At 71.4% G+C, this 55821-nt stretch carries 55 protein-coding genes (1 of these 55 running past the window's edge); 31 read left to right on the top strand and 24 right to left on the bottom strand.

The features are described 5' to 3' along the window. Positions 1–1260, bottom strand: partial view of a sensor histidine kinase gene (locus MXD59_RS02915; protein ID WP_248823338.1) — the 5' portion only. The gene continues 147 nt to the left of window position 1, outside the view; only the first 1260 of its 1407 coding nucleotides appear in the window; the start codon lies at positions 1258–1260; its stop codon lies off the left edge, out of view. A 431-nt stretch (positions 1261–1691) separates the two neighbouring features. Here MXD59_RS02915 and phoU point away from each other — a divergent pair, with 431 nt between their 5' ends. Continuing rightward, positions 1692–2339, top strand: coding sequence for a phosphate signaling complex protein PhoU (gene phoU / locus MXD59_RS02910; RefSeq protein WP_248815400.1), 648 nt, complete (start codon positions 1692–1694; stop codon positions 2337–2339). A gap of 111 nt (positions 2340–2450) precedes the next feature. On the opposite strand, the gene MXD59_RS02905 is transcribed toward phoU, so the two are convergent. Beyond that, positions 2451–3188: a phosphoglyceromutase gene (locus MXD59_RS02905; protein ID WP_248823337.1), complete on the bottom strand. Its 738-nt coding sequence runs from the start codon at positions 3186–3188 to the stop codon at positions 2451–2453. Positions 3189–3820: 632 nt separating this feature from the next. Between MXD59_RS02905 and ygfZ the strand changes: the two genes are divergently transcribed. Next, complete coding sequence (gene ygfZ / locus MXD59_RS02900) at positions 3821–5011, top strand: CAF17-like 4Fe-4S cluster assembly/insertion protein YgfZ (RefSeq protein ID WP_248823336.1); 1191 nt, start codon at positions 3821–3823, stop codon at positions 5009–5011. Between the two features lie 112 nt (positions 5012–5123). Here the strand turns inward: ygfZ and MXD59_RS02895 are convergent, their stop codons facing one another. Both MXD59_RS02895 and MXD59_RS02890 read right to left on the bottom strand, forming a co-directional pair. Next, the gene (locus MXD59_RS02895) at positions 5124–6473 is read right to left on the bottom strand and encodes an NsdA family TPR-like regulatory protein (protein ID WP_248823335.1); all 1350 of its coding nucleotides are present in this window, start codon (positions 6471–6473) and stop codon (positions 5124–5126) included. A gap of 541 nt (positions 6474–7014) precedes the next feature. After that, a complete protein-coding gene (locus tag MXD59_RS02890; RefSeq protein ID WP_248823334.1) occupies positions 7015–8316 on the bottom strand; it encodes an extracellular solute-binding protein in 1302 nt (433 codons plus the stop codon). Between the two features lie 353 nt (positions 8317–8669). Between MXD59_RS02890 and MXD59_RS02885 the strand changes: the two genes are divergently transcribed. The 4 genes from MXD59_RS02885 to MXD59_RS02870 all read left to right on the top strand — a co-directional run bounded on the left by MXD59_RS02885 (position 8670) and on the right by MXD59_RS02870 (position 13010). Further along, the gene (locus MXD59_RS02885; RefSeq protein ID WP_248823333.1) at positions 8670–9884 is read left to right on the top strand and encodes a DUF349 domain-containing protein; all 1215 of its coding nucleotides are present in this window, start codon (positions 8670–8672) and stop codon (positions 9882–9884) included. Between the two features lie 264 nt (positions 9885–10148). Further along, positions 10149–10955, top strand: coding sequence for a helix-turn-helix domain-containing protein (locus MXD59_RS02880; protein WP_248823332.1), 807 nt, complete (start codon positions 10149–10151; stop codon positions 10953–10955). A 128-nt stretch (positions 10956–11083) separates the two neighbouring features. After that, positions 11084–11929 (top strand): hypothetical protein, encoded by an 846-nt coding sequence (locus MXD59_RS02875; protein WP_248823331.1) that lies wholly within the window; start codon positions 11084–11086, stop codon positions 11927–11929. Positions 11930–12053: 124 nt separating this feature from the next. Beyond that, a complete protein-coding gene (locus tag MXD59_RS02870) occupies positions 12054–13010 on the top strand; it encodes an aldo/keto reductase (protein WP_248823330.1) in 957 nt (318 codons plus the stop codon). 76 nt (positions 13011–13086) lie between these two features. On the opposite strand, the gene MXD59_RS02865 is transcribed toward MXD59_RS02870, so the two are convergent. Further along, positions 13087–13602: a DUF1269 domain-containing protein gene (locus MXD59_RS02865; RefSeq protein WP_248823329.1), complete on the bottom strand. Its 516-nt coding sequence runs from the start codon at positions 13600–13602 to the stop codon at positions 13087–13089. 205 nt (positions 13603–13807) lie between these two features. Between MXD59_RS02865 and MXD59_RS02860 the strand changes: the two genes are divergently transcribed. Next, positions 13808–14332, top strand: a complete 525-nt coding sequence (locus tag MXD59_RS02860; RefSeq protein WP_248823328.1) for an O-acetyl-ADP-ribose deacetylase — start codon at positions 13808–13810, stop codon at positions 14330–14332. On the opposite strand, the gene MXD59_RS02855 is transcribed toward MXD59_RS02860, so the two are convergent. Then, positions 14298–15161 carry a class I SAM-dependent methyltransferase gene (locus MXD59_RS02855; RefSeq protein ID WP_248823327.1) on the bottom strand — a complete coding sequence of 288 codons (864 nt, stop codon included), beginning with the start codon at positions 15159–15161 and terminating at the stop codon, positions 14298–14300. The genes MXD59_RS02860 and MXD59_RS02855 overlap by 35 nt on opposite strands. A gap of 415 nt (positions 15162–15576) precedes the next feature. Here MXD59_RS02855 and mshA point away from each other — a divergent pair, with 415 nt between their 5' ends. Next, positions 15577–16854: a D-inositol-3-phosphate glycosyltransferase gene (gene mshA / locus MXD59_RS02850; protein WP_163549099.1), complete on the top strand. Its 1278-nt coding sequence runs from the start codon at positions 15577–15579 to the stop codon at positions 16852–16854. Positions 16855–16979: 125 nt separating this feature from the next. After that, positions 16980–17474: a type III secretion system chaperone family protein gene (locus tag MXD59_RS02845; RefSeq protein ID WP_248815411.1), complete on the top strand. Its 495-nt coding sequence runs from the start codon at positions 16980–16982 to the stop codon at positions 17472–17474. Between the two features lie 46 nt (positions 17475–17520). On the opposite strand, the gene dnaE is transcribed toward MXD59_RS02845, so the two are convergent. Both dnaE and MXD59_RS02835 read right to left on the bottom strand, forming a co-directional pair. Then, a complete protein-coding gene (dnaE, locus tag MXD59_RS02840) occupies positions 17521–21069 on the bottom strand; it encodes a DNA polymerase III subunit alpha (protein WP_283096269.1) in 3549 nt (1182 codons plus the stop codon). 246 nt (positions 21070–21315) lie between these two features. Further along, positions 21316–21864, bottom strand: a complete 549-nt coding sequence (locus MXD59_RS02835; protein WP_248815412.1) for a nitrobindin family protein — start codon at positions 21862–21864, stop codon at positions 21316–21318. A gap of 168 nt (positions 21865–22032) precedes the next feature. On the opposite strand from MXD59_RS02835, the gene MXD59_RS02830 reads away from it, so the two are divergent. After that, positions 22033–22395 carry a DsrE family protein gene (locus tag MXD59_RS02830; protein ID WP_248823326.1) on the top strand — a complete coding sequence of 121 codons (363 nt, stop codon included), beginning with the start codon at positions 22033–22035 and terminating at the stop codon, positions 22393–22395. Positions 22396–22605: 210 nt separating this feature from the next. Continuing rightward, entirely contained in the window at positions 22606–22875 is a 270-nt protein-coding gene (locus MXD59_RS02825) for a hypothetical protein (protein ID WP_308301631.1), read from the top strand. Positions 22876–22911: 36 nt separating this feature from the next. On the opposite strand, the gene MXD59_RS02820 is transcribed toward MXD59_RS02825, so the two are convergent. The 8 genes from MXD59_RS02820 to MXD59_RS02785 all read right to left on the bottom strand — a co-directional run bounded on the left by MXD59_RS02820 (position 22912) and on the right by MXD59_RS02785 (position 28412). After that, positions 22912–23211, bottom strand: a complete 300-nt coding sequence (locus MXD59_RS02820) for a DUF1416 domain-containing protein (RefSeq protein ID WP_251080408.1) — start codon at positions 23209–23211, stop codon at positions 22912–22914. A 3-nt stretch (positions 23212–23214) separates the two neighbouring features. Next, positions 23215–24048 carry a sulfurtransferase gene (locus MXD59_RS02815; RefSeq protein ID WP_248823324.1) on the bottom strand — a complete coding sequence of 278 codons (834 nt, stop codon included), beginning with the start codon at positions 24046–24048 and terminating at the stop codon, positions 23215–23217. Next, complete coding sequence (locus tag MXD59_RS02810) at positions 24045–24464, bottom strand: DUF4395 domain-containing protein (protein WP_248815416.1); 420 nt, start codon at positions 24462–24464, stop codon at positions 24045–24047. The genes MXD59_RS02815 and MXD59_RS02810 overlap by 4 nt, the downstream gene beginning before the upstream one ends. A 213-nt stretch (positions 24465–24677) precedes the next feature. Further along, on the bottom strand, positions 24678–25199 hold the full coding sequence (locus MXD59_RS02805; RefSeq protein WP_248823323.1) for a thioredoxin family protein: 522 nt from the start codon (positions 25197–25199) through the stop codon (positions 24678–24680). A gap of 237 nt (positions 25200–25436) precedes the next feature. Beyond that, positions 25437–26192, bottom strand: coding sequence for an LmeA family phospholipid-binding protein (locus tag MXD59_RS02800; protein ID WP_248823322.1), 756 nt, complete (start codon positions 26190–26192; stop codon positions 25437–25439). Next, positions 26189–27172 (bottom strand): hypothetical protein, encoded by a 984-nt coding sequence (locus MXD59_RS02795; protein ID WP_248823321.1) that lies wholly within the window; start codon positions 27170–27172, stop codon positions 26189–26191. The genes MXD59_RS02800 and MXD59_RS02795 overlap by 4 nt, the downstream gene beginning before the upstream one ends. A 68-nt stretch (positions 27173–27240) precedes the next feature. Continuing rightward, positions 27241–27519: a MoaD/ThiS family protein gene (locus tag MXD59_RS02790; protein WP_163549950.1), complete on the bottom strand. Its 279-nt coding sequence runs from the start codon at positions 27517–27519 to the stop codon at positions 27241–27243. Further along, positions 27516–28412: an alpha/beta hydrolase gene (locus tag MXD59_RS02785; RefSeq protein WP_248823320.1), complete on the bottom strand. Its 897-nt coding sequence runs from the start codon at positions 28410–28412 to the stop codon at positions 27516–27518. Before MXD59_RS02785 ends, MXD59_RS02790 begins: the two co-directional genes overlap by 4 nt. 126 nt (positions 28413–28538) lie before the next feature. Between MXD59_RS02785 and MXD59_RS02780 the strand changes: the two genes are divergently transcribed. Both MXD59_RS02780 and mshD read left to right on the top strand, forming a co-directional pair. Further along, complete coding sequence (locus MXD59_RS02780; protein ID WP_163549951.1) at positions 28539–29282, top strand: response regulator transcription factor; 744 nt, start codon at positions 28539–28541, stop codon at positions 29280–29282. A gap of 267 nt (positions 29283–29549) precedes the next feature. Beyond that, on the top strand, positions 29550–30611 hold the full coding sequence (gene mshD / locus MXD59_RS02775) for a mycothiol synthase (protein ID WP_372511877.1): 1062 nt from the start codon (positions 29550–29552) through the stop codon (positions 30609–30611). On the opposite strand, the gene MXD59_RS02770 is transcribed toward mshD, so the two are convergent. Beyond that, entirely contained in the window at positions 30608–31003 is a 396-nt protein-coding gene (locus MXD59_RS02770; protein ID WP_248815422.1) for an STAS domain-containing protein, read from the bottom strand. The two genes, mshD and MXD59_RS02770, sit on opposite strands and share 4 nt — an antisense overlap. Before the next feature lie 245 nt (positions 31004–31248). On the opposite strand from MXD59_RS02770, the gene MXD59_RS02765 reads away from it, so the two are divergent. After that, positions 31249–31752 carry a hypothetical protein gene (locus MXD59_RS02765; RefSeq protein WP_248815423.1) on the top strand — a complete coding sequence of 168 codons (504 nt, stop codon included), beginning with the start codon at positions 31249–31251 and terminating at the stop codon, positions 31750–31752. A gap of 36 nt (positions 31753–31788) precedes the next feature. Here MXD59_RS02765 and MXD59_RS02760 read toward each other — a convergent pair whose 3' ends face one another. Beyond that, complete coding sequence (locus MXD59_RS02760; RefSeq protein WP_248823319.1) at positions 31789–32493, bottom strand: TMEM165/GDT1 family protein; 705 nt, start codon at positions 32491–32493, stop codon at positions 31789–31791. A 381-nt stretch (positions 32494–32874) separates the two neighbouring features. Here MXD59_RS02760 and selA point away from each other — a divergent pair, with 381 nt between their 5' ends. Then, positions 32875–34713 (top strand): L-seryl-tRNA(Sec) selenium transferase, encoded by a 1839-nt coding sequence (gene selA / locus MXD59_RS02755; protein WP_248823318.1) that lies wholly within the window; start codon positions 32875–32877, stop codon positions 34711–34713. Further along, positions 34710–35429 carry a hypothetical protein gene (locus MXD59_RS02750; protein WP_248823317.1) on the top strand — a complete coding sequence of 240 codons (720 nt, stop codon included), beginning with the start codon at positions 34710–34712 and terminating at the stop codon, positions 35427–35429. Before selA ends, MXD59_RS02750 begins: the two co-directional genes overlap by 4 nt. Here MXD59_RS02750 and MXD59_RS02745 read toward each other — a convergent pair. Then, the gene (locus MXD59_RS02745) at positions 35321–36037 is read right to left on the bottom strand and encodes an HD domain-containing protein (RefSeq protein WP_248823316.1); all 717 of its coding nucleotides are present in this window, start codon (positions 36035–36037) and stop codon (positions 35321–35323) included. The two genes, MXD59_RS02750 and MXD59_RS02745, sit on opposite strands and share 109 nt — an antisense overlap. Before the next feature lie 266 nt (positions 36038–36303). Between MXD59_RS02745 and MXD59_RS02740 the strand changes: the two genes are divergently transcribed. From MXD59_RS02740 to MXD59_RS02725, 4 genes are all read left to right on the top strand, one after another. Then, on the top strand, positions 36304–36525 hold the full coding sequence (locus MXD59_RS02740) for a hypothetical protein (protein WP_248815428.1): 222 nt from the start codon (positions 36304–36306) through the stop codon (positions 36523–36525). Positions 36526–36720: 195 nt separating this feature from the next. After that, positions 36721–38367, top strand: a complete 1647-nt coding sequence (locus MXD59_RS02735) for an NAD(P)/FAD-dependent oxidoreductase (protein ID WP_248823315.1) — start codon at positions 36721–36723, stop codon at positions 38365–38367. Positions 38368–38496: 129 nt separating this feature from the next. Further along, on the top strand, positions 38497–38979 hold the full coding sequence (locus MXD59_RS02730; protein ID WP_248823314.1) for a peroxiredoxin: 483 nt from the start codon (positions 38497–38499) through the stop codon (positions 38977–38979). Positions 38980–39131: 152 nt separating this feature from the next. Then, positions 39132–39704 (top strand): VOC family protein, encoded by a 573-nt coding sequence (locus MXD59_RS02725; protein ID WP_248823313.1) that lies wholly within the window; start codon positions 39132–39134, stop codon positions 39702–39704. A 161-nt stretch (positions 39705–39865) separates the two neighbouring features. On the opposite strand, the gene MXD59_RS02720 is transcribed toward MXD59_RS02725, so the two are convergent. After that, positions 39866–40249 (bottom strand): hypothetical protein, encoded by a 384-nt coding sequence (locus MXD59_RS02720; protein ID WP_248823312.1) that lies wholly within the window; start codon positions 40247–40249, stop codon positions 39866–39868. 493 nt (positions 40250–40742) lie between these two features. On the opposite strand from MXD59_RS02720, the gene MXD59_RS02715 reads away from it, so the two are divergent. The 3 genes from MXD59_RS02715 (at position 40743) to MXD59_RS02705 (ending at position 43748) form a co-directional block, all read left to right on the top strand. Next, positions 40743–41756, top strand: a complete 1014-nt coding sequence (locus MXD59_RS02715; protein ID WP_248823311.1) for a 3-dehydroquinate synthase family protein — start codon at positions 40743–40745, stop codon at positions 41754–41756. An 89-nt stretch (positions 41757–41845) separates the two neighbouring features. Beyond that, positions 41846–42670: a shikimate dehydrogenase family protein gene (locus MXD59_RS02710; protein ID WP_248823446.1), complete on the top strand. Its 825-nt coding sequence runs from the start codon at positions 41846–41848 to the stop codon at positions 42668–42670. 76 nt (positions 42671–42746) lie between these two features. Continuing rightward, positions 42747–43748, top strand: coding sequence for an ROK family protein (locus MXD59_RS02705; RefSeq protein ID WP_308301629.1), 1002 nt, complete (start codon positions 42747–42749; stop codon positions 43746–43748). A gap of 236 nt (positions 43749–43984) precedes the next feature. On the opposite strand, the gene MXD59_RS02700 is transcribed toward MXD59_RS02705, so the two are convergent. The 3 genes from MXD59_RS02700 to MXD59_RS02690 are packed head-to-tail and all read right to left on the bottom strand — an operon-like array spanning position 43985 to position 47254. Beyond that, complete coding sequence (locus MXD59_RS02700) at positions 43985–44803, bottom strand: HAD-IA family hydrolase (RefSeq protein WP_308301628.1); 819 nt, start codon at positions 44801–44803, stop codon at positions 43985–43987. Between the two features lie 55 nt (positions 44804–44858). Beyond that, positions 44859–46028, bottom strand: coding sequence for a Gfo/Idh/MocA family protein (locus MXD59_RS02695; protein ID WP_248823444.1), 1170 nt, complete (start codon positions 46026–46028; stop codon positions 44859–44861). Positions 46029–46087: 59 nt separating this feature from the next. Continuing rightward, positions 46088–47254 (bottom strand): DegT/DnrJ/EryC1/StrS family aminotransferase, encoded by a 1167-nt coding sequence (locus tag MXD59_RS02690; RefSeq protein WP_248823310.1) that lies wholly within the window; start codon positions 47252–47254, stop codon positions 46088–46090. A gap of 349 nt (positions 47255–47603) precedes the next feature. Between MXD59_RS02690 and MXD59_RS02685 the strand changes: the two genes are divergently transcribed. From MXD59_RS02685 to MXD59_RS02675, 3 genes are all read left to right on the top strand, one after another. Continuing rightward, positions 47604–48047: a type II 3-dehydroquinate dehydratase gene (locus MXD59_RS02685; RefSeq protein WP_175084250.1), complete on the top strand. Its 444-nt coding sequence runs from the start codon at positions 47604–47606 to the stop codon at positions 48045–48047. Positions 48048–48960: 913 nt separating this feature from the next. Continuing rightward, complete coding sequence (locus tag MXD59_RS02680) at positions 48961–49908, top strand: hypothetical protein (protein ID WP_248823309.1); 948 nt, start codon at positions 48961–48963, stop codon at positions 49906–49908. Between the two features lie 531 nt (positions 49909–50439). Next, on the top strand, positions 50440–50748 hold the full coding sequence (locus MXD59_RS02675; RefSeq protein WP_248823443.1) for a replication-relaxation family protein: 309 nt from the start codon (positions 50440–50442) through the stop codon (positions 50746–50748). Between the two features lie 516 nt (positions 50749–51264). On the opposite strand, the gene MXD59_RS02670 is transcribed toward MXD59_RS02675, so the two are convergent. Then, complete coding sequence (locus MXD59_RS02670; RefSeq protein ID WP_248823308.1) at positions 51265–51654, bottom strand: ArsR/SmtB family transcription factor; 390 nt, start codon at positions 51652–51654, stop codon at positions 51265–51267. 100 nt (positions 51655–51754) lie between these two features. Here MXD59_RS02670 and MXD59_RS02665 point away from each other — a divergent pair, with 100 nt between their 5' ends. From MXD59_RS02665 to MXD59_RS02645, 5 genes are all read left to right on the top strand, one after another. Further along, on the top strand, positions 51755–52291 hold the full coding sequence (locus MXD59_RS02665; RefSeq protein WP_248823307.1) for an ArsI/CadI family heavy metal resistance metalloenzyme: 537 nt from the start codon (positions 51755–51757) through the stop codon (positions 52289–52291). Positions 52292–52365: 74 nt separating this feature from the next. Beyond that, entirely contained in the window at positions 52366–53079 is a 714-nt protein-coding gene (locus MXD59_RS02660; protein ID WP_248823442.1) for an aquaporin, read from the top strand. After that, complete coding sequence (locus MXD59_RS02655; protein ID WP_248823306.1) at positions 53076–53768, top strand: arsenate reductase/protein-tyrosine-phosphatase family protein; 693 nt, start codon at positions 53076–53078, stop codon at positions 53766–53768. Before MXD59_RS02660 ends, MXD59_RS02655 begins: the two co-directional genes overlap by 4 nt. A 43-nt stretch (positions 53769–53811) precedes the next feature. Next, positions 53812–55263, top strand: coding sequence for an FAD-dependent oxidoreductase (locus MXD59_RS02650; RefSeq protein ID WP_248823305.1), 1452 nt, complete (start codon positions 53812–53814; stop codon positions 55261–55263). Positions 55264–55294: 31 nt separating this feature from the next. Continuing rightward, positions 55295–55705 (top strand): arsenate reductase ArsC, encoded by a 411-nt coding sequence (locus MXD59_RS02645; protein WP_163549329.1) that lies wholly within the window; start codon positions 55295–55297, stop codon positions 55703–55705. Positions 55706–55821: the final 116 nt, after the last annotated feature.

The following is a 55821-nucleotide window of genomic DNA, read 5'->3' as shown; positions in this document are numbered from 1 at the left end:
GCCCGGCACATCCTGGACGGACGCGGCCAGGATCTCCCGCGCGTCGAGGATGTCACCGGGGTCCGACACGTCCGGGTCGTCGGAGCTGGCACGGCCGTCGGCGATACCGGGGACGACGAGCACGGGGACGGCGATCCCGGCGGAGGGCGTCGCGGTCGCCGCGGCGTTGGCGAACAGGGGCAGGCGGATGGTGAAGGTCGAGCCGGCCCCCTCGGAGCTCCAGACGGTGACGGTTCCACCGTGGTTGGTCGCGATGTGCTTGACGATGGCCAGGCCCAGGCCGGTGCCGCCGGTGGCCCGGGAGCGGGCGGGGTCGGCCCGGTAGAAGCGCTCGAACACGCGCTCGAGGTCCTTCTCCGCGATGCCGATGCCCTCGTCGGCCACCGAGATCTCGACCGTCGTCCCGCTGCGGCGCACACCGAGCACGATGCGGGTGCCCCGCGGCGAGTAGCTGATCGCGTTCTCCAGCAGGTTCGCGACCGCGGTGACCAGCTGCCCCTCGTCGCCGAGCACCTGCAGCGCACCGTCCCCGATCACCGCGAGGGAGATCTCCTGGGCCTGGGCGTGCAGTCGGTTGCGGTCGACCGCCTCGGTGAGCAGCTCGCCGGTGAGCAGGGGGCGCAGGTCGGGCAGCGGCTCGGCGCCCTGGAGCCGGGAGAGGTCGATGATCTCCTGCACCAGCCGGGCCAGCCGGTCGGACTCCCGGGTCATCCGCGAGGCGAACCGGCGCACGGCCACCGGGTCCTCGCTGGCCGCGGCGACCGCCTCGGCGAGCACGTGCAGCGCGCCGACGGGCGTCTTGAGTTCGTGGCTGACGTTGGCGACGAAGTCGCGCCGCACCGCCTCGACCCGACGTGACTCGGTGATGTCATCGAGGATGACGGCAACATGACCAGTCGAGTCCAGCAGGCGTGCGCGGGTACGCACGGCGAGCGCCTCCTGGTCGGGACGCGGCCGGGTCAGCGGCGGTTCGGGCACCGGCGGCAGGTCGATCTGACGTTCGTGGTCGCGTCCGGCCAGGCGGGTGGAACGCACCAGATCGGCGAGTTCGGCGACGGCGATCTCGTAGTCGCGGACCACACCCATCCTGCGGGCGACCGTGTTGACCAGCACCGCCCGATCGGTCGCGTCGAGCACGACCAGCCCGGTCGGCAGCCCGGAGATCACTCGACGGATGAGCTTCGGGGGCAGGAGCACACCGTCGAGCGCGCCCCCACCTGGTTCGGCGTGCGCCGGTGTGCGGCCGGGTACCAGCGTCATCGTCCATCCTCGGGACATCCGTCCGCCGAAGCGGGACGGTCAGCACAGACAGGCGACTTCACGCGAAGCGCACGGCATGTCACGGCATCCACCGACCTGTCACCCACTCGCCGCATGCTAGGTGCCGCCATGCCACCTGGGCATCGCTGTGCGGTCCTCCAACGCCGATCGTCGCCCGTTGTTCATCGGACCTATCGTCGACGTTCACCGAACCGCGAGAGCTGCACCGCATCGTCAAGGTTCGGCGTGTCCTACCCGCGCCGCCGCTGTGATCTCATGAATCCACACGCCTTCGCCTGTCGATCCCGCCTCGTCCACTCTGGTCCGTGAACCGCCCGGCGAAGGCCGTTGCGCGAAGACCCGTTCCGCGAAGATCCACCGCGTGCAGACCACCCAGCGAAGCCCCACCCAACGAAGACAAGGAGCCGTCCGTGCGGGACGCCTTCACCGACGAACTTGACAGCATCGACCAGTCCCTGATCGAAATGACCAACCTGGTCGCCTCGGCCATGGCGCGGGCGACGACCGCGCTGCTGGACGCCGATCTGCAGCTCGCCGAGAACGTGATCAGCGGCGACGAGACCGTCGACCTGTTGCGCAACGAGATCGAGGAGCGCGCGTTCGACGTGATGGCCCGGCAGGCCCCGGTCGCGACCGACCTGCGCATCATGGTCACCACGCTGCGGATCGTCGCCGACCTCGAGCGGATGGGTGACCTCGCGCTGCACGTGGCGAAGGTCGCGCGCCGCCGCTACCCAGGGCGGGCCGTCCCACCGGAGCTGCGCGGGACGCTGCTGGAGATGGGCCAGGTCGCCCAGCGCATCGTGGCCAAGGCCGGCTCCGTCATCGCCAGCCGCGACACCGACCTGGCCAAGCAGCTCGAGGCCGACGACGACACGATGGACGGGCTGCACCGCACCCTGTTCCACGTGCTGATCGAGAAGCCCTGGCCGCACGGCATGGAAGCGGCGATCGACATCACGCTGTGCGGCCGCTACTACGAGCGGTACGCCGACCACGCGGTGTCCGTCGCACGTCGGGTGATCTACCTGGTCACCGGGGAGATCGCGTCGGCGTGACCGGCGAGGCCGGTCCGGCCGGCGGCGGCGTGCCCAGGCCCGCGACCACGCGCGGGCCTGGTGGACGACCTGTCGGGTCGGCACGCCGGCGGCTCCGTTACGGCTTCGCTGTCACTTCTTCGAGCCCTGCGCGGCGACGGCCGCCGCCGCGCTCGCCGCGGCGTCCGGGTCCAGATACCCGGAGCTGATGACACCAAGGTCGTCATCGAGTTCGTACCGCAGCGGGATGCCGGTCGGGATGTTCAGCCCGGCGATGTCGGTGTCGCTGATCCCGTCCAGGTGCTTCACCAGCGCCCGCAGCGAGTTGCCGTGCGCGGCGACCAGCACGGTGCGGCCGGCCCGCAGGTCCGGCACGATCGCGTCGTACCAGTAGGGCAGCATCCGGGCGACCACGTCGGCCAGGCACTCGGTGCGTGGGATCAGGTCGGGGGCGAGATCGGCGTAACGCTCGTCGATCCCGCTGGCCTGGTCCACTCCGATCTCCGGCGGGGGCGTGTCGTAGGAACGGCGCCAGAGCTGGAACTGCTCGGCGCCGAACTTCTCCAGGGTCTCGGCCTTGTTCAGCCCCTGAAGGCCACCGTAGTGACGTTCGTTGAGCCGCCAGTGGCGACGGACCGGAATCCAGGTTCGGCCGGCGGCGTCCAGGGCCAGCCACGCGGTGCGAATCGCCCTGGTCAGCACGGACGTGTGCACCACGTCCGGCAGCACACCGGCTTCCAGCAGCAGCTCACCGCCGCGGGCGGCCTCCTTGACACCCTTGTCGGACAGGTCGACGTCCACCCAGCCGGTGAACAGGTTCTCACGGTTCCAGTTGCTCTCACCGTGGCGGAGCAGGACGAGAGTCGGCATACCCGAGATCCTGCCCGTCCGCCCCGGCTCTCGGCCAGCATTGCCGCCATGACAACGGCCCGGTGCCGGCGGCGGTCCCGTCGTGGCCGGTCACCGACGGCCCGTTCGCCCGCGGATGCCCGCGGGCGCCCCACCGAAGAGGCACCTGGCCGAGAACCACGCCGGAACGCAAGCGACCCCCGGGCGTTTCCCCGCCCGCGCCGAGGCGCGGAGCGAGGACCGTCGGGACTTGTCGACGGCGCCCGGGGGTCGGGTGATCTGCCTGGTACTCGCCGGTGCCGGTGCCCGTGGGCTACGGCCAGAGGTGAGGACCACGAGACCGGCTAGCGGACAGTCACCTCACGAGTCCTATGAGCATACAAAGCGTGGACCACCTCCCTTCTCGTGTACCGAGGACGCTACGCGGCCCGGGGGGCCCCTCGCAACGCCTTTTTCGCCGGGGCGACTGGGACGCTCACGACACCCTGGGACGGGAACAAACGAGCGCCATCCGCGACCCCGCGAGGACTGCCAGCTCAGCCCCCGGCCCCGGCCCACACCCGGATGACACCCGGCTGGCGGGGACACCGCGGTGCCCGCCCGTCCGGTGATCGCGACCGGGCTGATTCCGTCCGGCGACCTAGACTCGGTCCATGAGCGCCGAACCCGAGCCGGGCCCGACCGAGTCGACCGCAGCCACGGGGGCGGCGTCCCCGCTGCTCGGGTTGCCCGGTGCCGTCGCCGGCCAGGGCCTCGACGGTCCGGTGGCCGCGCACTACGGTGATCCGCTGCGCGAGCAGCGCACCGCGGCCACCGGTGCGGTCCTCGTCGACCGTTCCCATCGCGGTGTCGTGCGGGTCGGCGGGCCGGATCGGCTGAGCTGGCTGCACAGCATCACCTCGCAGCACCTGTCCGGTCTGGGCGAGCTGCGGGGCAGCGAGGCGCTGGTGCTCTCCCCGCAGGGGCACGTCGAGCACCACCTCGTGCTCGCCGATGACGGTTCGGCCACCTGGATCGATGTCGAGCCGGGCACCGCCGCCGGGCTGATGCGCTATCTGGAGTCGATGCGTTTCATGCTGCGGGTCGAACCGGAGGATGTCACCGCCGGCTGGGCCGTCCTGAGTGTGCTCGGGCCGCAGGCGTCCCGGGTGGTCGCCGCCGCCCTGTCCGCGGAGGGCGACGCGGCCCAGGGAGCCGACCTCGGTCTGCCCGACCCGTTGTCCCCGGAGCCGACCGGCGCCCCCACGGTGGGTCCGTATCCGGTCATCCGCATGGCCGGGGGCGTCCTGGTGCGGCGGCTGCCACACGGTCTGGACCTGCTTGTCGAACGGTCGGCGCTGGCCCGGACGGCGCAGCGGCTGCGCGACGCCGGTGCGGTGCCCGCGGGGCTCGCGGCGTTCGAGGCGGAGCGGATCGCCGCCCGTCGCCCCAGACTTGGCCGGGAGACCGACCATCGCACGATCCCGCACGAGGTGGACTGGCTGACCACCGCCGTCCACCTGGACAAGGGGTGTTACCGGGGCCAGGAGACCGTCGCCCGCGTGCACAATCTGGGTCGTCCACCGCGCCGGCTTGTTCTCCTGCACCTGGACGGAATGGTGGCCGCGGCCGGTTCGCCGGTGACGGCCGCGGGCCGGGAGATCGGCTTCGTCGGGACCTCCGAGATGCACGCGGAACTGGGGCCGATCGCCCTGGCGATCGTGAAGCGCTCCGTCGCCGGGGACACCGCCCTCGTCGTCACCGATCCGGACGGCGCGCCCATCGCCGCCGCGATCGACCCCGACAGCGACGAGTCCCCCGCCACGCCGAAGCGCCCCGCCGGACGCCTGCTCCGCTCCTCCTGACCCGCCCGGCCCCGTCCTGCTCCCCAGCCCGCTCTCGCCTGGTCTGACGCCGCCTGGTCTGGCGCCGCCTGGTCTGGCGCCGCCTGGTCTGGCGCCGCCCTGGCGGCGACCGTCAGGCGGACCGGGAGAGCGCCTGATCGAGCTCGCGCGCCTGCGGGTCGCCGCTGTGTCGCCGTAGCCGCCGCCGTAGTTCGTCGGCGCGGCGCGCGTTGCGCTTGGACCTGGTCGCCTCGAGCATCGGCATGGCCTCCCGGGTGATCGCGCAGCCCTGGTCGACGTTGCCGAGATCGATCTGGACGGACGCCCGTCGCAGCAGGTAGGTCGCCCGGTCCCGGGCCCGGGAGACCGGCAGGGCCTGCAGCGAACGGTCCAGCCAGCGGTCCGCCTGGGCGAGGTGCCCCAGGTCGATGTAGCAGCTGCCGACCTGGGCCAGGAACTCGCCGTCGTCGAAGTAGTCCGCCCAGGCCGGCTCCTCGGGGGCCGCCGCGGCCATGCCCTCCTCCGAACGCACGATCGCCTGCGTGCAGGCGGAGGTCTCGCCGGTGGCGGCGTAGGCCCGGGCCAGTCGCATGTGCAGCATGGCGCTGACCCGGCTGCTGGCCGAGCCGACGCAGGCCACCGCGGCCTCGGCCAGTTCGACCGCCTCCCGCGGACGATCGAAGTCGACACACTGCAGCGACATGTTCTTCAGGACGTTCGCACCAAGCATGCGGTCACCGCCCGAGTGCGCGCAGTGCAGCGCCGTGGTCCAGTACCGCTGGGCGGCGGTGTGAAAACCCGCGTCGAAGGAGACCCAGCCGGCGAACCGGGCGAGCTCCGCGGCCACCGTGTGCAGGTGGCGCCCGACCCGCTCGGTGTAGGAGCCGCGCACGAGCAGGTCCGCGACCAGGCCGAGTTCGGCGTCGACCAGGCGGCGCACGCTCTCCCCACCGAGGCGCTCGTCCATCACCCGCAGGCCCGGAATGTTGTGCTCGATCCGGTTGACGATCTGGTCGTCGACCCGGCCGCCGGCCAACGCGACGGAGAGCTCCGCGGGCTCGAGCCCAAGCCACTGCGACGCGAGCTCGGCCACCCCGACCCCGGTGATCGTCAGGAAGCCCCGCCGGTCGGACAGGGCGTCCTCGACGACGTCCATCAGGCTGGTGACGCTGCCGCCCGGGGTCCAGGGGTACTCGGTCCGGACGGCGTCGCCGGTGGGCAGCCAGGCGGGCCAGGGATGCGATTCCAGCCGGTCGTTCGGCACGCCGAGCTCGGCGGCGAGCGCCAGCTGGGAAACCCGGTCCGGCACCACACCGCGGTGCTCCCAGCGCCAGACCTTCTGCCGTTCCGCCGCCATGTTCGCCACCCCCAGGTCACGGGCACGGCGAGCAACTACGCGGGCGAGTCGCTGGTAGGACCAACCGCGCTGGGCGCGGACGAATGCGAGCGGATGTGTGCAGGCGTGCGCGTTATCCGTCAGCATCGACGATCTCCTCGAGTCGGATCCTCTGGGCGAATTCCGTGAGCGCTCACTAACGCTATGTCGCGACATCCTGGTGTCCATAGTGATTACCCCGGCGCGATGCGTGCACAGGGGTTACGGAAGGACCACTGTTGGCGGTGAATGCACGCCCCAACCGGGAACTCATCTCCGGAATGGCCGTTCATCACCCGAAATGACCCCCACGACCACAGCAACGGGTACCTGAGCGACCTATGCGCCCGAACACCCATCCGGACGCCTAACCGGACACCCGAACCCGCACCCCGCGTACACGCGGAGTCTCCCGCAGGCCACACCACACCTCGACACCGACACCCGAACCACTGTCATCCGAACCACTGGCACCCGAACCACCGTCGCGAACCACTGCCGCGAACCACTGCCGCGAACCACTGGCACCACCCGGTGCTCTTTGATGGGAAGCAAATCATATCTCCGGCCCGACGTCACGCATTTCCGCATCCGACCGCGGTTCTCCCTCGAAACCGAGGTTGACCCATATTCAGATGAATAATTGTGACTATCGGGTCAGGTTCTCGGCCTCGGTCTGGGCGGCGGCGAGGCTCTGGGTCGGGTCCGCGCCGCGCAGCAGGCGGGCGACCTGGCCGCTGAGCGCACCGGCCACCTGCCCGCCGAGCGCACCGCCCCAGGAGGGCGGACGGACCAGCGAGCCGACCGTGCCGAGAAAGACCCGCAGCTGCGGGTAGGTGGCGTAGAAGGCGGACAGCGCACCGACGGCCGCGGTGTCGAGCGGGATGGAGCTGGACGCCCGGGTGTCGCCGGCGACGAACTCCGGCGACAGCAGCGTGACCACCAGCTCCGTCGCCATCTCCCGCTGGCAGCGGTCGGTGGCCAGCACGCTCAGCGCGCTTCCCTGCGCGACCGGACGGAACGTTCCGCCGGGCAGCACGGGGAAGGGAACCATGCCGATCCGCGGGCCCCGCGCACCGTCCCCAGCGACGATCCTCAGGTTGCCGGTGAGCGCGCGGAGGTCCATGGCGAGCATCGCCGTCTGGCGGCGCGGCCCGAAGCGCGCCAGCGCCAGGATGGGAAGGTCGGGCTGCGGACCGTAGCCACCGATCCTGGCCAGGAACGCGGCGGCCTCGCGGGTGGCCGCGGTGGTGAGCGTGGGGCGGCCGGCGTCGTCCTGCAGCGGGATGCCACGGGAGTTGGCCAGGGTGGCGAGCAGCAGCTGGCCCTGTTGCCCGTCGGTGATCACGTCGAGCGGTTGGATACCCCCCGCGGTGGCCCTGATCCGCTCGGCGGCGGCGAGCACGCCGTCGGTGTCCGACAGCGTCTTCGGGTCGACCCCGGCCCGTTCCAGGAGGTCCTGGTTGTAGACCAGCGCCAGCGTGGTGAGCTGCGTCGGGATGCCGACCAGCCGGCCGGCCACGGTGCCCAGGCCGAGCGCGCGCTGGTCGTAGGAGGCCCGCAGCGACCGCGCGGACAGCGGCTGGGCGCCGAGGTCGCCGGCCATCTCGGGCAGCATCGCGAGCCCCGCGGCCGCCACGTCCACGCCGCGCCCCGCGGCCCGGTCGGCGCGGATCGCGGCGGCCAGCGACGGGTCGTCATGGGCATCCGCGACGACGTCGACGGTGAGCCCGGGATGGGCCTTGCGCATCGCCGCCGCGCCGGCCCGCGCCACGTCGCCGTAGATGTCCTCGGTGACCAGTCGCAGCGTCCGCACCTGGGCCGCGCAGGCCGCCGAGGCCCTGGCGCCAGCCGGATCGTCGACGGCCGGTGTCGCCGAACGCGCCGGGGGACGCCCGTCTCCGGCCGAGCCGGCCGATCCGCCACCGCCACACGCCGTGAGATAAATCATGCCGAGAGCGACAAGTAGCGGTAGCATCCGACGGATACGCATCAGGCGAGACCCCCTCGACCATGCGGACTGGCCCGGCCGCCCGGCCCTCGCGACCGGCATTCGCCCGACTCGTCCCCGTCACGTATCTTGACCCCGGTCGCGCTGGGTTCCAAGGGCTGGCGGTCGAAACCGAACCAACGGGCCCGCGGCGGCGGCGTGAGCCGTCCTCCGTTCGGTCAGCGGGACTCGCCTCGGTTCGCCGCGGCCTGCGGTGACCCGATCCACGGCGGCTGTCCCCTCTGGGCCCTTCGCCTGTAAGAATGACAGCCAACCATCAGCCGATCTTCGGACCATCAATCTTCGGGACCACCATGAGCGACCGCAGCGAATCCGACACCGCCGCCGCCTGGGGGCGCGTCGCTGATGACGGCACGGTCTACGTTCGCCTCGCGGACGGGGAGCGCGCTGTCGGATCCTGGCGCGCCGGCAGTCCGGACGAGGGGCTGGCGCACTTCCAGCGCCGTTACGACGATCTGTGCGCTGAGGTCACGCTGCTGGAGCGGCGCCTCACGCTGACCGGCGTCGACCCGGCCGGGGTGGCCGGCACGGCCCGTCGGCTGCTGGATTCGCTGCCCACCGCGGCCGTCGTGGGTGACCTCGACGCGGTGCGGGCCCGGCTCGAGACCGTGATCGAGGGCACCCGGGCCCGCCGCACCGCGCTGGCCGCCGAGCGGGCCGAGCGCAGCGCCCGCGTGCTCGCGGCCAAGGAGGAACTGGTCGCCGAGGCCGAGCGGCTCGGGCAGAGCTCCGAATGGAAGTCCGCTGGCGAGCGGTTCCGCACGCTCGCGGAGGAGTTCCGTGCCGTCGGCTCGCTCGACAAGCGCACCGACTCGGCCCTGTGGCGGCGCCTCGTCGCCGCCCGGGAGGAGTTCACCCGGCGGCGCACCGCGCACTTCGCCGCGCTCGACACGCAGCGAAGCCGCTCGAAGGAGCGCAAGGAAGCGATCATCGCCGAAGCCCGGGTGCTGGTCGACTCCACCGACTGGGTCGGTACCACCGCCCGCTACCGGGCGCTGCTGACCGAGTGGAAGGCCGCCGGCCGGGCCGCCAAGGACGTCGACGACGCGCTGTGGGCCGAGTTCCGCGAGGTCCAGGACGTCTTCTTCAACCGGCGCAACGAGGCCAACGCCGAGCGGGACGCCGAACTGCGCGAGAACCAGGTCAAGAAGGAGCAGGTGCTCGCGGAGGCGGACGCCCTCGACCTGGAGGACATCGACCGCTCCCTGCGTCGGCTGCGCGACCTGCAGATCCGCTGGGACGAGATCGGTCGGGTCCCACGCGAGTCGGCCGGCACGCTCGAACGGCAGATGGCCGCGATCGGCGACCGGCTGCGCGATGCCGCGGACGCCCGCTGGGAGCAGCAGTCGGTGGCTTCCTCCCCGTTCGTCACCAAACTGCGGGAGTCGGTGGCGAAGCTGGAGGACAAGCTCGCCAAGGCACAGGCCGCCGGGCGCACGAAGGAGATCGCGCAGGCCGAGGCGGCACTCGCCACCCAGCGTGCATGGCTGGCCCAGGCCGAAAGCTAGGGCACCCGCAAGCGGGCCCACGGGGCAGGAGCACCTCTCCCACCTGCACATTTCCCTCTGACTCGCGACGACGCCGGACGGATACTGCTAACTGGCGCGCTTGCCAGAGTTAGCAGCGCGACGTATCGTCGCCGGTGTTGATGCCGCGTTGTTCCGGTCCCCGCGCCGGTGCGCCGGTCGGGCGGCGCTCACGCACCGTCCCCGGTGAGAGGCGGCGATGGCGGTCGGTTGTTCGGTCGCCCGGCGGAGGAGGCGTGTGTTCTGGTGTCGGCCCTGAACGTCCGTGAGCTCGGCGACTTCATTCGGGATCAGCGCCGCACGGCCCAGATCTCGTTGCGTCAGCTCGCCAAACAGGCCGGGGTCAGCAACCCGTATCTGAGCCAGATCGAACGCGGTCTGCGCCGGCCATCCGCGGAGATTCTCCAGCAGATCGCCAAGGCCCTGCGTATCTCGGCCGAGGCGCTCTACGTCCAGGCGGGCATTCTCGAGGAACGACACGGCGGCGACAGCGTGATGGCCGCCGTCCTCGCGGACGAATCCCTCTCCGAACGGCAGAAGCAGGTCGTCCTCGACATCTACGAGGCGTTCTGCAAGGAGAATGCCGTCGCCAACCACACCGCGGCGGCGGAAAAGCAAACCACCGCGGCGGGCGCCGCACCCGCGGGCAGCGAAGCCAACCGGCGACCGGCTGCCACCGCGGACCAGACGGGCGCGGGTCGGCCCGTCGCCACCGGCACACCGGTGAAGGTCCGCAGCACCACCCCCCGGGCCCCCCGCCGCACGGCGACCACCGGCACGGCCACCACAGGCACCGCGACCACGGGTACCGCGGCGGCGACAGCCAGCGCGGCCGGTACGAGCGTCACGACGCCCAGGAGCACCAGAACGTCCAGATCGACCAGGGCGGTCAGGGCCTCCGGTACGGCCAGCAAGCCCGCCGCGGCGCCCAAGGCCGACACGGCGCCCAGGACCAGCACCGCCCCCAAGGCCGACCCGGCCCCCAAGACCAGCACGGCCCCGAACGTCGACCCGGCGGCGACGCCCGGGGGCACCGGGCAGCCCGAAGGCTGACCAGTCCGACCACCGCGCGCATTCCCAACGCCATCCCCTGACCCACCGCCGGGTCGCGCATCGGGCGCGCCGGCCGGAACCCAGGAAGCGCGATACGACGACACGAACTGACCACTGAGGGAGTCCTGATGGCCACCACCCGTAGCACGAACGGCCGTAGTACGCCGGCCCGTTCCACCTCCACCGGGGCTTCGACCCCCACCGTCAGCGGTTCCGACGCTCCGACCAGCGCCGCCACGTCGACCAGCGGCCCGTCCAGCACCAGTGGCGGCGCGACGACGCCCACCGCCGGTGCCGCCGCGAGCGTGGGCGGCACGAACACCTCCAACAGCGGCCCGTCGTCGAGCCGGACGACCGTCCCGAGCACGCGGACCTCGACCAGCCGCACGTCGACGACGCGCACCCCCGCGTCGGCCCGGTCCACGACGACCCGCGGGTCGAGCCGACCGGCCAGCCGCACGAGCCCGACCCGGCCGACCGCTCGGGCCAGTGCCAGCGCCGGAGCCGGCGTGCGGGGGGACACCGCCCGAGCCCAGGCCGAGGTCCGGGTGCCGCTGGCGGAGGTGCGCAAGCCGCTGTACGCCTCGGTGGGTGCGGCCGACCTCGCGGTCGCGAAGCTGCGCGCCCTGCCGACGACCACCGGCAACGAGGTGCGTCGGATCTCCGATCGGGTCGGCTCCCTGCCGGTGCAGGCCGCCCGGGTCCCGGTGCAGGTCGGCACGGCCGTCCTCGCGCTGCCGGGCACGGTCACCTCGCAGATCTCCGACCTTCAGGGACGGGCCACCGATCTCTACAACGCGTGGGCGTCGCGCGGTGAGCGCCGGGTGGCGAGCCTGCGACGCAGTCCGGCGACGGAGCAGGCCGTGCACCGGACCCGCACCGCGGTGAGCCAGACCCGCGCGGCCCGCACCACGACCCGCCACGCCGCCACGGCGGTCGGGCGCGCGATCGTCGACGCCGTCCCGCAGAACTGACGAATATCAACCAAGGCACAACTACCAGCGGGAGCCGCAGGTACGGCCGCTAGCACAGCGCAGCCGATCGCGGTCCGTGGACCTGGTGAACACGGGCCCCGATCGGGTGTGCACTATTTAGGGCATGCGCTATCGCTCGCTGGGATCGTCCGGACTGCTTGTATCTGTGGTGGGGTTGGGGTGCAACAACTTCGGCTCACGGGTGGATCTCAACGGCACCCGCGCGGTCGTCGACGCCGCCCTCGATGTGGGCATCACGTTCTTCGACACGGCCGACGTCTACGGAAACAAGGGTGGGTCGGAGACCCAGCTCGGCCACGTCCTGCGCGGCCGTCGTGACGAGGTTGTGCTGGCCACCAAGTTCGGCGGGGACATGGCCGGTATCTACGGCCAGGACTTCCGTGCCCGGACGTCGCGGCGCTACATCCGCAAGGCCGTCGAGGGATCGCTGAGCCGACTGCAGACCGACTACATCGACCTGCTCCAGCTGCACCGACCGGACCCGTTCACCCCGATCGACGAGACGCTCGAGGCACTCGACGAGCTGATCAAGGCTGGCAAGATCCGCTACGTCGGCTCCTGCAACCTGGACGCCTGGCAGATCGCCGACGCCGAGTGGACGGCCCGCGCCTCGGGCACCAACCGGTTCATCTCCGCACAGAACCACTACAGCCTGCTCGAACGCGGCGTCGAGGCGGAGCTCGTCCCGGCCACGCTCAAGTACGGCATCGGGGTCATTCCGTACTACCCGCTGGAGAACGGCCTGCTCACCGGGAAGTACCAGCGGGACGAGGCCCCGGCCGCCGGCACCCGGCTGGCCAGCCGGCAGGATCTGCTGACCGACGAGCTCTTCGACCGGCTCGAGGTCCTGGAGACCTTCGCCCGTGAACGCGACCGCTCGCTGCTGGACGTGGCGATCGGCGGTCTCGCCGCGCAGCCCGGCGTCAGCTCGGTCATCGCCGGTGCGACCACCGCGAGCCAGGTGCGGGCCAACGCCACCGCCGGCGAGTGGCAGCCCAGGTCCGACGACCTGGAAGTGCTCAACAAGGTGGCGCCGACCCTGCGCCCACCGGCCCTCTGATCCGCTGACGGCGCTGGTCCACTGACGGCGCTGGTCCACTGACGGCGCTGGTCCGTCGGCGCCCGGCCAGGGGAGTTCAGGCCGGCGCGGCCCGGCGGCCCAGCGCCTCGGCCAGGTGTCGTTCCCGGCTCGCCGGCAGGGTACTCATGATCACCCGTGGCCGGTGCGGCCGAAGGGCGGCGACCACCTCGTCGACCGCCTCCTCGCCGGACCGGCGGACCAGCGCGAACACCGCCGCCCGGCCCGGTTGCAGATGCCCGGCGACCCGCCGGATCTGCGCCTCGTCCACCCCCGGCCCAAGCAACCGACTGATCAGGGCGCCCAGGCCCGCCCCCAGCCCCAGCCCGATCAGCGGGGCGAAGAACAGGGTGCCCAGCACCCCGCCGCAGGCCGCGCCGCCCAACGCCGCGGTGCGCGGCGGGCTGGCCAACCGGTGGATCGTGATCTGACCCGCGTCATCGCGCCACACCAGGGCCCCGTCGACGACGTCGAGCCGGCGGCGACGGCGCAACCGCCGCCCCAGCGCCCACGCCGCCCGGGCCTGTTCGAGGCTGTCGAAACCGAGCACCACCAGCCGCGAATCTGCCGTCATCACCGCCGCTCCTTCCACCCCTGTCGCCCGTCCGGCGAAGGCGCCTCCCATCGGATCGCAGGATCAGGCTAAGCGCAATCGCGCCACAGCGTGACCCGCGATGCTCCCCGGAGCCCCTCCCCGAGGCGCCCGCGCCGCCACGATCCGCGCCCGGATGATGCCCCTTCGCACCCGGTCCGATCGGCCCGGTGCGACAATGGGCGCCATGGTGCGGGTACGGCTGGAGCAGGGTGACATCACCGGCGTCGAGATCGACGCGATCGTCAACGCCGCGAACAACAGCCTGCTCGGCGGCGGCGGGGTGGACGGTGCGATCCACGCCGCGGGAGGGCCGCGGATCCTCGCGGCCTGTCGCGAACTGCGCCGCACCACGCTGCCCGATGGCCTACCGACCGGGCAGGCGGTGGCGACGACCGCCGGGCGACTCCCGGCCCGGCATGTCATCCACGTCGTCGGGCCGATCCACGACCCACGCGAGGATCGTTCCGATCTGCTGTGCTCGGCCTACGTCAACGCGCTGCGGGTCGCCGACGAGCTGGGCGCGTCCGGGGTGGCGTTCCCGGCGGTGAGCGCCGGGGCGTACGGGTGGCCGTTGGACGACGCCGCCCGCCTCGCGGTGACGAGTGTGCTCACCGCGACGACGAACGTGCGGGACGTCCGGTTCGTCCTGTTCGACACGCGCGTCCACCAGGCTTTCACCGCGGCACTGGCGGCGGCCAGTCAACCGTGAGCTCGCCCAGTCGCCAGCGGCGCACGTCCCCACGGACCGGGAAACCCCCCGCGCGCAGGTCGAGCACCGCGGCGATCCAGCGTTGCCGTGGCGAGAACACCGCCCTGGCCGCCGCCCGCGCCCACGCCTGATCCAGCTCCTCGAGCAGCCGGTGGATGTCCTCCCCCGCCACGTTGCGGGCGATCAGTGTCTTGGGGAGTCGTTCGGCGAGCTCGGACGGCTGGCGCAGGCTCGGCAGATGTGCGGCCAGGGTCAGCGTCGGCCCGGCCGGAATCCGCCCGGCGGCGGCCAGCCACCGCGGTGGCGCGGCACTGGCCGGACGGCCGAACCAGCAGGCCCGCCGGCCGATCTCGTCGCAGGTGCCCTCCACGAGCAGCCCGCCGGGCGCGAGCAGGCCGGTCATGGCCTGCCACGCCCCGGCCACGGCCGGCTCCGGGTACTGACGCAGCACGTTCAACGCCCTGATCACCACCGGCTGCCCGTCCCGCGCGGCCTGCCCGAACCCGCCGTGGTCGAAGGTGAGCCCGGGTGGCCGGGCCGCCGGGCGTGCCGCCGCGACCCGCTGCTGGTCAAGCTCGAGACCAAGGACCCGCACCCGCGGGCACACCACGTGCAGCCGCTCGTACAGCTCCACCGTCGTCACCGGGGACGACCCGAAGCCCACGTCGACGACCAGCGGGTCAACGCTGCCGCGCAGGAGCGGGCCAGCCACGTCAGCCAACCAGCGGTCGACCCGGCGCAGCCGGTTCGGCGCCGTCGTCCCCCGGGTAGGGAGCCCAAGGGCACGCGCGCGGCCCGCCGCGAGCCGCCCGCCGCGGGGGTTCACCATCCGCCCAGCGTCGCAGATCGCCCTCCACCGGTGGGACGGGGACGGTGCGGTCCGGCTCCCCCGCCGTCGCCAGGTGCCCTCCTTCGGGCCGGTCGGCGGGCCACCGGGACGTCTGATTCGTTACAGGATCGTGACGACAGATCCGGCACAGAGCGCCACCCCGCCGCGTTGACCTGCAAGGACCGGGAGATTCCCGGTCCACGGCGACGGATCGGCCACGTCCGATCAGTTGACCGGACAACTGGACGGGTAGAACGGTGGTTCTCGTGTTGGTCCACAGCAACGATGGTCGTACTGGGCGAACGCGGCGACCATCGCCGGACGAAGGTATGCCGTGGGCGCTGCTGGACGGGGGTGCGCGGTGCGTCTGATCCGCGGCGAGTCGGGGCGTGCGGCCCACCCGCGGCGGGTGGCGATGCTGTCGATGCACACCTCACCCCTGGAGCAGCCGGGCACCGGTGACGCCGGCGGGCTCAACGTGTACGTGGTGGAGCTGTCCCGGCAGTTGGCGCGCCACGGGGTCGAGGTCGAGGTGTTCACCCGGGCGGTCAGCAGCCGGGTGCCGGCGACCGCGCAGCTCGCGCCCGGAGTGACGGTGCGCCACGTCGACGCCGGGCCGTTCGAGGAGGTCCGCCGCGAGGACCTGCCGGCGTGGCTGTGCGCGTTCACCGCGGACGTGCTGCGCACCGAGGCCGGGCACGAGCCGGGCTGGTTCGACCTCATCCACTCGCACTACTGGCTGTCCGGGCAGGTCGCCCGGGCCGCCGCCCGCCGATGGGCGGTGCCGTTCGTGCACACCTCGCACACCCTCGCGAAGGTCAAGAACGACGCCCTGGCCGTCGGTGACCGCCCGGAACCCGCCGGGCGGCTGCACGGCGAGCAGGAGGTCGTCGCCGACGCCACCCGGCTGATCGCCTCCACCGCCGAGGAACGCGCCCACCTGATCGGTCTCTACGGCGCGGCACCCGACCGCGTGGATGTCGTCGCCCCCGGTGTCGACCTGACCGTCTTCCGCCCGGGTGGCAGAGGTGGCGGCGGCCCCGTCCGACCCGGGGACATCGCCGCGTCGCGGGCCCGGTCACGGCTGCGGCTTGGCCTGGAGGCCGATGGTGAGCTGCTGCTGTTCGTCGGACGCATCCAACCGTTGAAGGCGCCCGACATCCTGCTGCACGCCACCGCCGAGTTGCTGCGCCGCGATCCGAGCCGCCGCGCCCGGCTGTCGGTCGCCGTCGTCGGTGGCCCGAGCGGCGCCGGTCTGGAACAGCCCGACGCGCTGGTGAAACTGGCGGCGGACCTGGGTATCTCCGACCTCGTCCGGTTCCAGCCACCGGCGCCGCAACCCGAGCTCGCGCACTGGTACCGGGCCGCCGACGCCGTGGTCGTGCCCAGTCACAGTGAGAGCTTCGGCCTGGTCGCCCTGGAGGCGCAGGCCTGCGGCACGCCGGTGGTGGCCGCCGCGGTCGGCGGGCTGCGCACGGCGGTCGCCGACGGTGTCTCCGGCCTGCTCGTGCCGGGTCACGACCCGCTGCGCTACGCCGACGCGCTCGACCGCCTGCTGCGCCAGCCCCGGCTGCGGGCCCGGCTCGCGGCCGGGGCGATCGAGCGGGCCGCGGGCTTCGGCTGGTCGGCCACGGCCCGCGGGGTGCTGCACAGCTACCAGCACGCGCTGCACCCGACCGCGGTGGCCGTCTGAGCTGAACCCGTCACGCCGTGGGCCGGTAGGGACTGTAAGCGGGTGGGGGCGGGGGCGTGCGAGGATCGGATCCGGCTGCACCGGATCCGGCTGCACCGCCGCGACGAGCGGGGAGGAACCGCGCCATGACGGCACCCATCGACGCGCCCGAACGTGAACGGCTCGACGCCGTGATCGCGACCGCCCTCGCCGACCTCGAGCTCGCCTTCGAACACGTCGGCACCGGCTCGTTCCTGGTCACCCTGGAGGGCGAGCACAAGCTGCGCACCATGACCTGGCTCGTCGTGCAGGACCACACCCTGCTGGTCGAGGCGTTCTTCATGCGCGCGCCGGCCGAGAACACCGCCGGCACCTACGGCTTCCTGCTCGGGCGCAACGCGCGCACCTACGGCGTGCACTTCTCCATCGACCGGGTCGGTGACATCTTCCTCACCGGCCAGGTGCCGTTGGCCGCCGTGTCGGCCGACGAGATCGACCGGATCCTCGGCTGCGTCGGCACCTACGCGGACGAGAACTTCGACCCGGCGATCGCCCTCGGGTTCGCGTCCGCCATCGAACGTGAGAAGGCGTGGCGGGCGAAGCTCGCCGCCGACGCCGGCAGCGTGACCAGGCCCGCCTGACCAGCTGGATCAGGCGGATCCAGCGCCCGCGGCGGCGGGCCCGCGGTCATGCGGTGACGGCTCGGGCGCCGAGCAGGGCCTTGAGGTCTCCCAGCAGGGAACCGCTCGCCTGCACCTGCGGTTCGAGCAGCAGCAGGCTGCTGTTCTGCGGGCCTTCCAGACGCAGATGCACCGGCGTCGAGCCCGGATGGGTCGTCAGGATGACCTTGAGGTCCGCGACCAGTGGTGGCGTGATCTTGTAGGTGGGCAGGGTGATGACGACCGGCGGCCCGTTCAGATGGGTCGCGACATCGATCACCGTCAGGTCCTGGGCGAACAGAGAGACCGAACCCTCCCGCTCGTTGATCCTGCCCCGCACCGAGATGACCGCGTCCGTCGCGAGCGCGGTGGAGTGGATCTCGTAGGACTGGGGGAAGAACAGCACCTCGATGGAGGCGTCGAGGTCCTCGACGGTCACGATCGCCCAGGCTTTGGCGGTGTTCTTGTTGATCCGCCGGTCGATCTTGCTGATGATGCCGGCGATCTGCACGCTGTTGCCGTCGCTGGCCTCGGCGAGGTCGACGATCCGAGTGTCACGGTGGCGATCCAACGCCCGCTCGGCGCCCTCGAGTGGATGCGAGGAGACGTACAGGCCGAGCATGTCGCGTTCCTGGGCCAGCAGTTCCTTCTTCGGCCACTCGGGGCCGGACAGGTCCAGGTCGAGGCCCAGCGGCGAGCTCTCCTCCTCGTCTCCGCCCGCGTCGCCGAACAGGTCGAACTGGCCGATCGCCTCGGCCCGCTTCGTGATGATCACCGCGTCGATCGCGGTCTCGTGCACGCTGACCAGCACCCGGCGGTGATGGCCGAGCGAGTCGAACGCACCGGCCTTGATCAGGGAGTCGATCGTGCGCTTGTTGCACACGCCGATGTCGACCTTCTGCAGGAAGTCGGCGAACGACTCGTAGGCGCTCTTGCGTTCCCGGGCCGCGACGATCGACGCGACGACGTTCTCCCCGACGTTGCGCACGGCGCCCAGGCCGAAGCGGATGGACTCCCCGACCGCGCCGAACCGCAGGTCCGACTCGTTGACGTCGGGTGGCAGCACCTGGATACCCATCCGGCGGGTCTCGGCCAGGTAGACCGCCATCTTGTCCTTGTCATCCCCGACGGACGTCAACAGCGCGGCCATGAACTCGGCCGGATAGTTGGCCTTGAGGTAGGCGGTCCAGAACGACACCACGCCGTACCCGGCGGTATGGGACTTGTTGAACCCGTAGCCGGAGAACGGGACGAGCACGTCCCACAGCGCCTGGACCGCGACGTCGGTGTAGCCCTGCTCCTTCATCCCGGCGGAGAAGCGGGCGAACTCCTTGTCCAGGATCTCTTTCTTCTTCTTGCCCATCGCGCGGCGCAGCAGGTCGGCGGCGCCGAGGCTGTAGCCGGCCAGCTCGCGGGCGATGGCCATGACCTGCTCCTGGTACACCACCAGGTGGTAGGTCTCGCCCAGGATCGGTTCCAGCGCCTCGGCGAGGTCGGGGTGGATCGGGTTGATCTCCTTGCGGCCGTTCTTGCGGTCGGCGTACTCGATGTGGCTGTTGGCCGCCATCGGGCCCGGCCGGTAGAGCGCGAGCACGGCGGCGATGTCACCGAACTTCGTCGGTGACATCAGGCGCAGCAGGTTACGCATCGGTCCACCGTCGAGCTGGAACACGCCGAGCGTGTCCCCGCGGGCCAGCAGTTCGAACGCCTTGGCGTCCTCCAGCGGGAGGGTGGACAGATCGATGTCGACGCCACGGTTGCGCTTGACGGACTCGATCGCGTCGCCGATGACGGTCAGGTTCCGCAGCCCGAGGCAGTCCATCTTGAGCAGACCCATCTCCTCGCACTGAGGAAACGGGAATCCCGTGATGATCGCGCCGTCGTTGTCGCGGCGGTGGATCGGCAGGACGTCCAGCAGCGGCTCGGAACACAGGATCACGCCCGCGGCGTGCACACCGGTCCCTCGGGTCAGCCCCTCCAACCCACGCGCCGTGTCGATGATCTTCTTCACGTCGGCGTCGGCCTCGTAGAGGGCCCGGATCTCGCTGGCCTCGCTGAAACGCTCGTGCTTCGGGTCGAAGATCCCCGTCAGGGGGATCCCCTTGCCCATCACGTCCGGCGGCATCGCCTTCGAGATCCTGTCGCCGAGCGCGTAGGGGTAGCCCAGCACCCGACACGAGTCCTTGACCGCGGCCTTCGCCTTGATGGTGCCGAAGGTGTTGATCTGGGCGACCCGGTCCTCGCCGTACTGCTCGGTGATGTAACGGATCACCTCACCACGCCGGCGTTCGTCGAAGTCCAGGTCGATGTCCGGCGGCGAGATGCGCTCAGGGTTGAGGAAGCGCTCGAAGATCAGGGCATGCTCGATCGGGTTCAGCTCGGTGATGCCCAGAATGTAGGCGATCATCGAACCGGTGGCCGAGCCACGCCCCGGCCCCAGGCCGATACCCCGCGATCGCGCGAACGCACAGATATCCGCGACGACCAGGAAGTAGGCCGGGAAACCCATCTTGTCGATAACGCCGACCTCGTACTCGACGCGCGTGACCACATCCTCGGGCACGCCCGCCGGGAAACGCCAGACCAGCCCGCGGTCGATTTCCTTGCGCAGCCAGGAGAGCTGGGTCTCACCCTCGGGCACCGGAAACCGGGGCATCCTGTCCACGAAGGCAAAGACCTCGTCGTACGGCTCCACCCGCTCGGCGATGAGCAGGGAGCTGTCACAGGCACCCGGGACCTCCCCGTCCCAGAGACCACGCATCTCCTCGGGCGACTTGAGGTAGTAGCCGGAGCCTTCGAACTTGAAACGATTCGGATCGTCGAGCCTTTTACCGGTGCCGACGCACAGCAGCACCTCGTGGCTCTCCGCCTGATCCTCGGTCACGTAGTGCGAGTCATTGGTGGCCAGCGGACGCAGCCCCAGCTTCGCACCTATGTCGAGCAGGCCCTGGCGGACGCTGCGCTCGATCGGCAGGCCGTGGTCCATCAGCTCCAGGAAGAAGTTGTCAGGACCGAACACCTCCCGATAGGTGGCCGCCGCGGCGAGCGCCTTGTCGAACTGGCCCAGGCGAAGCCGGGTCTGCACCTCACCCGACGGGCAGCCCGTCGTCGCGATGATCCCGGCCGAGTACTGGGAGACCAGGTCATGGTCCATGCGCGGCTTGCGGTAGTAACCCTCGATCGACGCGATGGAGGACAGCCGGAAAAGATTGCGCAGCCCCTCGGCGTTGGCCGCGAGCATCGTCATGTGCGTGTAGGCGCCACCACCGGACACATCGCCGCCCTCGCCCGCGGGATCGACGTCGCGTTGCGAACGGTCCCCCCACAGAACGGGCCGCTTGTGATGGCGGGACTCAGGTGCCAGATAGGCTTCGATCCCGATGATCGGCTTGACGCCGGCCTTCGTCGCACCCTGGTAGAACTCGTAGGCGCCGAACATGTTGCCGTGATCGGTCATCCCGACCGCCGGCATTCCCAGCTTCGCCGCTTCCCTGAAAAGCAGGCCCGATTTCGCCGCGCCATCGAGCATCGAATACTCGGTGTGCACGTGGAGGTGAACAAAAGAATCCGCCGACAACCCAGTCCCCTCTCGCCCACAACGACCCGCCGATCGGCAGTCTAGCCCCGACACGGAGAGCTATCGGCGCGCCACGCGACACAGCACCTCGACCCTGGTGATCATTCAAGGTTGATTTGTTGAGATCAATGGCGCCTTTGCTTGCGTTCCAGAAACTTCACGGCGCGATCACCTGGGCGCTGCGCTCCGACCGGCCACGCGGAGCCAAAGTGCCGCTTCCCCTGGTGACCGGGCCTCAGGAAGGCGTCAGTCGGAGACGCGCCGGAGGCGGGCGGACAGGTGCGACTGCATCGGTTTGCCGCCGGCCTCCATGTCGATGGCATAGGCGAGGTCGCCGCCCTCGACGAGACCGTAGAGCCGCACCGAGCGGGTGACATCACGGGCGGTCGCCGTCCGGATCACGACGTTGTGGTCGAGGTCGATGCGGGTACCGGCCACGCTGCCCACATAGATCTCGGCGATGCCGAACGGATGCGCGAGGGTGACCTCGATGACCGTCGCCCCGTCCTCACCCGGCTGGACCCGCCAGAACCCGGTCTCGGTCGCCAGCGGGCTGCCCGGCTCCCGACCGTCGCGGGGCTCGTCCGCCCACCAGGTGTGCGAGACGTAGCCGAGCGCGGGACGTCCGTCAGCGGCGAAGGTGATCTCCTGCCCGTAGTGGAAACCCTCCAGCCCCTCGTAGCCGCCGACCCCCTCCCCCCGCCAGGTCCCGACCAGAAACGCCAACGGCAGCAGACTCGCGTGCAGGTCCACGACTCCTCCCGGCCGGCCCCGGCCCTCACCCTGGGCGCTCATCGCTGGCCCTCCTGCAGCTTGTAGACCACGTAACCGGAGAACCAGGCGATCAGAACACACGTCGCCACCAGGAGCCCGCTGAAGAAGTAGTGCAACACGCTGCGGAGCCTAGCCGGGCTCGCCCCGGCGGCCACGCGCCGGGCGCACCCGATCGGGCACACTGGACCGGTGACCCGTTCGCTCGTTGTCAAGGCCACCGCCGGCGCGGACGCGCCGGAACGCTGCTCGCAGGCCTTCACCGTGGCGGCCGTCGCCGTCGCCGCCGGCGCCGACGTGTCCCTGTGGCTCACCGGCGAGTCGGCCTGGTTCGCCCTGCCCGGCCGGGCCGCGCAGTTCGAGCTCGCCGAGTCCGCCCCCCTGCAGGATCTGCTCGACGCCATCCTGGCCGGCGGACGGATCACCGTGTGCACCCAGTGCGCGGCGCGCCGCTCGTTCGGCCCGCCGGACGTCCTGCCCGGCATCCGGATCGCCGGCGCCGCCACCTTCGTCGACGAGATCCTCACCGACGGCGTCCAGGCCCTCGTCTACTGAGCGTCCAGGCCCTCGTCTGCCGAGGCCGACGACCCACCCGCACCCGTCTCCCCCGGGCTACAACTCCCCCGCGGCTACGGGGCCGCCGGGCGCCGTGATGCCGTTGCAGGTGCGTTCGGCACCGGCCGCGGCAGCCGCAACAACAGACCACGATCAGGACACGCGGAATCGCGTTCGGCGCTGAGCCGTATGCGCTTTCCTGATCCCATGATGGCTGAGTCCGATGTCCTTTTCGCCGTAGTCCTGTTCGCGGCCACCGGGCAGCGCACGGTCCGCCGTATCATCGCGCCCTTCCCGGATCGCCGGTCGGCTCTTGCCTTCGCCCGGGAGAACGGCCTGCGCTGTTTCACGATCGGCCCGATGCACTTCGCGGTGCCGACAACGATGCCGATCGAGACCGGCCGGCCGCACCCGACCCGCCCCGCGGTGACAGCCACCCGGGTGAACCGATCCACCGCTGTCTCAGCGGGTCCGCGGTGACCTCAGGCCGGACTTCTGCGGACGCGGCCAGAAACCTCAGGCAGTGACCTCGACCTGGGCGTCCACCGGCTCGCCCTGACGGGCGACGACCCGACGCTCACCACTGGCACCGGGCACCAGCGCCCGCACGGTCCACTGGCCGGGGCGGGCGAAGAACCGGAACTGCCCGGTGGCGGAGAGCGGCACCTCGGCGGTGAAGTCGCCGCCCTCGTCGAGCAGGCGGGCGTAACCGGTCGACACCGGCTCGCCCTCGCGCACGACGACGCCCTGGATCACGGTCTCCCTGTCCACGTCAATTCCCTCCACCGACGGTCCACCACTGGTCGCGCCGCACATGGGTCACGCACCCTTCTCGATCGGCACGCCCACCAGCGAGCCGTACTCGGTCCACGAACCGTCGTAGTTCTTCACACCCGCCAGACCCAGCAGTTCGTGCAGGGCGAACCAGGTGTGTGCGGACCGTTCCCCGATCCGGCAGTAGGCGATGATCTCGGCGGACAGATCGACGCCGGCCTCGGTGTAGAGCGCGGTCAGCTGCTCGTCGCTGCGGAACGTGCCGTCCTCGTTCGCCGTCCGCGCCCATGGGATGTTCTTCGCCGTCGGAATGTGCCCGGCCCGCTGGGACTGCTCCTGCGGCAGATGGGCGGGTGCCAGCAGCAGCCCGGAGAACTCGCCGGGCGAACGGACGTCGATCAGGACCTTCTCACCGATCGCGGCGATGACCTCCTCGCGGAAGGCCCGAATGTCGGTGCGTGGCTCGCCGGCGGTGTAGGTCGTCGCCGGACGGGGCGTCACCTCGGACGTCAGCTCACGGCCGTCGAGCTCCCACTTCTTGCGCCCACCGTCGAGCAGCCGGACGTCCCCGTGGCCGTACAGGCTGAAGTACCAGTAGGCGTAGGCCGCGAACCAGTTGTTGTTGCCGCCGTAGAGCACGACGGTGTCGTCGTTCGCGATGCCCTTGGTGGACAGCAGCTGTTCGAACTGCCCCTTGTCGACGAAATCCCGGATGACCGGGTCCTGCAGCTCGGACTTCCAGTCGAGCCGGACCGCACCCGGAATGTGCCCGCGGTCGTAGGCGGAGACATCCTCGTCGACCTCGACCAGAACGACCCTGGGATCGCCACTGTGTGCTTCGACCCAGGCAGCGTTGACCAGAACCTGTTCGCGGCTCATCCCCGCGCCCCTTTCACGGTGACCGAACGAAAGAACACGTACATGTGGCAACCGAGACAGACCTCGAAAGCCGCGTTGAGAAAAGCCGCCGCAAAGGCGAGCCCGGTGACCACCAGACCCAGCGCCGAGGCTCCGGACAGGAATCCGATCACGCCCACCACCCCGAAGACCACGCCCACGAGCTGGGCGAACCGGGGTGGGGTGGCGTCCTCCATGACGTCCGGCGGCGCCAGCCGGGGACGAATCAGACGCCGGAACACCAGCGCGTAGGGCGCGTACCGCACACCGGCGGCCGCCCCGATCGCGAACACCACGGTCTGACCGAGAAGAAGCCACCCGCTGCCCGTGAGGAGCACGATGGCGAGCACCACCGTGGACACGGCGGCGGTGAACCGCATACCGCGAGGGTCGACCACCGAAGTTCTCCTGACTACACCTGATCACCGAGATCTGATCATCGGAACTGGACCTGTCGGCGGCGCGCCGACCGAGCGGCGCACCACGGGGAACCCGATCAGAAAGGGCAACACAGACAGCTACGCACGCGACAGAGATCGATCGCGCGACGACGTACAAGCTGCAGGAAGAACATGGCCCGTGCCACGGTAGCAGCGGTGGTCAGGTCCACGCTAAGACATCGCCGATGATTCCGAAGAATCGTCATCCGCCCGTTTTGTCCCGTCCAGGGGCATGATCTCGGCGAGGGTGGCGAAGACGGCGGCCCGCGTGGGCGGAGCGCCGCTGGCCCGCCGCGTCTCCCGGCCCGCCGCGTCAAGGACGACCACCGTCGGCGTGCGTCGCACTCCGAGCGCACGGACAAGATCGAGGTGCGCCTCCGCGTCGACCTCCACATGCCGGACGCCCGGCACGACCTCGGCGACCCCGGCCAGCACACGCCGCGTCACCCGGCAGGGCGCGCAGAAGGCTGTGGAGAACTGCAACAGTGTCGCCCGCTCGCCCAGCGTCTCACCCAGCGCGGACACCTCGGCCCCCCACCTCGGCGCCGCGTCGGACACGACCGACCCGCCCGACCCGGCCGCCACGTCCGCCTCAGGCGCCACGTCCGCCTCAGGCGCGGCATCAGGCCGGGCGGCCGCGGCCACCTGAGCGGGGGCGGCCGGCCTGGCGGTGGCGGGTGCCGGGACATCCACCGGTGGCTCCTTTCGCGCACCGAACCAGGTGCTCGAGCGGGGGGACGACCTCGCTGGACGGAACCGACCATCTCGGACGCGCAGGGTGACACCCAGCGCGCTCGCCAGTGCGACCGCTCCCAGCAGCACCCACAAGCCCGTCACGGTTCGTCCAAGCACCTGGCGTCCGCCGCTGTTCCCGCGACGGCTCCGGATCGGGTCACAGCCCATCCGTACGGGGGGGGCAGGACGCGGGGGTCAGGACGCGGGGGCGGAGCCGGTGACGCGGCCGACGGTACCGGGTTCGAGAACAACGTTCTGGCCGGCGGCGTCGAAGAGGATCCGGTCCGATCGGACGGTCGCGGAGGTGAGCTGGAGGTTGAACGGCAGGCCGGCCACCGGGACCCGCACGGTCAGCAGCTGGCTGATCGCCGGACTCAGCGCCGTGCCCACCGGTGCGGTCAGCTCCCGAGGGGAGAAGGTGATCTCCGCTGGCGCGACTCCGATGTCCGCCGTCCCCACCGCGTCGACGGTGGTGCCCAGGATGGGCAGCGATCCGGAGACCTGGATCGCCGTCCCGGCCGGCCCGACCGTGACAGCCGATCCCTGGCTGCGCAGGTAGGCGTTGAGATCGGTGTAGGTCAGCTCCACGCGGGCGGTGAGCCGATCGACCGGAATCCGCTGCACGTCGCCGTGCAGCACATCCGCCAGCGGCACCCGCACGCCGACGAGTTCGGCATGCAGCCGGTCGACCCGCAGGCCCTGCTCGACCTGGCCACGCACGTCCACCCGGACGTCGCGATAGTCGCCATGCAGTACCTGGGTGAGGAAGGGAAATCCGCCCAGTGACACGTCCGGCTTCGTGGCCAGCCCCTCGCTGCGCTGCGCCTGGGTGGCGATCTGGCCGGCCACCACCCGCGGGGTGATCCGGTCGACGGCGAGGAGCAGCCCGAGCAGGACCACCACGATGACGGCGGCCACCCGTGCACCCCGGCCGGGTCGGTTGGCACTCATCCGGGCAGATGCCGCCCGACGAGGTACACCAGCGGCGCGGCGCAGGCCAACGGCACCACGGTGGCCACGAAGGCGCCGGCCACCGCGGCGGCGGCCGACCCACCGACCCGGACGACTCCACCACCCCTGGCCAGCCGCTCGTGGCCGACCTGGTCACCGCCGACCTGGTCACCGCCGACCTGATCCTCGCCGGCCTGCCCCTCGCTGGCGCGGACGAGGACCAGATCCACCAGCCCGGCCGTGACCGCGCCCGCCGCCGCGGCGGTGAGACCCGCGACCACGGACAGACCGCCCGGTCCGAGCGCGCCAAGGCCCGCCCCTGCGGCGACCGCGACGGCCACCCCGACCGGCCCGGCGAACGCCGCCGGTAGGCCGGCCCATCCGACCAGCCGGGCCACCGCGACCACAATCCCGGCGCCGAGCAGACCGGCGATGGTCATCAGATCAGCCGGCTGCTCCGCGCCCTGCCCGGCCCGCAGCGCCAGATACCCGGTGAGCAGCAGACCGAGAACGATCCCGCTCAGCGCGGTGACCAGTTCGGCGCTGACCCGCTCGCTGGACGGAACACCCGCGCCACCGGACGTGGCCGGCCTGACCATGTCGGCGGCCGGGGCACGCAGGGTCACGGCTCGACGCAGCCCCAGTTGGTAGACGATGACCGCGGCGACGCCGGTCCCGCCCACCCCGACGATCGCGTGGAACGGATGGCCGTCCGTCAGCAGCAGACTGAGATCGCCCAGCAGGGCCCAGACGGCGATGAGCGCGACGGTGCCCGGCGAAGCCCGCAGCGCCCGACCCCAGGCCCACGCAAGGGCCACTTGCAGGACGATGACGACAACCGCGAGTGCCCACGTGGCCAGCGCCGCCGCCCCGATCGCGAGGCCGGCGGCGAGCACCACGGCACCGGGCACCGCGAGCGCACCCGCGGCGCCTGGGCGCGAGCGGGTGACCACACCGGATCCGAGATCGCCAGCACTCACGCCGCCATGCTGTCACGTCCGGGTAGGGCACCGCGGTGGCGGTCCTACGCCGCGGCCCTGGCCGCCGATCAGCCGCCGGCGAAGGGTGGCAGGACCTCGACGACGGCTCCGGCCGCCAGCGTGAGGGTGGCCGGATCACGTTGTCCGGCGGGCTGGTCGTCCACCAGGTAGGAGCAGCGCCGCAACAGGCTGGGCAGGGTGCCGCCGTGGCGGGCCGCGATCGCGTCCTGCACCTGCGCGAGGGTGGACGCGACGAGCGTCTCCTCGGTCACGCCGGCGGCCGCTCGTGCCGCCGCCCAGTAGCGGACCGTCACCGTCCCCGGTGCCGCGGCCGGACCACCGGTCATGATGCCCACCCCTTTGAGGATTCTGGCGCCGAGCCCGTCGCGGGGCCCGCGGCCGGCCCGTCCGCCCGGACGGGTGTGCTGGCGGGCCCGGCGAGTTCGACCATGTGGGACCCGATGCGGTCCAGCAGACCGGGCGACAGTCCCGCCTCGGCGTGCCCGAACTCGGGCTCGATCCAGACCTGCGCGTGACCCCCGCTCGCGGCGCCAAGAGCCCGCGGATGCTCCAGGGTGAAATACCGGTCGCGACCGCCATGCACGATCAGCAATGGGGTCGGCGCAATGGCACCGATCAGCTCCAACGGAGACAGCGGAACGGGCACAAAAGCGCCCGGATCGATACGCACCCGTAACCCCGTCCGGGCCACCATCCGGCCGGTCGCGGACTCCGCGAACCAATGGATTCGCCGCATCGGCGCAGTATCTCGAACGAACCACCGACTTGCCGCACTCACGCTGATCACAGCGTCGGGCGGATGTCGGAGACGGTGCCCGTGACAGAGCGTACCAGTTTTTGCCAATCCGGCATGACGGAGGACGGCTCCCGCGCCCATCGACCACCCGATGGTGACAACGCGCAGGTAGCCAAGGGTGCGGGCAGCCCCCACCGCGGCATCGACGTCCAGCGCCTCGCGATCGCCGAACGTGCACAGCCCGGTTGATCGTCCGTGGCCGCGCAGGTCCATGACCTGCACTCCGACATATTTCCGCAAACCATTCGTTACTTCACGTAACGCAAGGCGTTCCATCGAGCCGGAGAAGCCATGGGCCACGACGGCCGCCAGGTCACGTGACTCTCCGTACTGATCCGGAATTTTTGGATCATGCCTGGTGGCAAGGATCTCAGAATCAGCGGTCGGTAGTGACCGGTAGACGGTAGGAGCGCAGTAGGGCACTCGGCTATCCTCCCCACATACCGGCCTTCGTTTCATGCCCATGACGGTCGTGCGACGCCCAGTGCCGGACATAGAGTTGCTCATCGGGTCGACGCTGCCCCACCACACACCACTGGAGGAGTCGTCTTGAGCGTCGTCCTTTTGCTCACCAACGCCCCCGGTCCCTCCGCCGAGTCGTTTCCGTCGCTTGGGCTGCTCACGCACACGGTGCGGGTCGCTCCGCTGGAGGCCAGCGCCCTGCTGGACGCGCCCCCGGTCGACGTGATCGTGGTGGACGGGCGCCGGGAGCTCGTCATCGCTCGTGGCCTGTGTCGACTGCTGCGCACCACCGGACTGACCACTCCGCTGCTCGCCCTGGTCACCGAAGGTGGACTCGCCGCGGTGTCCGCCGACTGGGGCGTCGACGACGTCGTGCTTGACTCCGCCGGTCCCGCCGAGGTCGAGGCCCGGTTGCGACTGGCCATCGGTCGGGTCGCTGCTGCTGGCGGCACCGCCGAGGCCGGTGTCATCCGGTCCGGCGACCTCTCCGTCGACGAGACCACCTACTCCGCGAAGCTGCGGGGCCGGCCGCTCGAGCTCACCTTCAAGGAGTTCGAGCTGCTCAAGTACCTGGCGCAGCACCCCGGTCGGGTCTTCACCCGGGCGCAGCTGCTGCAGGAGGTCTGGGGCTACGACTACTACGGCGGCACCCGCACGGTGGACGTGCATGTTCGCCGCCTGCGGGCGAAGCTCGGCCCCGAGCACGAGGCCATGATCGGCACGGTTCGCCACGTCGGCTACAAGTTCGTGGCCCCGTCGATCACCCCCCTCGCGGACGGGCCCAGCGGCCGGGTCGACCGCGATGACGCCCGCACCCCCGAGCGGGTCTAGCCCGTCCCTCATTGAGCCGCAGCCGGTTCGACGATCCACGCGGCGTCACCATCACATGACGGATGGCTCCCCCGGTGGCCATTGTCGCGATCCGCGGCGTCATCCCACAAAGCGTGGTCGCTCAGCCCGGTTGTCGTCGGGCCCAGCGACCACGCTTCGCCGTTTGACAGCGACGGCGACGGCGACGGGTTCAGGCGTGGGTGCGGCGCGCCGCACCGGATCCGCGGTTCACGCGACATCGGCGGGGGCCGCTCGTACGGTCGGGTGGTGACCTCCTCGACCTCGCAGCCGCCCACGGCCACATCCTCCAGCGCACGGCTGGACTGGCGTCCGACTCTCAGCGGTACGGACGTCGACGGCATCGAGAGCCTGCTCGCCGAGGCGGAGCGAGCCGACGGTAGCGGGCCGGTATCCGAGGACGTCCGGTTGACGTTGCGCCCGGGTCTTGCGGTGGACGCCGGCCATCACCTGCTCGCCCGTCTGTCGGCCGGTTCCGCGGACGCCCCCTCACCAGCCGCTCCCGGCGCGACCGGCCCGAAAGCCGTGCCGGTCGACCCCGCCGAACCGCCGATCATCGGATATGCGCACCTGGGCGGTCCACCGGAAAGTCGGCAGGCCGAGGTCGTGGTGCGTCCCGCGCACCGCCGTCAGGGTGTGGGTCGGGCACTGGTCACCGCGCTGCTCGCCGCCTGTTCCACGGCGCAGGCGGAACTCGACATCTGGGCACACGGGGATCTGCCGGCCGCGGCGGCCCTCGCCGATTCGCTGGGCTTCGTCCGCGCCCGTGTGCTGTTCCAGCTGCGCCGCCCGTTGGACGAGCCGCTGGAGCAGCCGGTGCTGCCCGCCGATGTCACCGTGCGGCCCTTCGTGCCCGGCCAGGACGACGAGACGTGGCTCGCGGTCAACGCCGCGGCCTTCGCCGACCATCCCGAGCAGGGCCGCTGGACGTCCGACGACCTGGCCAGACGTCAACAGGAACCGTGGTTCGACCCGCGGGGATTCTTCGTCGCCGAACGCGACGGGCAGGTGGTCGGTTTCCACTGGACCAAGGTCCACGCGGTCGACCCGACACCCGCACCGGATGTCCCACCCGCCGAGGTCGGCCCGATCGGCGAGGTCTACGTCGTCGGTGTGCGGCCCGGTTCTGGTGGTTCGGGCCTGGGCCGGGCGCTCACCCTCATCGGCCTGCGTCATCTGCGGGACCAGCGCCTGCCCACCGTCGCGTTGTACGTCGACGAGGACAACGAGCGGGCGGTGCGGATGTACACCGGGCTCGGTTTCACCGAGCATGCGCGGGACGTGTCCTATCACTGGCGCCAGGCTGGCTAGGCGCTACGCCGCCGGGCCAGTCCCGGTGCCGGGGCTGGCCCGGCGGCCGAAGCCGAAGCCGCGGAGACCGCCGGAAGATCGTCGTCCACGGCGATGACCGTGGTCAGGTTGGTGACGTGCAGCAACCGGTTCGTGTCCTCGTTGAGATGCCGCAGGGCCAGCCGGCCACCGGCCGAACGCTGGCGCTGATGGGCGAACAGGATCACCGCGAGTCCCTGCGAGTCCAGAAAGCTGACCTCGGCCAGGTCGACCACGATGTCCCTGACTCCGGCGACCCGGGCATCCAGCAGGGACTCACGCAGCGGATCCAGCGAGGAGTAGTCGATGTCGCCCACAGGGTGCACGACGATCGTGTCGCTCCCCGTCACCTCGACCCGCACAGATGGTTCCATGGCTCCGCCCGACCGGATGGCATGGGCACCGCGGGATACAGGCCGGACCGTTCCCACTGCGCGTCGCACTCCTGTCAAGCACGATGAAGCCGGCGTACCCAGGCTCTCCCACTCCCACACCCCTCAGATTCCCACCGCGGCGCGGCCTGTCTCACATCAGCGCCCCACCCGGCCCGCCGTCTGCCCTCCACCTCTCCCCGCCAGACGGGATGGGATGACATGTCATCCCATGAGAACGTCCTCGCATGGACATCAACCCGCCCTGGTCCCGCGGTGGCGCTGCTCCCGCTGATGTCGTCACGTTCCTGTGCCGGTCGGACGGCGCCGCCGTCTCGGTCGGCCCGCTGCCCGGCGGTCCGCCGGGTTCCGGCGCTGGTCTGGTCGGTCTCGTCGTCCGGCTGCCCGGCGCCTCCCCCGCTCTGCTGCGGCTCACGCCGGATGAGGCTGGTCGCCTCGCCGGGCTGCTCGCCGAGACGAACGGAGGTGATGCCGCGGCCGGTGCCGTCGATCCCGTCCCCGATGGCAGCGGCGGCGCGTCGGGCTCGAGGTACGTCGTCGTCGCGCCGGAGGGGGCGCCGGTAGCCGAGCTGTGGCCGGCGCTGGCGGCGCTTCCCCCGGCCGCGCGGCTCGTCGATTTCGCTTCGGACGCGGAGGTCGTGCTCGTCTTCGGGCTCGACGATCCGCGTTGGCCGATCCTGCCGCGCGAGGCCGGCTCGGTTCGGGACGCGCGGCAGGCGCCGAGCCGCTGAGTCGTCCGGTCGTGGGGTGGCCGGCCCTCCAGCCGGCTACCCGCGCAGCACCTCGATCCCCGAGATCACCGCGAGCACCAGGAACGCCCCCGCGGCAATGCGGGTGATCATGGAGATCGGCAGCAGTCGGAGCAGTCCACGTCCACCGGCGATGCCGAGGGCGGCCACCGTCCACAGGCCCAGCAGCGCGCCCAGCCAGACGCTCACCGGCGAGTCGAAACGGGCGGCGAGGTTGGCCGTGGTGATCTGGGTGAGGTCGCCCAGCTCCGCAAGAAAGACAACGCCGAACGAGGTGACCGCCACCCGCCAGAACGTGCTCGAACCGGCGCTCCTGGTGGCGGCCGGCTGCTCGGCCACCACCGCGGGAGTGGCCGATCCCGCCGGCCCCGCGCTGTCGCTGGTCAACGTGCCCTCGGGGTTGGTCGTGCCCTCGGCGTTGGAGGGAGCGTCGCTCGTCTCGGGCTTGTCGTCGTCATCGCGGCCCTCGCGCAGCACCAGGACGGCGCCCAACAGGAAGAGCACCATCGTGATCCCGTCCACCAGTCGGCTCGGGAGATGGGAGAACGCGCTACCAGCCGCGACAGCCACCGTGACATGGATGAGGAAGGCGGCCGCCACCCCCACCCAGACGTAGATCGGCCGGAACCGGCTGCCCAACACAAGACTCGCGACCATCGTCTTGTCCGGAAGCTCGGCGAGGACGATGACGCCGAAGGTGACCAGTATCGCGGTGATGCTCACGCCGGAACCTCTCGTAAGGCCGGGTCGTGAGCGGGGTACGCCTTCGACCCGGCATGACTGCCGTGTCGAAGGTCTCGCCCACCAGGCCGCGCACAGCCGGGCCCGAGCGCCGGGAACCCGCGGGCCGACCCATGACGGGCCGCGCACGGGCGCCAGTATGTCGACGCGCGGGTCGAGGTCGGTTCCACCGCCAGCCTGGCGGAGAAGCGCACTCGACGGGGCTACTCCCCTTCAGGGATGAAGGCTACCCGCTTGGCGGATGTGGTGCATCAGTTCACGTCCCCGCCACCTGGACATTCGGACGGCACACGAAAGGACACGCCACCACGCCGGCCTCACCCGTGGACATCACGCTTCGCAGTACTAGATTTACGCGAAGTGATGGATGATCTGGCCTCTCCCGCATTCGGCGCCGCCGAGGATCCGGTACCGGCGCCGATGCCGCGTGCCCGCGAGGCCACCGGTCTCCGTCCGGTGATCAACGCCACGGGGATTCTGCTGCACGGAGCGCTCGGTCGCGCGCCCCTGTCCGCGGCGGCCCGGGCCGCCCTCGACCTGGCGGCCGGCACCATCGACCTGGAGTTCGACCTGGCCACCGGCCGCCGCGACCGTCGTGGTCGCAGCGCGCTCGCCGCCCTGGCCACGGCGGTGCCGGCCGCGGCCGCGGTGCACATCGTCAACAACGAGGTGGCGGCCCTCGTCCTCGCCGTGGCGGCACTGGCAGCGGGACGGGAGGTGGTGGTCAGCCGCGGCGAACTCGGCGAGACGACCGACGGCCTGCGCCTGCCGGACCTGCTGGCGACCACCGGCGCCCGGCTGCGTGAGGTCGGCACCACCAACCGCACCACCCTGGGCGACTACGCCCGGGCGATCGGCCCACAGACGGGCGTCGTCCTGCGCGTACACACCCCCGGTTACCAGCTGATCGGGTTCACGGATCGCCCCGCCCTGGGTGATCTCGCCGAACTGTGCGTCGATCTCGGCGTCCCGCTGGTCGGCGACAGCGGGTCCGGGCTGCTCTGCCCAGAGCCCCACCTGCCCACCGAGCCGGATGTCACCACCTGGCTGGACCAGGGCGTGGCCGTGGTGCTGGCCAGTGGGGACCGACTGCTCGGCGGCCCGCAGTGCGGTCTGCTGTTCGGCCACGCCGGCCTGATCGACCGGATGCGCCGCCATCCGCTGTCGCGCGCCGGCCAGGCCGGCAAGCTGACCCTCGCCGCGCTGGAGGCGACGCTGCGCCATGAACCGCCGGTGCGCCAGGCGTTGCGGACCCGACCCGAACATCTCGTGGCCCGGGCCGAACGGCTCGCCCGGTGGCTGCGCCACGCCGGGATCGCCGCGTCCGCGGTGGCCAGCCGCGCCTGCGTCGACGAGTCGGCCACCGGGCCGGCCGGCGGCCATGCTCTGCGTGGCTACGACCTGCCAAGCGCCGCGGTAGCCGTCGACGCGGTGATCGCGATGCCGTTGCGCGACGGTCAGCCGGCCGTTCTCGGGCGGGTGGAGCAGGGCTGCTGTCTGCTGGACCTACGGGCCGTGCCGGCCGAACTCGATCCGGTGCTCGGCGCGGCGATACTCGCGGCCGCGACCGCGATCGGTGCCACCGCCCTCACCGACCCACCGACCGCCCCCCAGCCCATCGTGGCGGCGGCCACCACGCACAGATCCGCGTCCGACCCGTCACCGCAGGAGCGACCAGAACCGGGCCGGGAACCGCCCCCGGCCAGGATGTCGGCGATCGGCGGAGATCCGCCCCCGGGCGGGACCGGTGGGGGGCCGGCCACCGCGCGGAAGTCGGCCTCGGTCGGCGGGCTCGCACCGACCGGTGTCCGAACCGAGACGGCCAGGCTCGACGTCGCCCTGCCCGGAGACACCCTTCTTGGGCTGGAGCCGCTCTGGATCGACCGTCCGTACCGGACGGATGCCGCCGTCGCCCTGGCAGCGCCGGTGAGCAGCCCGCCGGTGAGCAGCCCGCCGCGAGGCCGTCCAGCGGACGACGCCGCCCGGGCGCTGTCCTGGTCGCCGGCCGAACCGGGATGGATGTTCGAGACGGACCCGCTCACCGCCGGCTGTCCGCCGCGTGGGCTCGAGACCGCCGACATGGACACGATCGAGTCCGCCACGATCCCGCACGGCCGGGACTCGGCGCGGACGGCACCGGAGCAGCCGACCCCGAACCAGCCCAGCCCACCGCAGCAGCCACCGGATCGGCAGTCCCCGTGAGCACGCCCCGCCTGCTGGACCAACCGCTTGTTCTGGACCTGCTGCGTCGGCTGTCCGCCGCCGGCGGCGGGGCCGTCCTGCTGTGCTACGGCCTGGTTCATCTGCTGGTCTGGCCCGGGGCGCCGACCGGCACCCCGGGCGAACGGTACCGCTGGAACGGCGACACCCACCTGTTCGGCTGGCTGCCCGCGGCCGTCGGATGGACGTTGGGCGCCGTCCTGCTCGCGGCGACCGTGCTGGGGTATGTCGCCGCCGGCGCGGGACTCGTCGGGGTGCCGGTTCTGTGCCGCCACCATCTCGGCGCCACCGCCACGGGTTGCACCGCCTCCCTGGGGCTGTACGCGGTGGCCTGGCCCGGTCTGGAACCGGACCCGACCGATTTCAGCGCCGGCCCGGTGATCAGCGGACTGCTGTTGGCCTGCGTTCTCGCGACCTCCTGGGCCCGGCGTTACCCGTCGTCGACGGGCGGCGGGTCGCCCAGGCCGCCGGCCAACCGGGGCAGCACCCGCGCCCGGCCGAACGCCACCGCCGACCGCACCGCGCCGACGTTCACCGACCGCTGGGACGGGACCGACCCCTGGGACCGGGCAGTGCCCCGGCCTGGTGCTCAGCCTCGCCCGGTGTCCGAACCTCGGGTGGTCAGGCCGTCCAGCTCGCGCTCCAGGTTGAGCCGGGCCGACGGTTCCCATCGGCGCCGCGCCCACCCCGTGGAGTAGAGCGACCCCTCGAGCAGGTGGCGCAACGCGCTGGCACGACCTCGGCGCCACTGCGCGTCATCGAAACCGCCGTACTCCCGGCGCACCCGGCGCACGTACACGTCATAGCTGGCGGGTCCGCGGGCGAGGACACGTAGATCGGCGTCGTTGACCAGGGCCTCGTCCCGGCTGTGCGACCCGTGGGAGGCGGTGGCGAGCACGAGACGGGCGACCGTGGCACCCGCCGGCCCGGGGCAGCCCAGCTCCGCCAGCACCCGGGTGGCGAGTTCGGCCGAGCATCGCTCGTTGTCGGTCAGGGCCGGGTCGTACACCACATCGTGGAAGTAGGCCGCGAGGATGCAGGCGGGTGCCAGGTACCGGTCACCGGCCCGGCCTTCGGCGGTCAGGAGCACCCGGAGGGCGGCCGTCACCTCCGCGACATGACGCAGAGTGTGGTAGTGCCGCCCCGGCTGCTGGTAGCAACGAGCGAGCGCCACGAAGGCGCGCACCCGTTCACTGACGTCGGCGGTGGCACCCACGCCGAGCAGCGCGTCGTCGAACAGCCGGGCGAGCGGTGTGCGCGGCCCGGTCAGGGCGACGTCCCGGACGGCGTTCGCCTGCCCACCCATCCGCGCTCCTCCCCGCCCGAGCGACGCCCACCGATGGGACGCCCACCGATGGGACGCCCGCTGGTGCGACGTCCACCGGCGGCTCTGGCCGCTCACGTACCCTCGCATGCCCGGCCGATCCCGGCCAGACCCAGGCTGACCAGATACGGTCCGGCCCGAACCGGCCACACCGGCCCCGCCCGACCAGCCAGCCCAGCCGATCAGCCACGCCCGATCAGGCCACCCCGACATTTGCCATCATCGAACACGCGTGCGACTGTCGGCTGGTGGAAGTGCAGATCGTGATCGACGGACAGCCCTTCCCGCTACCGGCGGACACCGATCCGGACGAGCTTCGTCGCCGGGTCGCCCAGGCGGTCTTCCGCTGCGAGGTGGAGCAGCTTCATCTCGCCGACGGCCGCACGATGCTGGTCAACTGGCGATCGGTACGTCTCATCGAGGTTCGTGTCGTCCAGCCGGGCCTCTGCGACCCCCAGCACATCAAATAGCAAAAAAAGCAATAAATGCTACTAAAGGTACATATCTGTACAGGCGCTGACCGATAGGCATTGGTCCCGCATTCACCCATGCCGCCATCCATAGAGATGGTTAGGTGCCAGTTGTGCACCAGGTGTAATTATTGTGATCTTTGTGGGATGGAAGGTGCGCCCGGCCCACTTCCTGCAGCGTTCAGGAGCCTCATCATGATCGGATACGACTATTCAGTCGCGATCCTCGGTAGCGGCATCGCCGGATCGACGCTGGCGAACATCCTCGCCCGGCACGGTCACAGCGTGGTGCTGGTCGACAGCGGCAGCCATCCCCGGTTCGCCCTCGGGGAATCGACGATCGGCGAGACGACCTATCTCCTCAAGCTGCTGGCGGAGCGGTTCGACGTGCCCGAACTCGCCCATGTCAGCAGTTTCGAGGGGGTGCGTTCGCACGTCACGTCAGCCTGCGGAGTCAAGCGCAACTTCGGCTTCGTCTACCACCGCGACGGGCATGTCCAGGACCCGGAGGAGGTGACCCAGTGCAGCGTCGCCGAGTTCCCGAACGGCCCGGAGATGCACATGCATCGCCAGGACATCGACTCCTACCTCTTCTACACCGCCGTTCGCTACGGCGCGGCGCCCCGCCAACGGACGATGGTGGAACGGGTCGAGTTCACCGCGGACGCCGCGACCCTCACCACCCGCTCCGGCGAGACGCTACGGGTGCGGTACGTCGTCGACGCGTCCGGCCGCAACTCCGTGCTGGCGAACACGTTCGGTCTGCGGGAGGAGCCGTGCCGGTTCCGCACGAACTCCCGCACCCTGTTCACCCACATGGTCGGCGTCACGCCGTTCGACGATGTCACGACGCCCAGCGGCCAGCCCACCCGCTGGCATCAGGGCACGCTGCACCACATCTTCGACGGCGGCTGGATGTGGGTGATCCCGTTCGACAACCACCGCTGCGCCACCAATCCGCTGTGCAGTGTCGGGCTCAACCTCGACAGCCAGCGTTTCCCGCACGATCCGGGCCGCTCCGCCGAGGACGAATGGGCCACGTTCCTCGAACACTTCCCGAGCGTGGGACGGCAGTTCGCCACCGCGCGCCCGGCGTGGGACTGGGTGTCCACCGGACGCACCCAGTACTCCACCAGCCGGACGGTCGGTGACCGGTGGGCGATGATGAGCCACGCCGCCGGCGCCATCGACGCGCTGTTCTCCCGGGGTATGGCCAACACGATGCAGGTGATCTACGCTTTCGCGCCGACCCTGCTGGCCGCGCTCGACGACGGCGATCTTTCCGCCGAACGCTTCGCCTACCTCGACACGCTCAACCAGACCATTCTGGACGTCAACGACCAGCTCGTCCACGGCTCCTACGTCTCGTTCCGCGATTTCGATCTCTGGCGGGCGTGGTCCAAGGTCTGGTTCATGGCCTGGAACATGGGCATCGCCCGGATCACCGGCACCTATTTCGGCTATCTGGAAAAGGGCGACCGCGCGCTGTTCGACCGGCTGCTCGACGCCCCGCATCTGGGCACCTTCTGCCCGGACCTGCCGGAGTTCCAGCCCCTGTTCGCCGCGCTGTCCGCGGTGATGGTCGAGGTCGAGCAGGGTCGGCTGACCCCGTCGGCCGCGGTCGGGCGCCTCGCCGGGCTGCTTGGCAACGCGGAGTTCCTGCCAACTCCCCTGCGACTCGGTGACGTGCTGCGCCGCTGGCACGACGGGTCCTTCGAGGCCCAGCGCCGGATGTACGAATGGGGCCGCAGCAGCTCACCGGCCTCGATGCGGCGCTGGTACGACTACGACCTCGACAAACTGCAGGCCCGCACCGGCGACGCGGTACCGGTGAGTTTCTGACCTGGCGGCCTGCGTCGGGACCGGCCGGTGCGGGCCCGGTTCTGGCCCGCCCATTCCAGCACCGCTACTGTTGCGAAAACAGAAGTCAGCCTGGCCAGACGGGGCAGGCTGACGGAGGGAGCACCCAGCATGGCCACGCCCGATGTGGGTCAACCGGCGCCCGAGATCAGCCTGCCTGGCCTGGTCCTCGTCGACGGTGAACGCCACGACGACCAGTACTCGCTGTCCGCCCAGCGCGGCCATCCGATGGTCCTCGCCTTCTACCCCGGGGACAACACCCCGGTCTGCACCCGGCAGATGTGCTCCTACGCGGCCGGTATCGAGGTCTTCCGCGGCCTCGGTGCCCCGGTGTGGGGGATCAGCCCGCAGGATCTGGACAGCCACGAGTCCTTCGCCCGCGACCAGGGGCTCGGCTTCCCGCTGCTGGCCGACACCGCGCGCGAGGCGGCGAAGAAGTACGGCATCGCCATGGTCGGTCTTGGGCTTCGCCGCTCGGTCTTCCTGATCGACGCGGACGGCGTGGTGCGGTGGAAGCAGGTCGGGTTGGTCGGCCTGACATACGCCGATGTCGACACGATCGCCGAGCAGATCCGCCAACTCACGCCGGCCTGATCCGGACCGTGGACGTCGGCGCTACGATCTGCTTCGCTTCCCGGACATCACTGGGGCGCGAGACCGGTGGGACGTGATACCTGCGGCACGTGACACCGGCAGGACGTGATATCGCCGCGCACGCGGTACCGGTGAAACCCGGAGGGACGTTCGTGAAGACCGGATCGGCCTTTCTGGGTCGCGCCTGCGTATCCCGCGGCGGCCCACCGGCCGGCGTCGAGCCGGACCGGCCTCGGGTTTTCGCGCCCACCACCGGCGCCGGGGCGGCCGCCATCGACATGCTCCTGGGCGGGCTGACGTTCCACTGTTTCGACATCGCCGTCACCGCGCTCGAGGCGGCCCGTGAGATCTACACGGTCACCCTCGGCGTGGAGATCTGGCAGACCCGGGAACTGGCCGGCACCGTGTGGCGCCGGGGACGGGCCGTGTCGCTCGCGGGCACTCTGGTCGCCGAGGGCAGGCTCGGCTCCGGCCTCGTCCGGCTGGTCGAGCCGGCCGCCGGCCACACGGTGGCCCGCGAGGCGATCGAGCGGCGCGGCGAGGGGCTGTTCTCCATCGGCTACCAGGTGGACGACCCGGTCGCCGCGCTCGGCGCCACACTCGCCGCCCGGACCCTGGTCGAGCAGTTCGGGCCCGACCGGATCCGACCGGCCGAGATCTACCTCAATGGCGGTTCCGGGCTGTTGCTCTGCCTACTGCAGCGGGATAAGCCGTCACCGACCTGAACGACGACCTGAACGACGAATCGTGCCGGTGGGCTTGTGTCCGGCACCCGAAAAATGTCATCATCTTTACAGGCCGCCCGGCACCCCCCGAGCTGGGCGGCCTCTTCACCTGCTCCAGCGTCCGTCCCAGTGCCTGCCCAGATACTCAGCGCACCAGATACTCAGCGCAGCAGCACGACGACCATCAGCAGGATACCGACCAGGGTCGTCCCCAGGGCCACGAAGGTCGCGATCCGACCACGACCGCTACCCCGACGCCAGGCCAGCGCGCCGCATCCGATCGCGATCAGCCCGGCAAGCGGAAAGAACAGGCCGAGCGCCGCGAACGTGAAGGCAATGATCCACAAAGCGCGCGCGTCCGGCAGTTCGTCGACCGGTTCAAGTGCCGGATCAGCCTCCCACTCGACATCATCATCCGCATGCGGAGCATCGTGGTCGGCCGCGGGTTCCTCCGCCGCGGGCGGGTTCGGGGCGGGGCCTTCTCCCGCCGGCCGCGAAACCGTTGCCCCGGAATCGGCGCTGGTCTCGGCGGTGGCCTTGGTCATCGCACACTCCTCCTGGCCGCCGTGTCGGCGGTCTCCGCGACAGCGCTCGCGCCGCACGTAAGTGACATCTCCCGGTCCCGGTTCCGGGGCGTGCCCCAGAGCCTGACGTACTTTGTGCCCGCTGTCGCGATTCGACGCGAGAAGTGAATCGGACCGGCGCCCACGATCACCCGAAGGCGCTACGGCATGTGAACCCGGTCGCACCCTCGAACAGATCGTCCGCTCCCGCCAGGGCGGGCTCCCGGGGCCGGCTCGACGGAACCGGCCCCGGTGTCCAACACCAGGAGCATCCGGGGCAGACTGGGGCGACGGCGTCGCGGCGGACCAGCCCGCGGGTGGGCCAGCGCATCCGGCCCCCGGATCTGCCCCGCGGCGGGCCTGGCAGGTCCGGCGCCCCGAAACCTCGCGGATCCGGAGACCAGACGTGACCGGCAGACCTGCCACTGGGCGACTCAGCCGCCCGATCGAACAGCTCGGTTCCGACCGCCGGCGGGTGATCGTTACTCTGGGCGATCGCACCTATCCGGTCGACATCGGCGCAGGGGTGCGCGGCACGCTGCCAGACGTCGTCGCCCGCCTCGGCGCGCGTCGCGCGGTCATCGTCTCCGCCCGGCCATCCGAGGTCGTCCCCGATCCGGGGGTTCCCACGCTGCGGTTGGCGGCCCGCGACGGTGAGGCAGACAAGAGCCTGGCGAACGTCGAGGCGCTGTGCAGCCAGTTCGCCGGGTTCGGGCTGACCCGATCCGACGTGGTCATCTCCTGCGGCGGCGGGACGACCACCGATGTCGTCGGGCTCGCCGCCGCGCTCTACCACCGTGGCACCCCCGTCGTGCACCTGCCCACGTCCCTGCTCGCCCAGGTCGACGCGAGTGTCGGTGGCAAGACGGCGGTCAACCTGCCCGCCGGCAAGAACCTCGTCGGCGCGTACTGGCAGCCCAGCGCCGTCCTGTGTGACACCGAGCTGCTGGCCACCCTGCCGCGGCGGGAATGGGTCAACGGCTACGGCGAGATCGCTCGCGCCCACTTCATCGGAGCGCCGGACCTGTTGGGCCGACCGGTCGCGGAGCAGATCGCGGCCAGCGTCGCGCTCAAGGCCGGCATCGTCGCCCGCGACGAGCGGGACACGAACCTGCGGCACATCCTCAACTACGGGCACACTCTCGGCCACGCCCTGGAACGGGTCACCGACTACGCGATGCGCCACGGGGAGGCGGTGGCCGTCGGCACCGTCTTCGCCGGCCGTCTCGCCGGTACCCTCGGCCGCATCGAAGCCGACCAGGTCGCGGAGCACCTGGAGGTCGTCCGTGGCTACGGGTTGCCGTCGGCTCTGCCCACCGGCATCGACCTGGACGCGCTCATCGCCGTCATGCGGTTGGACAAGAAGTCCGTCGGCACCGGGCTGACGTTCGTCCTGACCGGCCAGGACGGCCCGCAGCTCGTCGGCGACATCGACGAGACGCATGTCCGCGCCACCCTCGCCGACATGCCCCGATCGGCCACATCATGAGCGTTCCCGTCGCCGACGTACCCGCGCAGACCGACGTACCCGCGCAGACCACCGGGCCGGACACCGCCACCGGGCTCGGGCCGGCCCCGATGCCCACGGTCAGCGGCACCACGCGGCTGTATGTCGTCATCGGCGACCCGGTCACCCAGGTGCGGGCGCCGTCCCTGCTCAACCCGCTGTTCGCGCGGCTGGCCATCGACGCCGTGCTCGTCCCGGTCCAGGCCCGACCGGAGGCGTTCGGCACCGTTCTGGCCGGGCTCGCCGCCACCGGCAACGTCGACGGCGTGTTCGTCACCATCCCGCACAAGGTCGCGGCCTGCGAACTCGCCACCGAACGCAGCACCGCCGCCCAGATCAGCGGCAGCGCCAACGTGCTGCGTCGGCTGCCCGGCGGCGGCTGGGCAGCCGACAACTTCGACGGTGCCGGCTTCGTACGCGGCCTGGCCCGAGCCGGTCAACCCCTGGAGGGGACGCGGGTCGCCCTGATGGGGGCGGGCGGGGCCGGCAGCGCGATCGCCGTCGCCCTGCTCGGCGCCGGCTGTCGCCAGCTGGCCATTCACGACCCGGACCAGGCGAGATGCGCGGATCTGGTGGCCCGTCTCGACGTGCACTGGCCCGGACGGGTGACGCGGGCCGTCCGACCCGCGTTGGCCGACGCGGATCTCGCTGTGAACGCGACCCCGCTCGGTCTGCGCCCCGACGACCAGCTGCCGTTCCCTCCGGAGGCGCTGCCAGCCGGCGCGCTGGTGGCGGACATCATCATGAAGCCGGCCCGCACCAGGCTGCTCGACGCGGCCGGCGCGCTGGGGCTGCGCACCCATCCCGGCATTCCCATGCTGGCCGAGCAGGTGGACCTCTACCGGGAGTTCTTCGGCTTCACCGCCCCCGGCGGCGACGTCGCCGCCTCAACCTGACCCAACCCCACCAGCTTCGCCCCCCACCAGCTCTGTTCCCGGACAGCTCGGTCCCCTGCCGTGAAAGGCGCGTCCCATGCCCATGCCCGCGTCCGCACCGACAACGGGGGTGCTCGGCATCGACATCGGGGGCACGAAGGTCGCGTTGCGCATCGAACCCTCCGGCGCCGACGGTGGCCCGGGCAGCGGCGTCGATGTCGCACCGGTGGAGTCGTCGTTTCCCTGGACGCCCGCCGCCAGCGCCCCGCGGGACCTGGCCGATCTCACCGACGGGGTCGCGGCGCTGCGGGCCCGGTGGAACGGTCCGCTCACCGCGGTCGGCGTCGCGATGCCCGCCACCGTCGATCCGGCTGGTCGGGTGACGACCTGGCCTGGCCGGCCGAGCTGGACCGGCCTGGACTTCGGGGCGGCGATGCGCGGGCTGGTGCCCGGGGCCCGCGTCGCCCACGCCGACGACGGTGACCTCGCCGCGCTCGCCGAGGCGGCCGCGGCCGACTGCCCCGATCTGGTCTACCTGGGCATCGGCACCGGGGTCGGCGGCGGGCTCGTGCTGGCCGGCCGGCCCTGCCCGCGCCCCGGCCATGGCTCGGCGGAGATCGGGCACATGCTGATCTCGATGACCGGCGCGGTGTGCACATGTGGGCGCCGCGGCTGCGTCCAGGCGACGGCCAGCGGCCCCGCCACCCTGCGTCGCGCCGCGGCCTACCGCGCCGCCACCACCGCCAGCGTCGACGAGCCGGACGGCGGTGAACCAGGCGGCGGTGAGCCGGCCGGCGTCCCCTTCGCCGAACTGCGCGCGGGCTGGTTGGCGGAGGCCGACTGGGCGGTCCGCGCGGTGCGGGAGAGCACCCAGGCGGCGGCCGTGGCCGTGGTCAGCCTGACCGAGGTCCTGCATCCGAGGCTGGCGGTGGTCGGCGGCGGGTTCGCCGACGGCCTGCCGGGCTTCGCCGCCGCGGTGGACGAGCAGGCCCGCGTCCTCGGTCGACCCGGGCATCCGCCGGCGCCGGTCCAGGCCGCTGTCCTCGGCGGACTGTCATCTCTGTCCGGCGCCCTGCTGCTGGCCCGCCAGGCCGACTGACCGCGACCCGCGACCCGCGACCGGCGACCGGCGACCGGCGACCGGCGTGACCAAAGTGGCGTCGCGAGCCGCGCTAATCCCGAGCATGTCGATCTTTGTGGTCCTTCTACAGGGCTCACGGCGTAATTCTGTCCGTTTCGTCCCTGTAGAAGGACTCATCCGCTCCGCCAGGCCGCCCGCGGCGACGACTGCCCGTGACAGCGATGTCGTCCCTGAGCATGCGTGGCCCTGCTCGGCTAGTCGCCGGTGAGAATCCGTTCGCCCACCGAGGACGATGCCGCGGACGACGGGACGACGGTCACCACATCCGTGCGCGCCGCGGGCACCTCCGGTACGCCACCGCTCGACCGCGTCGGAGCCGGGACCGTCGCCGCCGGGACCGGGCTCGACTCACCGAGCAGGACCAGCAGGTCGGACGGCCGGTGCAGGACGGCATCCGGTGCGGCCGCGATCAGCTCCACACCGTCGGTCTCGCCCCACAGGGCCGCCGCGGCCATCACCCCGGCACCGCGGGCGCTGTCGAGGTCGGCGACCGCGTCCCCGATCATCACCGCCGTGCTCGCATCGGCGCCGAGCAGCGCCAGGGCGTGCAGGACGATGTCCGGTGCGGGCTTGGGCCGAGCGATCTCGTCCGAGCCGATGACGTGGTCGAACAGGTCGAGCACACCGAGCACACCGAGCAGGTGACGGGCCCGCGACCCCGCCTTTCCGGTGGCGACGGCCAGCCCGTAGCCGCGTTCCCGCAGGGTGCGCAGCAGGTGCGCGACACCGTCGAACAGGACGACCTCGCTGGCGAGGCGGTAGCTCTCCCGGACGAAGGGCTCCTCCATCTCCAGCGGCAGATTCATGATCCGCATGATGTCGGGGAAGTAGCGGCCCAGGTGGCGCTCGTACTCCTCGAAGGGGGCCAGGCCGTCGCCGACGACCTCCGCGTAGGCGATCGTGAACGCCTGGCGCATCACCCCGAAGCTGTCCACCAGGACACCATCGAGGTCGAAGATCACTGCCTGGCGTCGGACGACGACGGCCTGCCCGTTCTCACGTTCCGTTCCCACATGCCCCCCTTGGCTCACTGGACATCGGCGGTGGTGATGATGGCTGGGCGGAGCGTCATCGGCCCGCGGGGACGAGATCCGGCGCCTGGCGGGACGCGCGTGCGCAGGCGTAGAACCGTTCGATCGCGGCGATCGTCGGACGGACCTCGGCGATCGCCCGACCACGGGAGGCCGGGTCGGCCAGCATCGCCGGCAGTTCGTCGAGCTGCCGGCGGTACTCGGCGCCGATCGGTTCGTCCGGCAGGGTCACCGGACTGGTCTGGCCGGTGCGGGTGAGGGTGAGCAGCGACCGGTCCTGCCGGTTCGGGCCGAACCCGAAGGTGCAGCGCAACGACACCGTGCCGCCCGTACCTTCGACGGTGATCGCGGTCAGGTCCCGCGCCTCGTGCGAGGCCCAGCTCGCCCGCAGCGCCACCGACGTGCCGTCCTCGGTGACCAGGAAGCCCCGCGCGGTGTCCTCCACGTCGCCACCGACCCGCGGCGGCTGCTCCGGCGCCGGCTGCCCGTCCGCGGGCTGGTCACCGTGTCGCCAGGCCGCCGCCCAGGCACCGTCGTTGACGAAGTCGTCCGACGTCGTCCCGATCACCTCGCGGAACCGGACGGCTCCGAGCAGCGGGGTGAGCGTGTCGAGCAGATGCCAGCCGAGGTCGACCAGCGCGCCGCCACCGGACTGCTCGCGGCGGGTGAACCAGCCGCCGGCGTCGGGAATGCCCCGGGCCCGCACCCAGGCCAGATCGACGTGTCGGATGGCGCCGAGCGACGCCGCCACCTCGTAGAGCCGGCTCACGTCAGCCCGGTAGCGCGCGGCGCTGCCGGCCAGCAGCGTCGCGTCACCCGCCTGCTCCGCCGCTGCCAGCCGGTCGGCCTCCGCCGAGCTCAGGCACACCGGCTTCTCCAGGAACACCGGGATGCCCGCGGCCAGCAGCCGTTCGGCGATGTCGGCATGGCGGTTGTTGGGTACCGCCACCACGGCCAGGTCGGGCCGGGCGGGACCCGCGGCGGCCAGCTCGTCGACGTCGGCGAACACCGCCAGCTCCGCCGACCCGGACGCCCCACCGGCCGCGTCCGTCTCCTGCCCCGCGGGGGCGAGGTCCGTGGCGACGGCGGTGCGCGCGGCCGGGTCAGGATCGACGACGGCGGTCACCGCGAACCGTGGATGTTCCCGTAGCCGGGGCAGCCAGATCGAACGCCCAGCCCAACCCAGCCCGACGACGGCGACCCGCAGTGGCGCTGCGTCGAGGGACGGGTCGCTCGCCGCGGCGGTCGCCGCGGAGGTCGCTGCGGTCACTGGGCCGCGATCACGTCGGCCACGACCGCTGCCACCTGGTGCATCTGCTCCTCGGTGCCGAGCAGGGTGCGGTGGTGCAGCCAGATGCCGTCCGCGCTGAGCGCCTCGGTGTTGGGGCAGCGGGCCGCCAGCTCGTCGACCGTGGTGTCCGGCGCGCCGGTCTCCCAGAAGCCGTTCGACCGGTAGATCGACCGGAAGGCGGCGAAGGCCGGCAGGCCACGCTCGAGGAGCGCGTCGACGAGTGCGTTGCGTCGGTTCTCACCCAGGCCCGGCACCCGGAACATCGCCATGTAGTGGGAGTTGCGGTCACAACGCTCGTCGCGGCTCTGCGGCACCACGCCGGGGATGGCCGCGAGTGCTTCGGCGAGCACCGGCCAACGCTGCTCACGGGTGTCGATCTGACCGGCCAGCCGACCGAGCTGGGCCCGCAGGACCGAGGCGGAGAACTCGTTGAGCCGGAAGTTCGAGCCGGAGGTCTGGTGGAAGTAGCGGCGGTCGGTGCGCGGCCGGCCACAGCTGTGCCGCAGGAACGCCAGCTCGAACAGCTCCGCGTCGGGGAAGGTCACCGCGCCGCCCTCGCCCGCGGTCATGAGCTTGCCGTTCTGGAAGCTGAACGCCGCCACCGAGCCGAGCTCGCCGACCTTGCGGCCCTGCCACTGGGTGCCGTGCGCGTGCGCGGCGTCCTGCAGCAGCGGGACGCCGGTGTCGGCCGACAGCTTGGCCAGCGCGTCCATGTCGGAGATCTGGCCGGCCATGTGCACCGGCATGATCGCCTTGGTGCGGCTGGTGACGGCCGCGGCGGCGGCCTGCGGGTCGATGCAGTAGGTGTCGAGGTCGACATCCACCGGCACGGCCACGGCGCCGAGGCGCTGCGCGGCCTGCGAGGACGAGATGAACGTGAACGCCGGGACGATGACCTCGGTGCCCGGGCCGACCCCGAGAACCTGCAGCGCCAGCTCGAGGGCGTGCGTGCCATTGGTGACGGCCAGCGCGTACTCGGCGCCGTGATAAGCACCGAATTCGCGTTCGAAGCTGTCAACCTCGCTGCCGCCCATGCGCCACCACTGGCCCTGCTCCAGAGCCCGGATCAGACCGTCGCGCTCCTCGTCGGAGTACTGCGGCCAAGCCGGCAGCTCCGGTGCGCGTAGCACTTCACCGCTCATGGTCCCCACCCTTTTCTTACGTGACGATAAGGTACGCGTAAGGATCTCGGCCGTCGACGGTTCATTACCGTGGGTTGTCCGCAGAATCCGCACGAGTGGTGCGCGACGGACCGTACCCCACCCCCCGAGAAGCTTCGGCAGGCCCTGGCTCACATCATACGAAAACCAATCCGCAACCAATAGCCCCGCTACGATCGGGTGATCATGGGCGGCCAGGCCGCCGGGCCCGTCGCCGTCCGCTGGGCTGGCCTTTCGCCACGGTCCGCAGAGGCCACAGCACGGCTGCGGTAGCCTCCGGGCCGGTGCCGGCCGCCGCGGCCGGTCGGGTCGGCAATGTGATGAGGACACTGTGAGCACGCTGCTGCTTCTGAACGGACCCAACCTCGGCATACTTGGTCGGCGGCAACCCGAGGTATACGGAACGGCAACCCTTGACGACATTGAATCCGCAGTCGGTGCACGGGTGGCCGAGCGGGGATGGAAAGTACTCTCGATTCAGCGGGAATCCGAGGGCGAGCTCATCCATGCGATTCAGGAAAACTATGACTCGGTGGGTGCGATCGTCAACCCCGGTGCACTCATGATGTACGGCTGGAGCCTTCGGGACGCTCTGGCCAACTATCCCGCACCGTGGATCGAGGTGCACCTTTCCAACGTCTGGGCGCGGGAGTCCTTCCGACACGAGTCGATTCTTTCCGCGCTGGCCAGTGGCGTCGTCGTCGGGCTGGGCGCCCTGGGCTACGAGCTCGCCGCGTCCGCCCTGCTCGAACTGGTGTCGCCGGCAGGCGCCTGACCTCCCGGCCCCCGCCGAGGGCCCGCGCCGGACCGGGGCCCGAGGCCGCCGGACCGCGCGGGCCACGGGCTTCGATTCCGGCGAGATCCACGACCGCCACGCCCCGGTCCGCCGCCCGCGCCCCGAACGCCGATCGGCATCGGCGGGTCGCGTTTTCGCCCTGGTGGCTCCCGCCACGTCCAGGCAATCATTTATGAGACAACCACCAGCCGGATAGCTGCTATTCACCGCCGATGCCATGGACATGAGGACCGACCGCGGCCCATATAGGCGGGCGTACAGCACGTGCGCACCGCCGCCGCACCCGACCCGACCGCGGGATGGCCGACATAAGAGACGCCTCCCGCGGCGCCGCGGTCCGCCACCCGCCGGATCACGGCCGATGGCTTCGTGACCGCCGACACAGTCGACTCACCTTGTTCACCGGCCCGGCCGGTAAACCTGACGGTCCGCCCGATCGCTATTCCGGACAATGGACATTTTCTTCCGTCAGGCCAGCCGCGGACTCGACCGGCGCCGGCACCGACGCCTCACCCAGACCGACGCCGGGACCGCCGACCCGACGGTTATGCCGGACTGTCCTGAACCGCGACTCCCCGTCGCCCCGCCACGGGAGAACCCGCGCCGCCGCCCACCCACCGGATACCGGCCGGCACGCGGTGAAGCGGCAGCGCACGATCCTGCCTGGGACGACACGTCGGATGCGGGCGGGGCGCCTGACCCGCCCCGGACCTGTCAGTACGGTCCGTGCCCGGTCAGCGCGCCAAGGTGCCCCAGGGGAGGTTCGTACAGCATCTACGCAGAACCGGGCGAAGTCGCGCCTGGTGGTTTCGGCTCGTGTACCTGCGCCTATCACGCCCAGTGACGGAGCCCAGTCGGCGGCGGCGCAGGCGCTGACCAAGGCGGGTACCTGATGGTCGCGGACGTTACGGCCGTGGCGGACGGGCCGGCTGTGGTGCCGTCGGCGGCGGGACGAGACCCGGCGGCCACCCTGGTCGCCGTGATCATGGTTGTGGTCGTCGGCCTGACCTTCGCCTTCGGGTTCGGCAATGTGTTCCAGCTCGGGCTGCGTCTGGGAGTGCCGATCTGGGTCGCGCCGCTGGTGGCCCCGGCGGTCGACTTGTCCGTGGTGGGCCTTTTGCTGGGGACCCGGCAGCTTGCGGTGCAAGGCGCGCCGCCGGAGCTGCTGCATCCAGCACGGCGACTACTAGTCTTTTCCAGCGCAATCACGCTAACACTTAACGTAGCAGAACCGGTGATCGCAGGAGACTACGGAAAAGCCGCGTTCGACGCGGTCGGGCCAGCTTTGCTGATCGGCTGGTCCGAGGTGGGCCCGGGGCTGTTGCGCGCGATGCGCCACCCCACCACCTTCCACCCCGTCGTCCCGGACCAGCCAGCAGACACCGACGGGGCAACGGTGGCCACCACCGTGTCGGCGCCAACCAGAGGCGAGAGCCCCCAGGCCGAGGCGGCGGCAGGTCCGGCGCAGCGCGCTCCCGGCCGGCCGAGCACCGTGGTGCTCGACGGCTCGCTACTGGAGCGCGCGCGGCGCGAGGACGCCCGCTACTGGGCAGAGCACCGCCGTCCAATCTCCTCGGACGAGCTGCGCAAACGACTCAAGGTCGGCTCGAAGCGGGCGCGGGCCCTGGTCACGCAGCTACGCACCGAGGCGCACCGGGTGCTGGAAGAACACGCTCCCAACGCCGGCGTATCCGAGGGCGGCACGGCCGCGACCGCGCCGGAAGCTGACGACAGCGCCACGGACAGGCCGCCAGCGGTGGTCGTGTTGGACAACGTCGACATGGTTGATCTCGGACCGGTCAAGCCGGCCAGGACCGGCACGCTGGCCGCCGTCGGATGAGGGCCCCGTCCCGATGACGGGATCGGCGTGCCGTCCCGAATGCTGGCCGGAATGTCCTGGTGCGGACGCGTCAGCCCACCCACTCCCGGCCTGGCCCGCCATCCGCCCGTTCTTCCTGCCTGCTCGTCGATCTCCCCCTGCCCGATGACCCTCTTGGGAGCTCTCTCCGCGTGATCACGAACCCTCCGGAGCGGACCTACCTCGGCCGCCGCGCCTACGCCCGACCCCACCGCGCGCGTCGTCTCCAGCGGAGAACACCGGCTTTGGCTGGCTCACCCCCTCACTACGAAGGACCAGCGGGTCGCACGCCTGATCCACGACCCATCAGATCGTCGAACTCGGCTGGACTACTCGCCGATCGGCGAACACCCGCCCGCTGGAGCTCTACCGGCGGCGGGTTCCTGATCATTACCAACCGCTCGCGGTCAGCGGGATATTCACCCGGCTGGTCCATCACGCCCGCCAGCCCGAGGTCACCGGCCGGCTCGCGGCCGGTGACCGGAGGAACGCTGCGCCTGCCCGTTCGGGGACATCGTCCAGCCCAACGCGCACGGCCGGTGGGCGCAGGGCCGCGCCGAGGTCGAATGGTTCCTCGAACCGGATTTCGGCACCGAAGCGCTCCGCCGCCTCACCTTCAAGATCGACGCCTACGGCCGGCTCGCCAAAACGATCAGGATCGACACGCCGCTCCTGATCTGGACTACCACCCGGCCCCGCGAAGCCCGCCTCCGTGAGGTCCTTACTGAGGCGCTGCGCAACCTGGATAACCCGACGCGGGCGCCGGTCTCGACGACAGCCGCAGACCTCGCCGAACCTGTGAGCATCTGGGCGCCACCCTGACCCGCTGGCATCCCCTCACCCACCTTCGCCGCCCATACCCGGAACCCGAAGGCGCCGTCGAGGCGATACAGCACGCCCTGACAGTGCTCGACGGCCGTCCCACCCGAGATGTGATCCAACGGGCCGGAGAGATGTGGCGGCAGATGGACACCCAATGGTCCCACGTGCCCGCCGTCCAAAAACTCGGCGAGCAGGTCCGATCCTCCCGCCTGGCCCTCGAAGCCGGCCAGGCCCCGACAGAAACGGTGTAGGACACCACACCCCTCCCGGACGCATCAGGGGACCGGACATGCAACGACGCGACTCATCGATGATCGACACCGAGGTGGATCTACGGGCTCGACGCCGACCACGTATTCAAGATCTACGCCGACCCGGCGCAGACGGCATCGCTGTTGACGCTGAAGGACTGCGCCATCCCTGCCTCCACGGCCACTGCGCGTTGAAGGAGGGCGCCGAGGAAGTCATGGACGCCCCTCCTTCTGGCCGGACTCGTGCTGTGCGGATGCGCCATGTCTACTGTGCGGGGCCGAACATGACGGCGAGGCTGTTCAGTGCGCCGGGTACGGGCCGGTAGTAGGCCCAGACGCCGCGTTTGTCGCGGCTGATCAGGCCGGCGTCGACGAGGACCTTCAGGTGGTGGCTGACGGTGGGTTGGGTCAGCCCGAGGGGTTCGGTGAGTTCGCAGACGCAGGCTTCGTCGCCGCCGCGGGCGTAGATCATCGACAGGAGGCGTAGTCGGGCGGGGACGGCGATGGCCTTGAGCACGGCGGCGAGCTGGTCGGCGTCGTGGGCGGACAGGGGTGCGGTCCCCAGCGGGGTGCAGCAGGCCCCGAGTGCGCCGCCAGTGAGGTCAGGCGGGTCGGGGAGCGCCGCGGTGGGGGCGGGTATCGCGGTCGTGGCCATGGGGTCCAGCATGCCACGAGGGATTGACAGCGGTCGATGTCTGCGAGCATGCTCCGTCCCACAGTGATATAGACAACCGTCAATGTGTGGGGTGATCGTGATGGCGCGGGTGCAGTTGGCGTTGAACGTGTCCGATGTGGACGCGGCGGTGGAGTTCTACTCGAAGCTGTTCGGGGTCGGGCCGGCGAAGCGGCGGGCGGGGTATGCGAACTTCGCGGTCGACGTGCCGCCGTTGAAGCTGGTGCTGATCGAGAACCCGGACGTCCGCGGCAGCGGTGTCGCGGGAGCGTTGAACCATCTCGGCGTTGAGGTCGAATCCACCGACGAGGTCACCGCCGCGACGACCCGGCTGGCCGGGGCCGGCCTGGAGACCGCGGTCGAGGAGAACACCGCCTGCTGCTACGCGGTGCAGGACAAGGTCTGGGTCGACGACCCCGACGGTGCGCCGTGGGAGGTCTACACGGTGCTCTCCGATGTCGTCGACGGGTCGGTGCCGACGTTGCGGACGGTGGAACCGGGCAGCGGGTCAGGATCGGGGCCGGGGTCGGCCTGCGCCTGCGGGCCGGGGGTGGACTGCGGCCCCGCCGTGGACACCGTCGACGTCGCGATCGAACCGGCGCCCGCCGGCGCCCGCTGAACCCCGTGGCGGATATCGAGCCGGGTGGCCGGTCGTCGCTGACGCGGCGGCTGGCCGCCGAGGCGGTGGGCAGCATGCTGCTCGCCGCTCTGGTCGTCGGGTCGGGAATCGCCGCGGTCCAGCTCAGCCCCGGCCAGGTCGGGTTGCAACTGGTGGAGAACGCCGCGGCGACCGCCGCCGGCCTGTTCGCCATCATCCTCATGGTCGGCCCGGTGTCCGGGGCGCACTTCAATCCGGTCGTCACCCTTGTCGACGCCGCGTTCGGCGGCGTGTCATGGCGCGACGCCGCCGCCTACCTGCCTGCGCAGGTCGCCGGCTGCATCGGCGGGGCGGTGCTGGCGAACCTGATGTTCGACCGGTCGGCGGTGTCGATCGCGACCCACCACCGGGCCTCGGGAGCGCATCTGCTCGCCGAGGTCGTCGCGACCGCCGGCCTGATCCTGCTGATTTTCGCGTTGGTCCGGTCGGACCGGGCCGAACGGGCCCCGGCCGCGGTCGGCGCCTACATCGGGGCGGCGTACTGGTTCACCAGCTCGACGAGTTTCGCGAACCCCGCGATCACCGTCGGCCGGATGTTCTCCGACAGCTTCGCCGGGATCGCCCCCGCTTCCGCACCCGCGTTCATCGCCGCCCAGGTGGTCGGCGGGGCGGTCGGCTACGGGCTGGTCCGGCTGTTCTACCCCCCTACCGCCACGGCCCGCGCGCAGGCTGCGCAGGTCGTGCTGCCCCATGCCGACCCGGCGACCGCGAACGGCGCGGAGCCGCCTGCATCCCGAGGTGTGTCATGATCGATCCCGCATCCCCCACCCGGCTGGACGCCCTGACCGGGGTGGACCCGGCGACCGTCCGTGCGCTGCGGGCCAGCGCCGACCGGCTCGCCTACGACACCACCTTCACCGCCGGCGAGGTGGAGGAGGTGTTCGTCGACTCCTACGCCCGGCTCGCGCGCACCGCCCAGGTCACCCTGTTCCTGCCGACCCTGGCCGAGCGGCTGACCCGGGAACGCCTCGAAGCCCTCGGAGCGACCCGCGGGCTGATCGCGAAGAGGGTGCCGGAGGTGCTGTTCGTCTGCGTCCGTAACGCCGGCCGTTCGCAGATCGCCGCGGCGTTCACCCGCCACTACGCCGGGACGGCCCTGCATATCCGCACCGGCGGCTCCGACCCCGGCGAACACATCCACCCCGAGGTGATCGCCGCGATGAAGGATGTCGGGCTGAGCCTGGAGGAGGAGTTCCCCAAGCCGCTGACCGACGACATCCTCGCCGCCGCCGACGTCGTCATCACCATGGGCTGCGGGGACCGCTGCCCGTATGTGCCCGGGAAACGGTACGAGGACTGGCCGATCGACGACCCCGACGGCGCCCCGGCCGAGCAGGTCACTCTCGTCCGGGACGACATCGACCGCCGGGTCCGCGCCCTGGTCGCCAGCCTGCTACCCGGCCAGGTCCTGCCGCCCACCCGCACCGCCCACTCCTGACCAACCCCCCACCAGGCCGAGCTGTGAAGGGACAGGCTTCGTCGTGCATCTGGTCGCGATCGGCGGCAGCGACGCGGGGATCTCCGCGGCGCTGCGCGCCCGTGAACTCGACCCGGCCACCGAGGTCACCGTCGTCGTCGCCGACGACTACCCGAACTTCTCCATCTGCGGCATCCCCCGCTACCTCTCCGGTGAGATCGGGCACTGGTCGAACCTGGCCCACCGCAGCCACGCCGACCTCGAAGCCACCGGCATGTGCCTGCGGACGAACACGCTCGCCACGGCCGTCGACGTCGCCGCCCACCGGCTGACGCTGCGCGGCCCGAGCGGACGCGCCGAGCAGCTGCCCTACGACAAAATGATCATCGCCACCGGGGCGCTGCCCGCCGTGCCCCCGATCTCCGGCCTCGCCGACCCCGGCGACCTGCTCACCCCCGCCGCGGGCGGCGGCCTGGGCCCCTCGGACGGGGTCCATCTGCTGCATTCCATGACCGACGCCCACACGATCATGAACAGTCTGGCCGGCCGGCAGCCGGCCACCGCAATCGTGATCGGCGCCGGCTACATCGGCCTGGAGATGGCCGAAGCCCTCACCACCCGCGGCCTCGCCGTGACCCAGATCGAACGGGCCGCACAGGTCCTGCCCACGTTGGACCCGCAGCTCGGCGCGCTCGTCGCCGCCGAACTCGCCGCCCACGGGGTGCAGGTCCGCACCCGCACCGCCGTCCGAGCGCTGACCGTCGCCGGACCGGGCGCGCCCGGCCGGCTCGCGGTCGACGCGGTCACCACCCGGCCGGACGGCACCAGCCGCGCGTTCACCGCCCACGCCGACCTTGTCCTCGTCGTCACCGGTGTCCGTCCCGACAGCCGACTCGCCGCCGCCGCCGGCGCCACCCTCGACCAGCGCGGGGCGATCGCGGTCAGCGAACAGATGGAAACCGGCCTGCCCGACATCTACGCCGCTGGGGACTGCGTCCAGACCCACCACCGGCTGCTGGGCACCACCTGGCTACCGCTGGGCACCACCGCCCACAAACAGGGCCGCGTCGCCGCAGAGAACGCCCTCGGCCGCCGGCGCACCTTCGCCGGCAGCCTCGGCACCCAGGTCGTCAAGGTCTTCGACACCGTCGCTGCCCGCACCGGCCTACGTGAGCACGAAGCCACCGCCGCCGGCTACAGCCCCGCGACCAGCCAGACCAGCACCGACGACCACAAGGCGTACTACCCCGGCGCCCACCCGATCACGATCCGGATCACCGGTTCCACCAAGACCGAGCGTCTCCTCGGTGCGCAACTCGTCGGCCGCCGCGGCAGCGAGGTCGCCAAACGCGTCGACATCTACGCCACCGCGATCCACCACCACATGACCGTCGACGCCGTCAACGACCTCGACCTCGCCTACACCCCACCCCTGGGCTCGCCCTGGGACGCCGTCCAGATCGCCGCCCAAACCTGGCTCCGCGACCACCACGGCACCCGCCGCACAACCCCCTGACCGCCCCCTCACAGAGAAGGATCGCGCTTCCATGACCACGAAACCCTCGGTGCTGTTCGTCTGTGTCCACAACGCCGGCCGTTCCCAGATGGCCGCCGGCTGGCTCACCCACCTCGCTGGCGACCGCGTCGAGGTCCGCTCCGCCGGCTCCGCCCCCGCTGACCAGATCAACCCCACCGCGGTCGCCGCCATGGCCGAAGTCGGCATCGACATCACCGACCAGACCCCGAAGATCCTCACCGTTGACGCGGTCGAAGCCTCCGACGTCGTCATCACCATGGGCTGCGGCGACGCCTGCCCGATCTTCCCCGGCAAACGCTACGAGGACTGGAAACTCGACGACCCCGCCGGCCAGGGCATCGACGCCGTCCGCCCCATCCGCGACGACATCCGCACCCGCATCGAACAGCTCCTCGCCGAGCTGCTCCCCGTTCCGTCCTGACCTTCCCGGCTCGCCACCACCGGACCACGCGGTGACACAGCACGGCACCACAGCCAGCCGTCGCCCCCCCCCCGGCGCCCCCCGGGCGGCGCCCCCGCGCCAAGACCCCGGCCCCA

It is taken from the genome of Frankia umida, from assembly GCF_023242945.1.
Classification (GTDB): Bacteria; Actinomycetota; Actinomycetes; order Frankiales; family Frankiaceae; genus Frankia; species Frankia umida.
Note: the sequence above shows the minus strand (reverse complement) of the source record. Positions and strands in the feature narration are given on the sequence as shown.

Bases quoted from the DNA above. Each gene is read 5' to 3' on its own strand.
- MXD59_RS02905 (WP_248823337.1), bottom strand. From the start codon at position 3,188: ATGCCGACTCTCGTCCTGCTCCGCCACGGTGAGAGCAACTGGAACCGT.
- ygfZ (WP_248823336.1), top strand. From the start codon at position 3,821: ATGAGCGCCGAACCCGAGCCGGGCCCGACCGAGTCGACCGCAGCCACG.
- MXD59_RS02895 (WP_248823335.1), bottom strand. From the start codon at position 6,473: ATGCTGACGGATAACGCGCACGCCTGCACACATCCGCTCGCATTCGTC.
- MXD59_RS02890 (WP_248823334.1), bottom strand. From the start codon at position 8,316: ATGATTTATCTCACGGCGTGTGGCGGTGGCGGATCGGCCGGCTCGGCC.
- MXD59_RS02885 (WP_248823333.1), top strand. From the start codon at position 8,670: ATGAGCGACCGCAGCGAATCCGACACCGCCGCCGCCTGGGGGCGCGTC.
- MXD59_RS02875 (WP_248823331.1), top strand. From the start codon at position 11,084: ATGGCCACCACCCGTAGCACGAACGGCCGTAGTACGCCGGCCCGTTCC.
- MXD59_RS02870 (WP_248823330.1), top strand. From the start codon at position 12,054: ATGCGCTATCGCTCGCTGGGATCGTCCGGACTGCTTGTATCTGTGGTG.
- MXD59_RS02865 (WP_248823329.1), bottom strand. From the start codon at position 13,602: ATGACGGCAGATTCGCGGCTGGTGGTGCTCGGTTTCGACAGCCTCGAA.
- MXD59_RS02860 (WP_248823328.1), top strand. From the start codon at position 13,808: ATGGTGCGGGTACGGCTGGAGCAGGGTGACATCACCGGCGTCGAGATC.
- MXD59_RS02855 (WP_248823327.1), bottom strand. From the start codon at position 15,161: ATGGTGAACCCCCGCGGCGGGCGGCTCGCGGCGGGCCGCGCGCGTGCC.
- mshA (WP_163549099.1), top strand. From the start codon at position 15,577: ATGCTGTCGATGCACACCTCACCCCTGGAGCAGCCGGGCACCGGTGAC.
- MXD59_RS02845 (WP_248815411.1), top strand. From the start codon at position 16,980: ATGACGGCACCCATCGACGCGCCCGAACGTGAACGGCTCGACGCCGTG.
- MXD59_RS02835 (WP_248815412.1), bottom strand. From the start codon at position 21,864: ATGAGCGCCCAGGGTGAGGGCCGGGGCCGGCCGGGAGGAGTCGTGGAC.
- MXD59_RS02825 (WP_308301631.1), top strand. From the start codon at position 22,606: ATGGCTGAGTCCGATGTCCTTTTCGCCGTAGTCCTGTTCGCGGCCACC.
- MXD59_RS02820 (WP_251080408.1), bottom strand. From the start codon at position 23,211: ATGTGCGGCGCGACCAGTGGTGGACCGTCGGTGGAGGGAATTGACGTG.
- MXD59_RS02815 (WP_248823324.1), bottom strand. From the start codon at position 24,048: ATGAGCCGCGAACAGGTTCTGGTCAACGCTGCCTGGGTCGAAGCACAC.
- MXD59_RS02800 (WP_248823322.1), bottom strand. From the start codon at position 26,192: ATGAGTGCCAACCGACCCGGCCGGGGTGCACGGGTGGCCGCCGTCATC.
- MXD59_RS02790 (WP_163549950.1), bottom strand. From the start codon at position 27,519: ATGACCGGTGGTCCGGCCGCGGCACCGGGGACGGTGACGGTCCGCTAC.
- MXD59_RS02770 (WP_248815422.1), bottom strand. From the start codon at position 31,003: ATGGAACCATCTGTGCGGGTCGAGGTGACGGGGAGCGACACGATCGTC.
- MXD59_RS02765 (WP_248815423.1), top strand. From the start codon at position 31,249: ATGGACATCAACCCGCCCTGGTCCCGCGGTGGCGCTGCTCCCGCTGAT.
- selA (WP_248823318.1), top strand. From the start codon at position 32,875: ATGGATGATCTGGCCTCTCCCGCATTCGGCGCCGCCGAGGATCCGGTA.
- MXD59_RS02745 (WP_248823316.1), bottom strand. From the start codon at position 36,037: ATGGGTGGGCAGGCGAACGCCGTCCGGGACGTCGCCCTGACCGGGCCG.
- MXD59_RS02735 (WP_248823315.1), top strand. From the start codon at position 36,721: ATGATCGGATACGACTATTCAGTCGCGATCCTCGGTAGCGGCATCGCC.
- MXD59_RS02730 (WP_248823314.1), top strand. From the start codon at position 38,497: ATGGCCACGCCCGATGTGGGTCAACCGGCGCCCGAGATCAGCCTGCCT.
- MXD59_RS02720 (WP_248823312.1), bottom strand. From the start codon at position 40,249: ATGACCAAGGCCACCGCCGAGACCAGCGCCGATTCCGGGGCAACGGTT.
- MXD59_RS02710 (WP_248823446.1), top strand. From the start codon at position 41,846: ATGCCCACGGTCAGCGGCACCACGCGGCTGTATGTCGTCATCGGCGAC.
- MXD59_RS02705 (WP_308301629.1), top strand. From the start codon at position 42,747: ATGCCCATGCCCGCGTCCGCACCGACAACGGGGGTGCTCGGCATCGAC.
- MXD59_RS02690 (WP_248823310.1), bottom strand. From the start codon at position 47,254: ATGAGCGGTGAAGTGCTACGCGCACCGGAGCTGCCGGCTTGGCCGCAG.
- MXD59_RS02680 (WP_248823309.1), top strand. From the start codon at position 48,961: ATGGTCGCGGACGTTACGGCCGTGGCGGACGGGCCGGCTGTGGTGCCG.
- MXD59_RS02670 (WP_248823308.1), bottom strand. From the start codon at position 51,654: ATGGCCACGACCGCGATACCCGCCCCCACCGCGGCGCTCCCCGACCCG.
- MXD59_RS02665 (WP_248823307.1), top strand. From the start codon at position 51,755: ATGGCGCGGGTGCAGTTGGCGTTGAACGTGTCCGATGTGGACGCGGCG.
- MXD59_RS02660 (WP_248823442.1), top strand. From the start codon at position 52,366: ATGCTGCTCGCCGCTCTGGTCGTCGGGTCGGGAATCGCCGCGGTCCAG.
- MXD59_RS02655 (WP_248823306.1), top strand. From the start codon at position 53,076: ATGATCGATCCCGCATCCCCCACCCGGCTGGACGCCCTGACCGGGGTG.
- MXD59_RS02645 (WP_163549329.1), top strand. From the start codon at position 55,295: ATGACCACGAAACCCTCGGTGCTGTTCGTCTGTGTCCACAACGCCGGC.